Below are 57671 nucleotides of genomic sequence, written 5' to 3' on the forward strand. Positions count from 1 at the left end.
CGCAGCGAAACATGGGGGCAGGTGCCTGATTCGCACATCGAAGCCGGATTCGCGCATTAAAATCGCGCATCGATATCGACGATTGATGAGGTCCAGAAATGAACGTCACGCTGCGCCAGCTTCGCGTCTTCATCGAGGTCGCGCGGCTCAAGAGCTTCAGTCGCGCGGGTGACGAGATCGGGCTCACGCAGTCCGCGGTCAGTCGCTGCGTGCGCGAGCTCGAGGCCGAGCTCGGGCTGAAGCTGATCGATCGTACGACGCGCGACGTGCAGTTGACCGATGTCGGTGGGAACCTGATCGCGAGCGTGTCCCGTCTGCTCGACGATCTCGACGACACGCTGCGCGAGATTCGCGAGATCGGCGAGCAGCGCCGCGGGCGCGTGATCGTCGCGGCCAGTCCGACGATCGCATGCCGGCTGATGCCGCGCGTGGTTGCGTCGTGCGAGCGCCAGTTTCCGTTCGTGACGCTGGGTTTGCGCGACGACGTGCAGAGCGACGTATTGCGCAAGGTGAAGTCGAGCGAGGTCGATTTCGGCGTCGTGATCGGTCCGCTCACGGTGGCCGATCTCGTCTGCGAATCGTTGATGACCGATTCGTTCTGCCTGGTCGCACGCGCCGACCATCCGCTCGCGGCGCGTGCCGAGGTGCCCTGGACGGCGCTGGACGGCGAGCGCCTCGTGCTCCTCGATCATGCATCGGGAAGCCGGCCGCTGATCGACGCCGCGCTGGCCGCTCATCATGTCAACGCGACGGTCATGCAGGAGCTCGGGCATTCGGCGACCGTGTTCGGACTCGTCGAGGCCGGCGTCGGCGTGAGCGTGCAGCCGTGGCTGTCGCTGCCGCTACCAGCCGGCTCGACGCTCGTCGCGCGGCCGCTCACGCCACGCACCGAGCGCACGGTCGAACTCGTGCGCCGCCGCGACCGGTCGTTGTCGCCCGCTGCGCAGGCGATCTGGGAACTCGTGCGGCAGATGCCGGCGAGGGCAGAGGACCTCGACTGACGCGGATCGACGTGCGCCGGCCCTGCTTGCAGGCCGGTACACTACGCGGATCGTGTTCCTCGAAGGTGGTTCTCGATGGTGCATTCCGCAGATTCTCTTCCGGTGGCCGGTTCGCCGGCGGCCCGCGACGCCGTGCACGCGTTGCGTCCGTCGCTGATCCGGGAAGTGGCGAACGCCGGCTTTGGCGTGCCGGACATGCTGCCGTTCTGGTTCGGTGAATCCGATCGCGTGACGCCGGACTTCATCCGGGACGCCGCCGCGGCGGCGCTGCGCGATGGTGCAACTTTCTACACGCACAACCTCGGCACTGCGCCGCTGCGCGACGCGATCGCCTCCTACGTCAGCGCCCGTCACGGTGCGACGGCGGCCGACACCGTGGCCGTGACGAGTTCGGGCGTGAGCGCGCTGATGCTGGCCGCGCAGATGTTGGTCGGTCCGGGCGAGCGCGTCGTCGCGGTCACGCCGCTGTGGCCGAATCTCGTCGAGATTCCGAAGATCCTCGGGGCGCAGGTCGAATGCGTACCGCTCGGCTATGGCGATGCGGGCTGGCAGCTCGATGTCGAGCGGCTGCTGGCGGCGCTGACGTCCGATACGCGGATGCTGCTGATCAACTCGCCGAACAATCCGACCGGCTGGACGATGTCGCGCGACGACCAGCAAGCCGTGCTCGCCCATTGCCGCCGCCACGGCATCTGGCTGGTCGCCGACGAGGTGTACGAGCGGCTCGCTTTCGACGCAGGCGGCGCGGACGGCGCGCCATCGTTCCTCGACATCGCGTCACGCGACGAGCGGGTCGTGGTCGTGAATTCGTTTTCCAAGGCATGGGCGATGACGGGCTGGCGCCTGGGGTGGCTCATCGCGCCGGCAGCGGTGATGGCTGACCTGTCGAAGCTCGTCGAATACAACACGTCGTGCGCGCCGGGCTTCGTGCAGGCCGCGGGTGAGGTCGCGCTGCGTGATGGCGAGCCGTTCGTGCGGTCGTTCGTCGCGGCGCTGCGCGATGCGCGCGATCACCTGGTCGCCGCGCTGCGCACCCTGCCGGGTGTCGAGGTCCCGCCCCCGCCGGGCGCGATGTACCTGTTTCTGCGCCTGCCTGGCGCGTCAGATAGCCTCGCGTTCTGCAAGACGCTGGTGCGCGAGGCGGGGCTCGGCCTCGCGCCTGGGCGTGCATTCGGCCCGGAGGGGGAAGGGTTTGTGCGCTGGTGCTACGCGTGCGATCCGGCACGTCTCGACGCGGGTGTCGAGCGGTTGCGGCGGTTCCTGGCACGGGGCGTGGCCGACCGCTGAAGCGGGGCCGGAGCGGGCAAGGCGTGCTGGCGGCACCCCGTTCGGCTCATCTTTACGCACCGGGCAATTTTGCGTAATATGGCGCTCAGTCACGCGGTTCCGTCGTTGAGCCGTGCTGTTCCGTCCGGTTTGGGCCTGGCCTGAAGTTGGTTCGCCGCCCCCGGTTCGTGCTCCCATCAATATGACCGATCAGAATCGGGCGAGCGCGTCTTCCGTTCCTTTCGTCTGTTTGTTGATCCGGTTCGTTTGACCACAGGGTCTGGCCTAGCTGCATGAATACCCAAGAGGCGAAGATCGTCCTCGAGACTGCTTTGATCTGCGCGCAGGAACCGCTGAAGCTCGGCGATTTGCGCAAGCTCTTTGCCGACGGCGTGTCGGCTGACACGGTCCGCACGTTGCTCGAAGATCTGAAACAGGATTGGTCCGGCCGCGGCGTCGAACTGGTGGCGCTGGCGACCGGATGGCGTTTCCAGAGCAAGCCGGCGATGCGCCACTATCTGGATCGCCTGCATCCCGAGAAGCCGCCGAAATATTCGCGTGCGGTGCTCGAAACGCTCGCGATCATCGCGTATCGGCAACCTGTCACGCGCGGCGACATCGAAGAGATTCGCGGCGTGACGGTCAATACGCAGGTGGTCAAGCAACTCGAGGATCGCGGCTGGATCGAGGTGATCGGTCATCGCGACGTGCCGGGACGCCCGGCGCTGTATGCGACGACCAAGCAATTCCTCGACGACCTCGGCCTGAAGGCGCTCGATGATCTGCCTGCACTCGAGGAGCCGGCCGCGAACATCGAGGCCGCGCTGCTGGCGCAGCAGGCGATGGATTTCGACGAGGGCTTGCCGGTTGCCGGCGACGCAACGGGCGACGCGCCGCAAACAGACGAGGCATCCGCCGGTCAATCGGCAGGCTTGCCGGATGATCCTGCGGCGGACGTCGCGTCGACGCATGAAATCGCGAGCCGCGATACGCTCGATGCTGTTCGCGGGCAAACGGAACGAATGGAACAGGCTGGCGCCGAAGCAGTGCCAGCCGGTGTGCAGCCCGAGCCGCCGCGCGCGGATTGGAACGAGGAAGATCGCAAACCGGCTGCCGAAGCGGTTGCCGGAGACGGAGCGGAAGCGGCCGGCGACATGCCCGGCGAGGCTGGCCAGGCCGACGCCCCCCGTTCCCGTCCTGCGGACGACGAGATGCTGGACGACACGTCCGACAGTCTCGCCGATGCCGTGCGAAGCGCCAGTGCACCCATCGGTGCCGATGCGCTGCCGGACGACGAAGCAGAACCTGAACAGCGTCGCGCCTGATCGCGGCCAACTTCTTGCCGCGCCCGCGCCGGGCGCGAGACCTGACATTTTGAGGTTGTTTTGACAGATATCCACGATATTGAATCGTCCGCGCCTGCCGTACAGGCAGCGCGTGCCGACGATGCACCGGAGCAGGGTGCTTCGACCGAGGGCGGCGACGAGCGTCCCCGCCGCGGTCTGCGGCGAGGCCCGCGCAGCCTGATCGCGCGGCGTCGCGCGGCGGCCAAGTCGAAGGGCGCCGAAGGCGAGCCGCAGGACGGCGAAGGCGCTGACGCGCAGCCGGCCGAGGCCACCGAAGCGCAGCAGCCGACGCGTGCGCCGCGCAAGGAAGGTGCGGCCAAGGGTGCTCGAAAGCCGGCAGCCAAGCGCGAAGGCGCGGCCAAGGCTCAGGGCGGCCAAGGCGGCCAGGGTCGTCGCGGCAGCGCGCCGAAGGCTGAAGGCGGCGCGGCAAAGGCGGAGGGCGATGCGTCCCAGGACGAGCTGTTCGCCTACGTGACGTCGCCGGCATTCGATGCGGACAACTCCGCGGGCGGCAGCGGCGTGCGTGCGCCGATGCTGCGTCGCGGCCGTAGCCAGCCGGCGAACAAGCGCGTGCTGTCGCCGGACGACGACGCGCCGAAGCTTCACAAGGTGTTGGCGGAAGCGGGCATGGGCTCGCGCCGCGAAATGGAAGAACTGATCGTCGCCGGCCGCGTGTCGGTGAACGGCGAGCCCGCGCACATCGGTCAGCGCATCATGCCGACCGACCAGGTGCGGATCAACGGCAAGCCGGTCAAGCGCAAGCTGCCGAACAAGCCGCCGCGCGTGCTGCTGTACCACAAGCCGACGGGCGAGATCGTCAGCCACGCGGATCCGGAAGGCCGTCCGTCGGTGTTCGACCGCTTGCCGCCGATGAAGACGGCGAAATGGCTTGCGGTGGGCCGCCTCGACTTCAATACCGAAGGTCTGCTGATGCTGACGACTTCGGGTGACCTCGCCAACCGCTTCATGCACCCGCGCTACAGCGTCGAGCGCGAGTACGCGGTGCGCGTCGTCGGCGAGCTGGCCGAAGGCATGCGGCAGAAGCTGCTGCACGGCGTCGAGCTCGATGACGGCCCGGCGAACTTCCTGCGCATCCGCGACGGCGGCGGCGAAGGCACGAACCACTGGTATCACGTTGCGCTGGCCGAAGGCCGCAACCGCGAAGTGCGCCGGATGTTCGAGGCGGTCGGCTTGATGGTGAGCCGCCTGATCCGTACGCGTCACGGCCCGATTCCGCTGCCGCGTGGCCTGAAGCGCGGTCGCTGGGAAGAGCTCGACGACGCGCAGGTGCGCAAGCTGATGGCGACCGTCGGCCTGAAGGCGCCGTCCGAGGAGAAGGGCAAGCGCGCCGGTGCCGGCCAGGCAGAGCGTCGCCAGCCCGATCCGATGCAGACGTCGATGGGCTTCATCAGCCGTGAGCCGGTGCTGACGACGCACGGGCAGCTGGATCAGCCCCGTCGTGGTGGTGTTCGTCGCGGCGGGCCGGGCCTGCCGGGTCTGAGCGGCTACGGCAGCCTGCCGGTCGCGCCGTCGGGCTACGGTAATCGCGCCGGCGGCGGCCGGGATGGCAACCGTGCGGGCGGAGGTGGGCGCGATGGCAATCGCGCTGGCGGTGGCCGTGGCGATGTCGACGGCAACCGCGCGTCGTATGGCGCAGGCCCCAAGCGCGACGGCGCGGGCCCCAAGCGTGGCGGCGGCAAGGGCGGTAACCGTAACCCGAACGGCAATCGTGCCGAGGGTGCCGGCAACGGCGGCGGCCCGCGCGGCGGTCAGCGTCCGCAGCGCAGCCGCACCCGCAGCCGCTGAGCATTCAGGCATGCGGCGCAAGGCCGCCGGTGTGCCGGCCGGATCGGCATCTGGCGGGTCCAGTCGGTGCGAGGCATTGCGTTTATTGCTTTCGACTGTATTTATGTCACGCGGTGCTGGATGGCCGCTGGCATGACCGATCTCCGGCTTGCCTTCATGGCGCCGGTTGATCGTGCAGCCCGATTTCGCATTTTTGGGCCCGTAAAGGCAGGTGACGCGCTGCTTTTACCGGCTGGCTTGGCGTTTGCGCCAAAAATCGCTATAATCGCGGAGTCGCTGGGCGTACGGATTCAATGTGCGGCTCAGGTGCGACCACCAGTAAGAAGATGGGCGTTCCGCCCATTTTTTTTTGCTGAAACGGTTAGGCATCTCGGGTAGCGCTTCCTGCGCCGGCTAAGGCGCGCGCCCGCGGGTGTAATCGCGAGCGGCGGGCGCGAACACCTGAGAGGACACAGTGCAACTGACGGAACTGATAGAAACCACGGTCACCGGGCTCGGCTACGAGCTGGTGGATCTCGAGCGCACCGGGCGCGGCATGCTTTGCATCTATATCGATCAGCCTGCCGGCATCTCGCTCGAAGATTGCGAAAAGGTCACGCGTCAGCTCCAGCACGTCTTGACGGTCGAAAACATCGATTACGAACGGCTCGAAGTCTCGTCCCCGGGGCTCGACCGCCCGTTGAAGAAGCTGGCCGACTTCGAGCGCTTCGCTGGCAGCGAAGTTTCCGTGACCTTGAAAAAGCCGCTGGACGGGCGCAAGACGTACCGGGGCATTCTGCACGCGCCGAATGGCGAAACGATCGGTTTGGAATTTGAGAGGAAGAAGGGCGAGGCGGCCATGCTGGATTTCACGCTGGCCGATATCGACAAAGCCCGCCTGATTCCGCAAGTTGACTTTAGGAGCCGCAAATAATGAGTCGCGAAGTGTTGATGCTGGTGGATGCGCTGGCGCGCGAGAAAAACGTCGACAAGGATGTGGTGCTGGGCGCCCTCGAGGCTGCGCTCGCGTCCGCTTCCAAGAAGCTGTTCGACGAAGGCGCCGAAATCCGCGTCCATATCGATCGCGAAAGCGGCGAGCACGAAACCTTCCGTCGCTGGCTCGTCGTGCCCGACGAGGCAGGCTTGCAGGAGCCGGATCGCGAGATCCTGCTGTTCGAGGCACGTGAGCAGAAGCCCGACGTCGAAGTCGGCGAGTATGTCGAGGAACCCGTTCCGTCGATCGAGTTCGGTCGCATCGGCGCGCAGGCCGCCAAGCAGGTGATCCTGCAGAAGGTGCGCGACGCAGAGCGCGAGCAGATCCTGAACGACTACCTCGAGCGTGGTGAAAAGATCATGACGGGTACGGTGAAGCGCCTCGACAAGGGCAATTTCATCGTCGAATCGGGCCGTGTCGAGGCGCTGCTGCGCCGCGATCAGTTGATCCCGAAGGAAAACCTGCGCGTGGGCGACCGCGTGCGCGCTTATATCGCGAAGGTCGACCGCACCGCGCGCGGCCCGCAGATCGAGCTGTCGCGTACGGCGCCTGAGTTCCTGATGAAGCTGTTCGAGATGGAAGTGCCGGAAATCGAGCAGGGCCTGCTCGAGATCAAGGCGGCTGCCCGCGACCCGGGCGTGCGCGCGAAGATCGGCGTCATCGCGTACGACAAGCGGATTGATCCGATCGGCACCTGCGTCGGCATCCGCGGTTCCCGCGTGCAGGCCGTGCGCAATGAGCTCGGTGGCGAAAACATCGACATCGTGCTATGGTCGGAGGATCCCGCCCAGTTCGTGATCGGCGCGCTCGCGCCGGCAGCTGTCCAGTCGATTGTCGTCGATGAAGAAAAGCACTCGATGGACGTCGTCGTCGACGAGAACGAGCTGGCTGTCGCGATCGGCCGCAGCGGTCAGAACGTTCGTCTTGCAGGCGAACTGACCGGCTGGCAGATCAACATCATGACGCCGGACGAATCCGCCCTGAAGCAGGGTGAAGAGCGCGACCGGCTGCGTGCACTGTTCATGGCGCGTCTCGACGTCGACGAAGAAGTTGCCGACATCCTGATCGACGAAGGCTTCACGAGCCTGGAAGAGATTGCGTACGTGCCGCTCAACGAAATGCTCGAAATCGAGGCGTTCGACGAGGACACCGTGCACGAACTGCGCAACCGCGCACGCGACGCGCTGTTGACGATGGCCATCGCGAACGAAGAAAAGGTCGAGAACGCAGCGCTGGATCTCAAGAGCCTCGACGGCATCACGCCGGAGCTGCTCGCGAAGCTGGCCGAACATGGTGTGCAGACGCGTGACGATCTCGCCGAGTTGGCTGTAGATGAACTGGTCGACATGACCGGGATGGAAGAGGATGCCGCTAAGGCGTTGATCATGAAAGCACGTGAACACTGGTTCCAGTGAGAAATGACCATGGCGCACTGATTTGATGGCGGCCGTATGGCCTGACCCGATGCTAACCGCAAGGAATCGGTCCTTGCACTAAGAGGAATGAATGGCGAGTAACAACGTAGCCCAATTTGCCGCGGAACTGAAAATGCCTGCTGGTGTGCTGCTCGAACAGCTGCAGGCAGCGGGCGTCCAGAAAGCGAGTGAAGACGATGCGCTGTCCGAAACGGACAAGGCGCGTCTGCTCGATCATTTGCGCAAGTCGCACGGCGCAACCGACGGCGACAAGCGCAAGATCACGCTGACCCGCAAGCATACGTCGGAGATCAAGCAATCTGACGCGACGGGCAAGGCTCGCACCATTCAGGTCGAGGTCCGCAAGAAGCGTACGTTCGTCAAGCGCGACGACGTGAGCGAGGGTGCGGAACAGGGTCAGGCGCAGGTTGCCGAGGCGGACGACGATGCGGAACTGAAGCGTCGCGAAGAAGAAGCGCGCCGTGAGGCCGAGCTGCTCGAAAAGCAGGCGCAGGAGCTTCGCGAGCGCCAGGAACGCCTCGAGCGCGAGGAAGCAGATCGCCGCGCCCGCGAGGAAGCGGCTGAAGCCGAGCGTCGTCGCGCCGAGGAAGAGGCCGCAGTGAAGCGTGCCGCGGCCGAAGCTGCGGCGGCGCAGCAGCAGGCGGCCGCACAGCAGGCTGCTGCAGCCGAGCAGCAGGAAGCGGTCAGCACGCAGTCCGCACAGGACGAAGCACGCGCAGCCGCCGAACGTGCGGCTCAGCGCGAAGCGGCGAAGAAGGCTGAAGACGCTGCCCGTGAGGCGGCGGACAAGGCGCGCGCCGAGCAGGAAGAGATCAGCAAGCGTCGTGCAGCGGCAGAAGCCGAAGCGCGTGCGATCCGCGAAATGATGAACACGCCGCGCAAGGCAGTGGTCAAGGCAGTCGAGCCGCCGAAGCCGGTCGAGCCGCCGAAGCCGGCCGAAGCGAAGGGCACGCTGCACAAGCCGGCAAAGCCGGAAGGTGCGCAGGCGCGTCCGGCCGTGAAGAAGCCGGCCGGTGCGGCAGCGCCGGCTACGACTGCGCCGGCAGGTGCGGGCGACCGTAACAAGAAGCCGGGTGCAGGCAAGGGCGGCTGGCAGGACGACGCGTCGAAGCGTCGCGGCATCAAGACGCGCGGCGATTCGAGCGGCGGTGTCGACCGCGGCTGGCGCGGTGGCCCGAAGGGTCGCGGCCGTCACCAGGACAGCTCGACGTTCCAGGCGCCGACCGAACCGATCGTTCGTGAAGTGCACGTGCCGGAAACCGTATCGGTTGCCGACCTCGCGCACAAGATGTCCGTCAAGGCCTCCGAAGTCATCAAGGTGATGATGAAGATGGGTCAGATGGTCACGATCAACCAGGTGCTGGACCAGGAAACGGCGATGATCATCGTCGAAGAACTGGGCCACCGCGCGGTTGCCGCGAAGCTGGACGATCCGGAAGCGCTGCTCGTCGAAGGCGAAACCGGTACCGATGCGGAGCAACTGCCGCGTCCGCCGGTCGTCACGGTCATGGGTCACGTCGACCACGGCAAGACCTCGCTGCTCGACCACATCCGCCGCGCGAAGGTTGCAGCGGGCGAAGCGGGCGGCATTACGCAGCACATCGGCGCATACCACGTCGAAACGCCGCGCGGCGTCATCACGTTCCTCGATACGCCGGGTCACGAAGCGTTCACGGCAATGCGTGCACGCGGCGCGAAGGCGACCGACATCGTGGTGCTGGTGGTGGCAGCCGACGACGGTGTGATGCCGCAGACGAAGGAAGCCATCGCCCACGCGAAGGCAGGCGGTGTGCCGATCGTCGTCGCGATCAACAAGATCGACAAGCCGGACGCGAATCTCGATCGCGTCAAGCAGGAGCTGGTCGCGGAAGGCGTCGTGCCGGAAGAGTACGGCGGCGATTCGCCGTTCGTGCCGGTTTCGGCGAAGACGGGCGCGGGTATCGACGATCTGCTCGAGAACGTGCTGCTGCAAGCCGAAGTGCTGGAACTGAAGGCACCGGTCGAGGCGCCGGCCAAGGGCATCGTGATCGAAGCGAAGCTCGACAAGGGCAAGGGCCCGGTCGCGACGATCCTGGTGCAGTCCGGTACGCTGAACCGAGGCGACGTCGTGCTGGCGGGTACGGCTTATGGCCGCGTGCGCGCGATGCTCGACGAAAACGGCAAGCCGACGAAGGAAGCGGGCCCGTCGATCCCGGTCGAAATCCAGGGTCTGTCGGAAGTGCCGGGTGCGGGCGAAGAAGTGATCGTGCTGCCGGACGAGCGCAAGGCGCGTGAAATCGCGCTGTTCCGTCAGGGCAAGTTCCGCGACGTCAAGCTTGCGAAGCAGCAGGCCGCGAAGCTGGAAAGCATGCTCGAGCAGATGGGCGAAGGCGAAGTGCAGAACCTGCCGCTCATCATCAAGGCGGACGTGCAAGGCTCGCAGGAAGCACTCGTGCAATCGCTGCTCAAGCTGTCGACCGACGAAGTGCGCGTGCAGATCGTGCACAGCGCGGTGGGTGGCATCAGCGAAAACGACGTCAACCTCGCAACGGCATCGAAGGCGGTCATCATCGGCTTCAACACGCGTGCAGATGCACAGGCGCGCAAGCTGGCCGAGTCGAACGGCATCGACATCCGTTACTACAACATCATCTACGACGCAGTGGATGAGGTGAAGGCGGCGATGTCGGGCATGCTGGCGCCGGAGAAGCGCGAAGTCATCACCGGCATGGTCGAGGTGCGCCAGGTCTTCAAGGTACCGAAGATCGGTGCAGTCGCCGGCTGTATGGTGACGGACGGTATCGTCAAGCGCTCGTCGTCGGTGCGCGTGCTGCGCAACAACGTCGTGATCTTCACGGGTGAACTCGAATCGCTGAAGCGCTTCAAGGACGACGTGAAGGAAGTGAAGCAAGGCTTCGAGTGCGGTATGTCGGTGAAGAACTTCAACGACATCGTCGAAGGCGACCAGTTCGAAGTCTTCGAAGTGACCGAAGTCGCGCGTACGCTGTAACCCTCGCGCATCGGCTCATGGGCGGGGCAGGCTTGGGCCTGTCCCGCCCATTTTCATGGTGGCGTGCCAACACTGGCCGCCGCTTTATCCTGATAAACGGATCACGGATCGATCATGTCCAGGAAACGTACTTCCCCCAATCGCAACGTGCAGATCGCTGACCAGATTCAGCGCGATCTGTCGGAACTCATCATGCGCGAGGTCAAGGATCCGCGCATCGGCATCGTGACCATCCAGAGCGTGGAACTCACGCCGGATTACGCACACGCGAAGGTCTACTTCACCGCGTTGACCGGCGATCCGGACAAGACGCAAGAAGCGCTGAACCACGCGTCGGGTCACTTGCACAACCTGTTGTTCAAGCGCCTGCACATCCATACGGTGCCGACGCTGCACTTCCACTACGACCAGACGATCGAGAAGGCCGTGGAAATGTCGCGCCTGATCAAGGAAGCGAACTCGACGCGCGCGAAGGACGACGACGAGGCCGATTCGGCCGCCAAGGACGACTGAGCTCGACCGGCCTATGACGACTGCAGCACCCCAACGTCCGCGCGTGCCCCGGCGCGTGCTGGACGGTGTCCTCCTGCTCGACAAGCCGGTCGGCCTGTCGAGCAACGATGCGCTGATTCGCGCGAAGCGTCTGCTGCTCGCGAAGAAAGCCGGCCACACCGGTACGCTCGATCCATTGGCTTCGGGCCTGCTGCCGCTATGCTTCGGCGAGGCGACGAAGTTCTCGCAGGATCTGCTCGAAGCGGACAAGACCTACGAGGCGACGATGCGTCTCGGCCAGCGTACGGCCACCGGCGACGCGGAAGGCGAAGTGATCGAGACGCGGCCCGTCGAATGCGACCGCGCGGCGGTAGAGGCCGCGCTCGTGCGCTTCACCGGCGAGATCGTGCAGGTGCCGCCGATGTATTCGGCGCTCAAGCGCGATGGCAAGCCGCTGTACGAATATGCGCGGGCGGGGCAGACCGTCGAGCGCGAGGGCCGCAACGTGACGATCCTCGCACTCGACCTGCTCGCGTGCGACCTGCCTGACGTGACGTTTCGCGTGTCCTGCAGCAAGGGCACTTACGTGCGTACGCTGGCGGAGGATATCGGCGAGGCGCTCGGCTGCGGCGCGCATCTGACGATGCTGCGTCGCACGGGCGTCGGCGCGCTGACGCTCGAGCATGCGGTGACGCTCGATGCGCTGTCCGATGCAGACGAAGCGTCGCGCGATGCGTGGCTCCAGCCGGTCGACGCGTTGCTGTCGACGTTTCCGCTGGTTCGTCTCGATGAAACCAGCGCGAAACGTTTCCTGCACGGCCAGCGCCTGCCGCTGTCGGCGCTCGATCCGATCGACGCGGCCGAAGGCGGGCGTGTGCGCGTCTATGACGCCACTCGGCTGCTTGGCGTGGCGCGCAAGGCGAACGGCGTACTGGCGCCGGAACGGCTCGTCGTCACGGCGGCCTGACGCCGCGGCGCGAACGCGCGCCCATTGGAATAAAAAAGCCCGGTCGATGTCGACCGGGCTTTTTGTTTGCGTCCAGGCTGCGTGTTCAGTGTGCAGCCGATGCCGCGGCACCTGCATCGCCGCCGCCCGAGCGCTCGGGTTTCGTGATCCAGATCAGCCCGATCAGCAGCACGAAGATTGCCGCCGAGATGTAGAACAGGTCGTTCACGCCGAGCTGCGCGGCCTGCTGCGTGGCCATGTTGTTGATCAGCCCGTGCGCCTGGTCCTGCGTCAGCCCGAGGTTGCCCATCTGCGTGACGGCCTGGTTGAACGTCGGGTTGTAGACGTTCGCCTGCTCGACCAGTTGCGCGTGATGGAAGTTGTTGCGATGGTCCCAGGCCGTCTGGAAGATCGACGTACCAATACCGCCGCACATGATCCGCACGAAGTTCGACAGGCCCGATGCTGCAGGGATGCGGTGGCCGGGCAGGCCGGACAGCGTGATCGACACCAGCGGGATGAAGAAGCCGGCCATCGCGATACCCTGCACGAGTGTCGGCAGCGTCAGCGACCATTCGTCGACGCCCGTCGTGTAGCGCGAGCGCATCCAGAAGCACAGCGCAAACGTCAGGAACGACGCCGTCGAGATGAAGCGCGGATCGGTGCGCGGCAGATACTTCCCGGTGAGCGGCGACAGCAGGATCGCGAACAGCCCGACCGGCGCCATCACGAGACCGGCGTCGGTCGCGGTGTAGCCGATCTGCGTCTGCAGCCACAGCGGCAACAGCACGAGGTTGCCGAAGTACAGGCCGTACCCGATCGACAGCGCAACCGTGCCGCCGGTGAAGTTCCGCATGCGGAACAGCGACAGGTCGACGACCGGGTGCTCGGCAGTCAATTCCCAGATGACGAAGAACGCAAACGCAATGACGGCGGTCAGCGCGAGCACGATGATGGTCGTCGACGCGAACCAGTCGAGATCCTTGCCCTTGTCCAGCATGATCTGCAGCGATCCGACCCAGATGACCAGCAGCGCGAGGCCCACGCCGTCGATCGGCGCGCGGCGCACGGCCGACTCCCGGTTGCGATAGATCGCCCACGTTGCGGCGGCGGCGGCGATGCCGACCGGGATGTTGACGTAGAAGATCCACGGCCACGAGTAGTTGTCCGAGATCCAGCCGCCGAGGATCGGGCCGGCGACGGGCGCGATCAGCGTCGTCATCGCCCATAGCGCGAGCGCCATCGGTGCCTTGGCGCGTGGATAGCTCGACAGCAGGAGCGCTTGCGACAGCGGAATCATCGGGCCTGCCACCGCGCCTTGCAGCACGCGCGACCCCAACAGGAACGGCAGGTTGGGCGAGAGACCGCACATCCACGACGAAATCACGAACAGGATGATCGACGCGAGGAACAGGCGCACTTGCCCGAAGCGGTCGGTCAGCCAGCCGGTCAGCGGCACCGAGATCGCGTTCGCGACCGCGAACGACGTGATGACCCACGTGCCCTGGTCGGACGACACGCCGAGGTCGCCCGAGATGGTCGGGATCGCGACGTTCGCGATGGACGTGTCGAGCACGTTCATGAACACCGCGAGCGATACCGCGATCGTCCCGATCACGAGTTGCCCGCCCTGCAAGGGCGGGTGAGAGACAGGAGCCTGTGCCATGTCGGTTGTTTTTCCGGAGTCGGAACGGTTACATCATCTTCGCGACGGCATTCGACTTCGACGCGGCCGGCGCCGATGCGTTGCCGCCTGCGTTCTCGGCGACGATGCGGGCGATTTCGGCGTCGGCTTCGTCGCCGTATTTCGCGAACACGTTGGTCTCGTAGACGGTGTTCGGCGCGTTCACGAGCTGGTCGCCGCGTTCGTCCTTGATGTCCACGTCGACCTGCATCGACAGGCCGATGCGCAGCGGGTGCTTGTCGAGATCCTTCGGATCGAGTTCGATTCGCACCGGCAGGCGCTGCACGACCTTGATCCAGTTACCCGTCGCGTTCTGCGCCGGCAGCAGCGAGAACGCCGAGCCCGTACCGGCCGAGAAGCCGACCACCTTGCCGTGGTAGACCGCCGACGAGCCGTAGATGTCGGCCGTCAGTTCGACCGGCTGGCCGATGCGCATGTGCTTGAGCTGGACTTCCTTGAAGTTCGCATCGACCCACACGGCGTTCAGCGGTACCACCGACATCAGCGGCGTGCCCGGCGACACGCGCTGGCCGACCTGCACCGAGCGTTTCGCGACATAGCCGGTGACCGGCGCGGGAAGCACGTTACGGGCATTCGCCAGGTAAGCGTCACGAACCTTCGCGGCCGCGGCCATCACGTTCGGGTGCGAGGCGATCGTCGTGTTCGCGGTCAATGCGCGATTCGATGCGAGCTGCTGCTGCGCGGCGTCGACCGACGCCTGTGCGGCCTTCACCGCGTCGCGGGCATGCGAGATCTCTTCCTGCGACACGGCGCCCGTCTGCGCGACGGCGAGGCGGCGACGCAGGTCGTCCTGCGCCTTCGACAGGTCGGACTGGCGCAGCGCGACTTGCGCGCGGTACTGGTCGTCGTTGACGAACAGGCCGCGCACCTGGCGCACCGTTTGCGCGAGATTGGCTTCGGCCTGCTGCAGCGCGACTTGCGAGTCGGCCGGGTCGAGCACGACGAGCGGATCGCCGGCCTTGACGGTCTGCGTATCGTCGGCCTTCACCGCGATCACGGTACCGGTGACTTGCGGCGTGATCTGCACGACGTTGCCGTTCACGTACGCGTCGTCGGTCCCTTCATGGAAGCGGGCGACGAGGAAGTAATACAGGCCGTACGCAATGGCCGCGATCACGATGACCGCGACGAGCAGCGTCATCATTCGCTTGCGCTTGCCGTTGTTCTGCGGCTGCGCGCTGGCGGCGTTTTGTTGGTCGCTCATGGCGATTTTCTCCGTCCGTTATTTCGAGTGTCTGCGTAGTGGTGGCGCCGGATCAGTTGGCGGCCTGTTTTGTCGGCTTGTCGGCATCGGGTGCGGCGAGCGGCGTGCCGGTCGCGTCGAACCCGCCACCCAGCGCCTTGATCAGCGCGAGCTGCATGTCGCGGCGGCGCATCTTCAGGTTGGTCACCGTCTGCTCCGAGGCGAGGCGGTTGCTGTCCGCGGTCAGCACCTGCAGCTGCGGCGACAGGCCGGCCTTGTAGCGGATGACCGCGAGGTCATAGGCGCGCGTCGATGCGTCGAGTGCGCGTTGCGCATCGCCCATCTGGCGATCGACCGCGCGGATCGATGCAACCTGCGTCGCGACGTCGTTCAGCGCACTGATCAGCGTCTGGTTGTAGTTCGCCACCGACAGGTCGAAGTCCGCGTAGCGGCCCTTGAGCTGCGCGCGCAGCGCGCCGGCGTCGAAAATCGGCAGGTGGATCGCCGGGCCGAACTGCGCCTGACGGCTCGCGAAGTTCAGGAATTTGCCCCAGCCGAATGCATCGAAGCCGAAGCCGGCCGCGAGGTTCACGTCGGGATAGAACTCGGCCTTCGCTTCCTTCACGTCGTGCATCGCGGCTTCGACCTGCCAGCGCGCGGCGACGATGTCGGGGCGGCGCGACACGAGATCGGCCGGCAGGTTGCCGGGCAGCGCGACTTCGCCGCTCGGGTTCACCACCGGCGCGGCGATCTGCAGCCCGCGATCCGGGCCCTTGCCGAGTAGCGCGGCGAGCTGGTAGCGCACCGTCGTGATCTGGCCATCGAGATCCGACAGCGAAGCCTGGGTCGTCGCGATATTGCCGCGCGCCGTCTGGCGTTCGACGTTGGTGTCGAGACCGGCCGACACACGGCCGTCGGTGATCTTGCCGACCGTCTCGCGGTTGGTGATCTCGCGTTGCGCGATGTCGCGCAGCGCATAGAGCTGCGCGAGCGAATTGTAGGTGCGTGCGACCGACGACGCGAGCGTGATGCGCGCCTGCTGCATGTCGGCTTCCGCCGCCTTTTCCTGCGACACGGCGGTGTGCAGGCGTTCGCGGTTCTTGCCCCACAGGTCGAGTTCCCACGACGCGCTCGCGAGCGCGTTGTTCTCGCTGTACCACTGGCCGCCGTACGGGGGCGGAAACAGCGCGTTCCCCGAATACAGCTCGCGCGTCCACGAATAGCTGGCTTCCGCCTTCGGCATCAGGTTCGAGCGCGACGATTCGATGTATGACGACGCCTTTGCGATGCGCGCCTGCGCCTGCGCGATCGACGGATTGCCCTGCAGGGCTTCGTCGATCAGCTTCGGCAGTTGCGGATCGCCGAACTGGCTGGCCCAGTCGAGCGCCGGCCACTGGCCGCCCTGGGCCGGGAGGCTCTGGGTGGATTCGAATTGCGACGCGGGGGCGATCTGCTTGTCGCTCTTGATGCCGATGTAATTCGCGCAGCCCGCCAGCGCCAGTGCGGCGACCGCAGCGGCGACGGCGGTGCGGCACGACCCGGCGCGCACGGACAACGGGGAGGATTTCATCGCGCTGATCCCTGACTCGGAATGAATGATGGACACTGCAAGGATTTCCTTACATTAATCTGTCAAAAGTAATTGTTATGGCAACTATTACGTGATGCTGCCGCCGGCGGTTTCGCAGTAGTTACTGAGAATGCGGCGCAGCATGCTCTTCAGGAACCCGACTTCTTCCGGCGTAAACCCGTCCAGCACCTGGTCGAGCACACTGCGGAAAATCGGCGGCAGCCGTTCGGCGAGCGCACGACCTTCGTCGGTCAGCTCGAGGCGCACGACGCGCCGATCCTCGATGCTGCGAACGCGGGACAGCAGGCCACGTTTCTCGACCCGGTCGAGCAGGCGCGTGACCGCGCTCGCGTCGATCCCGTACTCGCGCGCGAGCTCGGCGGCCGTCGAGCATTTGCCGACCGCGATCATGAACAGCATGCTCGCCTGCGTGCCCGTGATACCGAGCTCTTCCTGCGTGCGTTGCGTGACGAGGTTGGTCATCACCGATTTCACGCGCGACATCAGATAGCCGACGCTGTCGTTCATCTGATATGAAGACAGCTGCGAGACGGGCGGTTGGGTGGAAGAATCCGACATAAAACCCTGAAGCTGCAATAGTTGACTAGGCAGCAGTATAGGCACAGTTGCTTGCCGCGGCAAATGTTAATCGAACGGCAAAGGGCGCGCTTTGTGGCCCATAAATCCACTATCACATTAAGGTTTTTGGGCTTGCCAACGGCGCGGGTTTCGGCCGACCGGCGGGTTCCAGGGGAGGGCGTGCCGGCCGCCTGGTGTTGCGTCGCAACGTGTCCGTCAGCTCGCGACATCCGCACGTGCTATAATTTGTGGCTTTCCAAGCTGCAATGCGCGCGCCCGTGAAAAACGAGCGGGCGCTTTTGCGCGTTCAAACGATTTCCAGGTTTCTATGACCCGCGCCCTTCGCAATATCGCCATCATCGCCCACGTCGACCACGGCAAGACTACGCTCGTCGACCAACTGCTTCGCCAGTCCGGCACCTTCCGCGAGAACCAGCAGATTGCGGAGCGGGTGATGGACTCGAACGACATCGAAAAAGAGCGCGGGATCACGATTCTCGCGAAGAACTGCGCGGTCGAGTATGAAGGCACGCACATCAACATCGTCGACACGCCGGGGCACGCGGACTTCGGTGGCGAGGTGGAGCGCGTGCTGTCGATGGTCGACTCGGTGCTGCTGCTCGTCGACGCGGTCGAGGGCCCGATGCCGCAGACCCGCTTCGTCACGAAGAAGGCGCTCGCGCTCGGCCTGAAGCCGATCGTCATCGTCAACAAGATCGACCGTCCGGGTGCGCGGATCGACTGGGTCATCAACCAGACCTTCGACCTGTTCGACAAGCTCGGCGCAACCGAAGAGCAGCTCGATTTCCCGATCGTCTACGCATCGGGCCTGAACGGCTATGCGTCGCTCGACCCGGCCGCGCGCGAAGGCGACATGCGCCCGCTGTTCGAGGCAGTCCTCGAGCACGTGCCGGTCCGCCCGGCGGATCCGGACGCGCCGCTGCAGCTGCAGATCACGTCGCTCGACTATTCGACGTACGTCGGCCGGATCGGCGTCGGCCGCATCACGCGCGGTCGCATCAAGCCGGGTCAGCCGGTCGCGATGCGCTTTGGCCCGGAAGGCGACGTGCTGAATCGCAAGATCAACCAGGTGCTGTCGTTCACGGGTCTCGAGCGCGTGCAGGTCGAATCGGCCGAAGCGGGCGACATCGTGCTGATCAACGGTATTGAAGACGTCGGCATCGGCGCAACGATCTGCGCGGTGGATACGCCGGAAGCGCTGCCGATGATCACCGTCGACGAGCCGACGCTGACGATGAACTTCCTCGTCAACTCGTCGCCGCTCGCCGGCCGCGAAGGCAAGTTCGTCACGAGCCGCCAGATCCGCGACCGCCTGATGAAGGAACTGAACCACAACGTCGCGCTGCGCGTGAAGGACACCGGCGACGAAACGGTGTTCGAAGTGTCGGGCCGTGGTGAGCTGCACCTGACGATTCTCGTCGAGAACATGCGTCGTGAAGGCTACGAGCTGGCCGTGTCGCGTCCGCGCGTCGTGATGCAGGAAATCGACGGTGTGCGTCACGAGCCGTACGAACTGCTGACCGTCGACGTCGAGGACGAACATCAGGGTGGCGTGATGGAAGAGCTCGGTCGCCGCAAGGGCGAGATGCTCGACATGGCGTCGGACGGCCGCGGCCGCACGCGTCTGGAGTACAAGATCTCGGCGCGTGGCCTGATCGGCTTCCAGAGCGAATTCCTGACGCTCACGCGCGGCACGGGCCTGATGAGCCACATCTTCGACTCGTACGCACCGATCAAGGACGGCTCGGTGTTCGAGCGCCGCAACGGCGTGCTGATCTCGCAGGACGACGGCGCTGCCGTGGCCTATGCACTGTGGAAGCTGCAGGATCGCGGCCGCATGTTCGTGAAGCCGGGTGACGCGCTCTATGAGGGCATGATCATCGGTATCCACAGCCGCGACAACGACCTCGTCGTGAACCCGATCAAGGGCAAGCAGCTGACCAACGTGCGTGCGTCGGGTACAGACGAAGCCGTGCGCCTCGTGCCGCCGGTCCAGATGTCGCTGGAATACGCGGTCGAATTCATCGACGACGACGAGCTCGTCGAAGTGACGCCGCAATCGATCCGCCTGCGCAAGCGCTTCCTGAAGGAGCACGAGCGTCGCCGCGCGAGCCGCGAAGGCGCGGTCGACTAAGCGTTCCGGCCGTTCACTGCATCACGGAAAAGGCTGCCTGCGGGCAGCCTTTTTTGCATCTGCGCAGTGTGCAGTCGGATTGTCTGCAAAACACTGTTCCCGCGGGTCGTGGCAATCCGGCAAAACCCCGTCGCGCGGTGCTTTCAGGCACATTTCGCCGTGAACTCCGGTATCGGTTCTGTGATATGCTGCGCGCACGCAAGTTTTAGGTCCTTCCAAGCAAGACTTGATTCGCAATCCGCTAAACGGTCAGGCCGTGTCGCGGAAGGTTGAGTAACCCGCTATTTCTCGAGAAGCTCGAAGAAAGGTGAGCGTAAAATGTCAGATGTAATGAAGCAGTTTCAGCTGAACTCCTATCTGTTCGGCGGCAATGCTTCGTACGTTGAAGAACTGTACGATGCATACCTCAACAATCCGGCATCGGTGCCGGAGAACTGGCGAGAGTATTTCGACGCGCTGCAGAATGTGCCTGCAACGGACGGTTCGAATGCCAATGACGTCGCCCATTTTCCGATCGTCGAATCGTTCGCCGAGCGCGCGAAGGCCAATGCCTTCATCCCGCGCGAAAGCACGACCAATCTGGCTGCGGCACGCAAGCAGGTGCACGTCCAGTCCCTTATCAGCGCGTATCGCTTCCTTGGCTCGCAATGGGCCAATCTGGATCCCCTGAAGCGTCGCGAACGTCCCGCCATTCCCGAGCTCGAACCGGCGTTCTACGATTTCTCCGAAGGCGACCTCGACCAGACCTACAGCGCAAGCAACCTGTACTTCGGTTTCGACCAGGCTTCGCTGCGTGACATCGTCAAGGGTCTGCGCGACACGTACTGCGGCACGATCGGCGCCGAGTACATGTATATCAGCGACCCGGAACAGAAGCGCTGGTGGCAGGAGCGCCTGGAGTCGACCCGCGCGACGCCGAACTTCTCGGCAGACGAGAAGAAGCACATCCTGAATCGCCTGACGGCCGCTGAAGGCCTCGAGCGTTACCTGCATACCAAGTACGTCGGCCAGAAGCGCTTCTCGCTCGAAGGCGGCGAAAGCTTCATCGCGGCGATGGACGAAGTCGTCCAGCACGCGGGCAAGCGCGGCGTGCAGGAAATCATCATCGGCATGGCCCACCGTGGCCGTCTGAACGTGCTGGTCAACACGCTGGGCAAGATGCCGGCCGACCTGTTCGCCGAATTCGAAGGCAAGCACGTCGACGACCTGCCGGCCGGTGACGTGAAGTACCACAAGGGCTTCTCGTCGGACGTGTCGACGGAAGGCGGCCCGGTCCACCTGTCGCTCGCGTTTAACCCGTCGCACCTCGAAATCGTGAATCCGGTGGTCGAAGGTTCCGCGAAGGCGCGGATGGACCGTCGCGGCGACGAGGACGGCCTGCAAGTGCTGCCGGTGCAGATCCACGGTGACGCGGCCTTCGCTGGCCAGGGCGTCGTGATGGAAACGCTGAACCTCGCGCAGACGCGCGGCTACGGCACGCACGGCACGCTGCACATCGTCATCAACAACCAGATCGGCTTCACGACGTCCGACCCGCGCGATGCGCGCTCGACGCTGTACTGTACCGACGTCGTCAAGATGATCGAAGCGCCGGTGCTGCACGTGAACGGCGACGATCCGGAAGCTGTCGTGCTCGCGATCCAGATCGCGATCGACTACCGGATGCAGTTCCACAAGGATGTCGTGATCGACATCGTCTGCTTCCGCAAGCTGGGCCACAACGAGCAGGACACGCCGGCGGTCACGCAGCCGCTGATGTACAAGAAGATCGCGCAGCACCCGGGCACCCGTGCGCTGTATGCCGAGAAGCTCGTGCAGCAGGGCGTGATCACCGCGGAAGACGCCGACAACTTCGTGAAGGCGTACCGCAAGGCGATGGACGACGGTCACCACACGGTCGACCCGGTCCTGTCGAACTACAAGAGCAAGTACGCGGTCGACTGGGTTCCGTTCCTGAACCGCAAGTGGACGGATGCAGCCGACACGGCCGTGCCGCTCGCGGAACTGAAGCGCCTCGGCGAACGCATCACGACGGTCCCGGAAAACTTCAAGGTCCACCCGCTCGTCGAGCGCGTGATCAACGACCGTCGCAACATGGCGCGTGGCGACCAGCCGCTCGACTGGGGCATGGGCGAACACCTCGCGTTCGCGTCGCTCGTCGCATCGGGTTACTCGGTGCGCCTGACCGGCCAGGACTCGGGTCGCGGCACGTTCACGCACCGTCACGCGGTGCTGCACGACCAGAACCGCGAGCGCTGGAACGACGGCACGTACGTGCCGCTGCAGAACATCGCCGAAGGCCAGGCGAAGTTCACGGTGATCGACTCGGTGCTGTCGGAAGAAGCGGTGCTGGGCTTCGAATACGGTTACTCGACCGCCGAGCCGAACACGCTCGTGCTGTGGGAAGCGCAGTTCGGCGACTTCGTCAACGGCGCGCAGGTCGTGATCGACCAGTTCATCTCGTCGGGCGAAGTGAAGTGGGGCCGCGTGTCGGGTCTGACGATGCTGCTGCCGCACGGCTACGAAGGCCAGGGTCCGGAGCACTCGTCGACGCGTATCGAGCGTTTCCTGCAACTGTGCGCGGATCACAACATGCAGGTCGTTCAACCGACGACGCCGGCACAGATTTTCCACCTGCTGCGTCGCCAGATGATCCGCCTGTTCCGCAAGCCGCTGATCGTCGCGACGCCGAAGTCGCTGCTGCGTCACAAGGAAGCGGTGTCGGACCTGTCGGAACTCGCGAAGGGTTCGTTCCAGCCGGTGCTGGGCGAAACCGACGGCGGCATCGACGCGAAGAAGGTCAAGCGCGTGCTGGCATGCTCGGGCCGCGTGTATTACGACCTCGTCGCCCATCGCCGCGAAGCGAAGGCGAACGACGTCGCGATCATCCGTATCGAGCAGCTGTATCCGTTCGCGCACAAGCAGTTCGAAGCCGAAATGAAGAAGTACGAGAACGCGACTGAAGTGGTCTGGGTGCAGGACGAGCCGCAGAACCAGGGCCCCTGGTTCTACGTCGAGCACCATCTGAAGGAAGGCATGAAGGAAGGGCAGAAGCTGGCATACAGCGGCCGTCCGGCTTCGGCCTCGCCGGCGGTTGGCTACTACGCGAAGCACTACGAGCAGCAGAAGGCCCTCATCGAAGGTGCTTTCGGCCGCCTGAAGAGCGCATCGATCGCGAAATAACCGACGGAAGCGGAACGGGAAGGCGCCATGCGCTTTCCCGTCTCTTTTGGCCCGCCGGGCGCGTCGCGCGCCGCACCGGCCGAAGGAGTCGCACGAACCTCGTCACACCCCAGATTAAGCATCCAGGAAAATCACATGGCTATCGTAGAAGTCAAAGTCCCCCAGCTTTCGGAGTCGGTTTCGGAAGCCACCATGCTGCAGTGGAAGAAGAAGCCGGGCGAAGCAGTTGCTCAAGACGAAATCCTGATCGAACTCGAGACCGACAAGGTCGTGCTCGAAGTGCCGGCACCGGCCGCGGGCGTGCTCGCGCAAGTGCTGCAGAACGACGGTGACACCGTCGTTGCCGATCAGCTGATCGCAACGATCGACACCGAAGCGAAGGCAGGTGCAGCCGAAGCCGCGGCAGGCGCCGCCGAAGTCAAGCCGGCAGCAGCGCCTGCTGCAGCCGCACCGGCAGCACAGCCGGTCGCCGCAGCCGCAGCGTCGTCGTCGACCACCGCATCGCCGGCCGCATCGAAGCTGCTGGCCGAGAAGGGTCTGTCGGCGGGCGACGTCGCAGGTTCGGGCCGCGACGGCCGCGTCACGAAGGGCGACGCGCTGGCAGCAGGCAGCGCACCGAAGGCCGCACCGGCCGCCGCACCGGCGAAGACCGCCGCTGCGAAGCCGTCGCTGCCGGAAGTGAAGGTGCCGGCATCGGCCGCGACCTGGCTGAACGACCGTCCGGAACAGCGCGTGCCGATGTCGCGCCTGCGTGCGCGTATCGCCGAGCGTCTGCTCGAGTCGCAGCAGACCAACGCGATCCTGACGACGTTCAACGAAGTGAACATGGCCCCGGTCATGGAGCTGCGCAACAAGTACAAGGACAAGTTCGAGAAGGAACATGGCGTGAAGCTCGGCTTCATGTCGTTCTTCGTGAAGGCGGCCGTCCACGCGCTGAAGAAGTTCCCGCTCGTGAACGCGTCGATCGACGGTAACGACATCGTCTACCACGGCTACTTCGACATCGGTATCGCTGTCGGCTCGCCGCGCGGCCTCGTCGTGCCGATCCTGCGCAACGCGGATCAACTGAGCCTCGCCGAGATCGAAAAGAAGATCGCCGAGTTCGGCCAGAAGGCGAAGGACGGCAAGCTGTCGATCGAGGAAATGACGGGCGGTACGTTCTCGATCTCGAACGGCGGCGTGTTCGGCTCGATGCTGTCGACCCCGATCATCAACCCGCCGCAGTCGGCAATCCTCGGCGTGCACGCGACGAAGGAGCGTCCGGTCGTCGAAAACGGCCAGATCGTGATCCGTCCGATCAACTACCTCGCGCTGTCGTACGACCACCGCATCATCGACGGCCGCGAAGCCGTGCTGTCGCTCGTCGCGATGAAGGATGCGCTGGAAGATCCGGCACGCCTGCTGCTCGACCTGTAAGCCGAGTTTCACCGCATTGACCCGCACCGCACGGGCGCGCGACACGCGCGGCCCGTGCGGTTGCACAAGAAGAAAGGATTGTCATGTCCAAGGAATTTGACGTCGTCGTGATCGGCGCCGGCCCCGGCGGCTACATCGCCGCGATCCGCGCCGCGCAGCTCGGCAAGACCGTTGCCTGTATCGAGAAGTGGAAGAACCCGGCCGGCGCGCTGAAGCTCGGCGGTACGTGCCTGAACGTCGGCTGCATCCCGTCAAAGGCGCTGCTCGCATCGTCGGAAGAGTTCGAGAACACGTCGCACCACCTGGCCGACCACGGCATCACGGTCGACGGCGTGAAGATCGACGTCGCGAAGATGCTCGGCCGCAAGGACGCGATCGTCGAGAAGATGACGAGCGGGATCGAGTTCCTGTTCAAGAAGAACAAGATCACCTGGCTGAAGGGCCATGGCAAGTTCACCGGCAAGACCGATGCCGGCGTGCAGATCGAAGTGAGCGGCGAAGGTGAAACCGAAGTCGTCACCGCAAAGAACGTGATCATCGCGACGGGCTCGAAGGCGCGTCACCTGCCGGGCATTCCGGTCGACAACAAGATCGTGTCGGACAACGAAGGTGCGCTGACGTTCGACTCGGTGCCGAAGAAGCTCGCCGTGATCGGCGCAGGCGTGATCGGCCTCGAGCTCGGCTCGGTGTGGCGCCGCCTCGGTGCCGAAGTGACGGTGCTCGAAGCGCTGCCGGCCTTCCTCGGCGCAGCTGACGAAGCGCTCGCGAAGGAAGCGGCCAAGCTGTTCAAGAAGCAGGGCCTCGACATCAACCTCGGCGTGAAGATCGGCGAAGTGAAGACGACCGCGAATGGCGTGTCGATCGCCTACACGGACAAGGACGGCAACGCGCAGACGCTCGACGCCGACCGCCTGATCGTGTCGGTCGGCCGCGTGCCGAACACCGACAACCTCGGCCTCGAGGCAATCGGCCTGAAGGCGAACGAGCGCGGCTTCATCGACGTGGACGACCACTGCCGCACGGCGGTGCCGAACGTGTACGCGATCGGCGACGTGGTGCGTGGCCCGATGCTCGCGCACAAGGCGGAAGACGAAGGCGTGCTGGTCGCGGAAGTGATCGACGGCCAGAAGCCGCACATCGACTACAACTGCATTCCGTGGGTGATCTACACGTACCCGGAAATCGCTTGGGTCGGCAAGACGGAGCAGCAGCTGAAGGCGGAAGGCCGCGAGATCAAGTCGGGCAAGTTCCCGTTCTCGATCAACGGCCGCGCGCTCGGCATGAACGCGCCGGACGGCTTCGTGAAGATGATCGCGGACGCGAAGACCGACGAACTGCTCGGCGTGCACGTGATCGCGGCGAACGCGTCGGACCTGATCGCGGAAGCCGTGGTGGCGATGGAATTCAAGGCGGCGTCGGAAGACATCGCCCGCATCTGCCATCCGCACCCGTCGATGTCGGAAGTGATGCGCGAAGCGGCGCTCGCCGTCGACAAGCGCTCGCTGAACAGCTGAGCGCGGTATAAGCGCCGGCCGGCCATCGGTCGGCGCAGCCGTCTCATGACGAAGGCGGGCGGGGATTCCCGCCCGCCTTCGTTTTTTCCGGTTTGCCCGATGAACGTCACCGAATACTACACGCGCGAACTGACCACGCGCGGCTATCAGTCCGATCCCGCACAGCGCGCGGCCGTCGATCGCCTGCAGCAATGTTTCGACGAGTGGGTCGAGTACAAGGCGCGCCGCTCGAACGCATTCAAGAAGCTCATCAATCATCCCGACCTTCCGCGCGGCGTCTACATGTGGGGCGGCGTCGGTCGCGGCAAGAGCTTCCTGATGGACAGCTTCTTCGCGGTCGTGCCCGTGCAGCGCAAGACGCGCCTGCATTTCCACGAATTCATGCGCGAAGTGCACCGCGAGCTCGAGGAGCTGAAAGGGCAGGCCGATCCGCTCGACGAACTCGCACGGCGCATCGCGAAGCGCTACCGGTTGATCTGCTTCGACGAGTTCCACGTGTCGGACATTGCCGATGCGATGATTCTGTACCGTCTGCTCGACCGCCTGTTCAACAACGGCGTGCAGTTCGTGATGACGTCCAACTATGATCCCGACGACCTGTATCCGGACGGCCTGCATCGCGACCGCATGCTGCCGGCGATCGCGCTGATCAAGTCCAAGCTCGACGTACTCAACGTCGATGCGGGCGTCGATTATCGCCAGCGCACGCTCGCGCAGGTGAAGATGTATCACACGCCGCTCGGCGCGGATGCCGATCGCGAATTGCGGCATGCGTTTCAGAAGCTCGCTGCCGTTCCCGACGAAAGCCCGCTCCTGCATATCGAGAAGCGCGAACTGAAGGCGCTGCGCAAGGCGGACGGCGTCGTATGGTTCGACTTCGCGACGCTGTGCGGCGGCCCGCGCTCGCAGAACGACTATCTCGAGCTGGCGAGCCGCTTCCACGCGATCGTGCTGTCCGAAGTGCCGCAGATGTCGCCGCGGATGGCGTCCGAGGCGCGGCGCTTCACGTGGCTCATCGACGTGCTGTACGACCACAAGGTCAAGCTGCTGATGTCCGCGGCGGTGCCGGCGGAGCAGTTGTACATCGAAGGCCCGATGGCCAACGAGTTTGCCCGTACGGTCTCGCGAATCGTCGAGATGCAGTCGAAGGAATACATCGAAACGCCGCGCCGCATCGTCGATACGTCGCTGACTTGAGTGCGATTTCCGGCAATTGACGGAATTCAAACGTCAATTCCGGTCAAATTAAAGCAATCTCAGGGTAATTTCGGATTTGTCTTATATTCATTGTTGAGGTGAGCCGATATCGTTGTGTCATGGTTACTAAGGCTGGAGATATCCATGACACCGTATCGCGATCTGACCGATCAAGAGTGGCGCTGCGTTGCGTCGCTTCTGCCCGAAATGCAGCCGCGCACCGAGTTGCGCGGCCGCCCGTTGGCCAATACGCGTGCCGTCCTGAACGGCGTGCTCTGGGTGATCTACAGTGGTGCAACGTGGTCGGCCATGCCGCGTCGTTACCCTTCGTACCAAACTTGCCATCGTCGCTTCAAGGTCTGGCACGAGACGGGCACGTTGATGAGTGTCATGCGTGAACTCTATGGCGACGCAGGCGTGAATCTGTGCAACGAGTTGTCCACGCGGATGCGCAAGCACACGCAATCGAAGGCGGCGGAAGCACGCAGCAATGCGGCGCCCGCGTATCGCGCACCGGGCAGCTATGCGTCGGACACGCTGAAGCATGCAGCGTGATGTTGATCAGTTCCCGCCACGCATGCACCAAAACAAAATCGGCCTGACGACTTCGTCGCAGGCCGATTTTTTCATTGAGCCGCGCATTTAAGCGCGAGCCGCATTATTGCTGGCGAACCCAGGTCTGCGAACGGCCGAGCAGCGACACGCCGATGTAACCGCGCACGACGAGTTTCTGGCCACCGTCTTCGAGCGTCATCTTGCACTTGTAGACCTTGCCGTTCTCCGGGTCGAGAATGTTGCCGCCGTCCCAGTGGTCGCCATCCTTCTTCATGGCCTTGATGATCGTCATGCCCTTGATGAGCTGATCCTTGCGCTCGTCCGTGCAGGCGGTGCAGCGGCGATCAGGCGTATCGTTCGCGCCGAGGCCCTTCACGACCTTGCCGGTCAGCGCACCGTCGCCGTCCTCGGCGATCTGTACGAGTGCCTTCGGCTGATGCGTGTTGTCGTCGATCGTTTGCCACATGCCGATGGGGCTATCTGCTTGTGCGAACGTGGGCGCCGCGCAAGCGAGCAGTACGCCGGCGACGGCGATGGCACGAAACGGGTGGGTCAGTTGAATCATTGTCGTCCTCCTTGTTTTGCATGTCGTGTTCGATTTGCCCGCACGACCGTCTGCATGGGGCGGGCATGTTGCGAGCTTCGCCAGAATACGTGAAACCGCGTGTCACGTTTGATAGAGGGGACTCTAATCGAAACAGCCCGCTGGCGCGGGCTGTTGGGTGCCCGATCAGTTGAGCTGATACGAGAATGCGGCGTTGATGCGCGGGCTGCGTGACGCACTTTCGACGGGAGCGTCACCCACCGGCTTCGCGACGTTCAGGTCGAGGCTGTAGAAGCGGCTGTCGGTGAAACGCACGCCGATACCGACCGACGACATGCGGTTCGGCGACGGTGTGCCCGCGTGCAGGTACACACGCGCCATGTCGTAGGCGATATACGGCGTTACGGATTTCATGTACGTCCAGCCCGGCGTGAAGCCGCGGTTGACCTCCAGCGACATCCCCCATCCCGAGTCACCCGACGCTTCGCCCGGCTGATAGCCGAGCGCGTAACGCGTCGAGCCGAACGAGATCTGCTCGGATGTCGGCAGCGAGTCGGGGCTGTATTGTCCGGTCAGCGAAACCGACGTGCCGATCCGGAACGGCCACTCGTTGGTTTGCGTGAAGGTCGCGCCGGTACGGACGAAGGTCAGTGATGTCGGGTCGGCGTATGTGATCGTCGAGCCGTTGGCCTGGGCGACCTGCGATTTCGACGCGCCGAGGATGTCGAACGCCTTGGCTACGTTGACGCTCAACTTTCGCACTTGCTTCGGTTGGACGTTGGTGTAGTCAAGTTGCAGTTGCAGCACGCGGACCTGCGACCGATTGTTGAGCGTCGCGCCATTGATCTGGTTCTGGTAGTTGTCCTCGTTGTGCGCCGCGTAGCCCGATACCGTGCCGAGCAGGCTGCGCTGGTTGTTCAAAAGGATCGGATAGGATGCCGAAAGACCCAGCTTCTCGTTCTTGACCGTGCGCTGCACGTACGACGGCAGCCCCGGGTTGTCGGTCGGCTTGCCGCGATAGGTGCTTGCGTCGAGGCGCGTGATCAAGCCGCTGCTGCCCACGGGTACCGCACCGCTGAATGCGAAATAGGTTTGCTTGTCGCGCCCCGGCGGCGCCAGCGCGGAAATGCTCAGTTGCTCGCCGAACGACGTGAGGCCGTTTTCGGTCGCGGTGATGAGACCCTGGACGCCCGGGTGGTTGAAGTCGATACCGGTGCTGACGTTGAACGGCTTGCGGTCGACCGCGAGTTCGAGCGTCGTGGCACCGTCGGTGGTTTGCGGCGGCGGTACGTTCGCCTTGACCGTGAGGCCGGGCAACAGGCCGAAGGTGTTCACGTAGCGTTCGAACGTCGCGCGGCGCAGCGGGCGATCGGCAGTGATATGCGCGGCGATCGCACGAATCTTCGATTCCATCGCACCGGGCTTGCCGGTGACCTTGACGTCCGACACATAGCCTTCGACAACCGTGATGCGCACGACGCCGTTCTCGAACGTCTGCGCCGGGACGAACGCGAACGACAGCGCGAAGCCGCGATCCTGGTACAGCTTCGTCACGCCGTTGGCGGTTTCGATCAGCTCGCCGATCGTGATGTCCTTGCCGACGAGCGGGGTGAAGCGACGCGAGATCTCGTCGAACGGAACGGATTTCACGCCTTCGACCTGGAATGTGGTCGGTGTCAGGTGACGCGACAGCAACTCCTGCAATTGCGGTGCTTGCGGTGCGACCTGCACGGTCACGTTCGGGCCGGTTTTCGGCGCGTTGATCTGGGGCAGGGAGTCGAGCGGGTTACCGCCGACGCGCGTTTGTGCATGTGCCGTGCCTGCTGCCGCGATGGCGAGCAGCATCATCCATCTGTCGAGTCTGGATTTCATTGTTCTTCCTCGTTGGCCTTGCTCTTCGTCTTCTTTGTAATGCCGGCGCGCGACACCAGGGTGCCGCGCGCCGCGTGCCGCAATGCCGGTTGTGTTTGTACGGCCGCGCCATTCGCTCCGGCTGCGAAGGTGCGACCGTCCTCCTTACTTGCCAACGCTACCCAGCGTACCCAGCAACCCCGTTACCGGTGCCAGCAGCCCCGTCGAGCTGCCGCCCGACGTTGCCGTACCCGTGACGCCGCCAACCAGCGACGTGACCGGTGCGAGCGGGCTCGATCCCCCGGATCCTGCTGCGCCGCCGACTGCTCCGGTGACAGTATTCAGCAAACCGGTGACAGGCGCGAGAGGGTTTGCACTGCCTGCGCCACCCGTCGCGCCACCGAGCGTGCCCGTGACCGTCGACACGAGATTCGTGACGGGGGCGAGCGGGCCGCCGCTGCCGCCCGCCGCACCGCTCAGTGCACCGGTGACGGTGGAGACGAGGCCGGTGACGGGCGCGAGCGGGCTGCTGCCCGAACCGCCGGTCGCGCCGCCGAGTGCGCCCGTGAGCGAACCGAGCGGCGTCGAGCCGAGACCCGACAGCAGGCCGCCGAGCGGATTCGTCGAGCCGGAGCCTGACGACGTGCCGTTCTGTACGGTCGCCGTCGAGCCGCCGACGAGGCTCGTGATCAGGCCGGGGATCGGTGCCGCGCCGTTCGGGCCGTTCGGGTTGACGAGGCCACCCGCGTTGGTCACGGTGTTGCCGACTGCCGTGACGAGCTGACCGACGTCGCCGACGAGCGGCTGGCTCGACGTGCCGCCCACCTGCTTGCCGGCCGAGCTGATCGCGCCGCCGACCTGGCCGAGCAGGCCCGAGACGGGTTGGCCGAGGCCGGTCGTCGTGCCGACCTGTTGCGTGACCTGGCCGGCGGTGATCACGAGCGGCGTGATTGCCGAGCTGAGCGGTTGCGTGACCTGCTGCACGGCGCCAGACGACAGTGTCGAGCCGATCGTCGTGCCGGCAGCCGTCAAGCCGTTGGCCACCGTGTCGAGCACGGTGCCGACCGGCGTCGTGACGGGCGCGAGCGGCGCGAGCTGGCCGGTGCCGAGCGCCTTGACCGTCGAACTCAGGCCGGACACCGTGTTGCTCGTCGCGCCGACCACGTTGCCGAGGCCCGCGACGGTCGTGCCGACCGGATCCTTGGTCGTGCCGATCTGTCCCAGCCCGTTGCTCACCGCGTCGGCGGCTGCGCCGACGATCGTGCCGGTGCTGGAGAGCGTGCTGCCGACACCCTTCGTCACGCCGTCGCCCAGGCCCGGCACGCTGATGTTGCCGACCGTGCTGCCGAGGTCGGTGGCCGTCTGGCCGACCGTGCTGACCACGCCCTTGGTGCCGGTGGACGTACCGCTGGTGCCGCTCGTGCTTGGCGTACCGCTCGTGCTCGGGTTGTTATTGTTGTTGCTGCTGGTGGGCGGCGAGCTGACGCCACCGCCGCCGCAGGCGGCCAGCAGGCAGGCGGCGGCGAAGGCCGTGAGGGGCGCGCGCCACTGGCGCAGGGCGACTGTCGTGAGAGAACGTTGCTGGGACATGATGGACTCCTCGCTGTCTTGTCGATTGATGGATGTCGGTTTACTTGCCGTGCGTGCCGCCGAGCAGGCCGCCGATCAGCGACGTGACGGGCGCGAGCGGATTCGACGACGAACCCGAGTTCGTGACGGCGCCCGTGCCGCCGGTCAATGCCGGTGCGCCGACCGTGCTGGTCACCGTGGACACGACGTTCGTCACCGGAGCGAGCGGGCTGCTGCCGCCTGCACCGCCCGTCGCGCCGCCGAGTGCGCCCGTGACCGCGCCGAGGAGACCCGTGACCGGGGCGAGCGGGCCACCGCTCGTGCCGCCCGTGGCGCCGCCGAGTGCGCCCGTGACCGTCGAGACGAGGCCGGTGACCGGAGCGAGCGGGCCGCCGCTGCCGCCTGCTGCGCCGCCGAGTGCGCCCGTGACCGTGGAGACGAGGCCGGTGACCGGAGCGAGCGGGCCGCCGCTGCCGCCTGCTGCGCCGCCGAGCGCACCCGTGACCGTCGAGACGAGGCCGGTAACCGGGGCGAGCGGGCCGCCGCTGCCGCCTGCTGCGCCGCCGAGTGCGCCCGTGACCGTCGAGACGAGGCCGGTAACCGGGGCGAGCGGGCCGCTGCCGCCGCCTGCTGCGCCGCCGAGCGCACCCGTGACCGTGGAGACGAGGCCGGTGACCGGGGCGAGCGGGCTGCTGGCGCCACCCGTTGCGCCGCCGAGCGTACCCGTGACCGTCGTGAGGAGACCCGTGAGCGGTGCGAGCGGGTTGGTCACCCCGCCGGTGCCGCCCGTGAGCAGGCCGCCGACGGCCTTCACGGTGTTGCCCGTCGACGAGACCGTGTTGCCAAGGCCGGTCGTGACAGGGTTGCCGCCCGCCGACGCGAGCAGGGCGCCGGCCTGGTTCAGGCCGTTGCCGACCGTGCCGAGCAGCGTGTTGACGGGCGCGCCGAGGCCGGTCGCGGTGCCGATCGTCTGGGTCGTCTGGCCGACCATCGTCGTGATCGGCGTGATGGCCGAGCTGACCGTCTGCGTGACTTGCTGGATCGGGCCGGTCGACAGCGCGTTGGTGAGGGTGGTGCCGCCGTTCGATACGGCGCCGCCGAGCGTCGACACGAGGCCGCCGACGGCGCCCGTGACCGGTGCCAGCGGCGTCAGCGGGCCGCTGCCGAGGCTCGAGACCAGATTGCCCGTCTGCGTGACCGCGCCGCCGAGCTGGTTGACCACGCCGCCCGTGCTGGCGAGCGTGGTGCCGAGCGGATCCTTCGTCGCGCCAAGCTGGCCGAGACCGTTGCCAAGGCCGTTGCCCAGTGCGGTCACGGCGCCGCCAACGCTCTGCACGATGCCGCCTGCGGCTTGCGTGGTGGCCGGGTTGACACCCGGCAGCGACTGGTTGGCAATGACGGAGCCGAGGCCCGAGACGGTTCCACCGGCGCTCGTGAGGATGTTGCTGCTGCTTGCGAGGACAGTTCCCACTGGGTTCGACGACACACCCGAGGTGCCGCTCGTGCCCGACGTACCGCTGGTGCCGGAGGTGCCGCTCGTGCCCGAGGTGCCGCTGGTGCCGGAGGTGCCGCTCGTGCCCGAGGTGCCGCTGGTGCCGGACGTACCGCTGGTGCCCGAGGTACCGCTGGTGCCGCTCGTGCCCGAAGTACCGCTCGTGCCGGAGGTGGAGATCGTATCGCCGCCGCCCGAGCTCGAGCCGCCGCCGAGCCCCTGGCTGATGGAGCCGGAACCGCCGCACGCGGAGAGGGAAAGCATGGCTGCAACGGTGGCCGCGATCAGAGTCGTCCGGAACACGCCATGGGGGATAACCTTAATGTCCATTTCGTCCTCGCATTAAAAATGTGTTGTGAACTTCGTTGTGTTGAGTGGTGCGAGGACTACTCTGCAACTGTCGTGCCATTTCGATGCTCGACGGTTCGACAACAGGTTTTAAACGGGGCAATTCCTTGTCGGAAAAGGAGGTTATGGAAATTGAAAGATTGTTGAATCTGTTTAAGGACAGACGAATGAGAACGGTTTCGCGCGTTTCGTAACGTAACGTCACAACATTGGCGTTACGCGTGCGGCGTAACGTGGGGGGCGTGCAGGCTTGGTGGACGAGGCAATTGTTTTACTGGTGGATTAGGTGTGCACATCTAACCTATCGTAAATCCTATGTGTAAGTCGTACCGAAACGCCGTACAAATACGTTGTGCTCCTGGTCATTTTTTTCGATCCGTGTCGTTAAAAGAGGTTGGAATTTAAATGGGATCGGATATAGAATCGGCAGCAGATGTAAGCAAATGTACGGTTCGGTACACAACGTTCGAGGAGGGTCACTATCGCGAATGTTAACTTGCATCAAATGTTGAGCCATGCCCCTCGGGGCAATCTATAAAGAAAGTGCACCCGATTGTCGCTACAGCAGATGTGGCGAACAGAGCGGGGCAACCGGCCAGATATGCGAGGACGTATACGTATAAAAGGCCAAAGAACGTAAATACAGGCACGAGGAATAAAATGAAAGCAATGATGATTCGCTTCCTTCGGGAAGAAGACGGGGTTACCGCGATCGAGTATGGTCTGATTGCGGGTCTGATTGCGGCCTTGATCATCGGTAGCGTCACCACTATCGGTACCAAGATCTCGGCGCTGTTCACCACGATTGCCAATACGTTGCCGACCGGCTGATCCTCGTTAGTTCGATGGGTGGCGAGCGGTCCGTTTTCGCGGCCCGCTCGCCCTTACGTCGACATGGTCGGTCGATCGCGATATGGCACATCTTCTCAGTACCAGCATTTTTTTTGCCTGGGCGACGCTCGTTGCCGCCGGTGATATTCGATTTCGGCTTGTTCGAAATACGCTTGTCGTCGTCGGACTCCTGGCGGCGCTTGCCAGTGCATTGGCCAATGCAAATCCGTTTGGTATTTCAGTCGGGCAGGCATTGATCGGCATGCTCGTCGGATTCTTGAGCTTTTTCCCGCTTTTTGCATTTCGCGTGATGGGCGCGGCGGACGTGAAGGTGTTCGCGGTTCTCGGCGCGTGGTGCGGTTTGTCGATACTGCCGTGGCTGTGGGTTGTCGCCAGCCTGGTGGCCGGTATACATGTCCTCGCGCTGATGACGCTGTCCCATACGCCGCTGGGCGCGCTGTGGTCGCGCGGTTCGCCGACGTTCGCGCTCGGTGCGCGGCGGGCGACGCCGTATGCGGCCTGTCTCGTCGCGCCTGCAGCGATATGGCTGGCCTATCTCGTCGTTACCGGGGGGGTGCAATGAAGCGACAGTGCCGGCCGCGGTCGTGGCGGCGTCAGCAGGGGGCGACGGCGGTCGAGTTCGCGCTGGTGTTTCCGCTGTTCTTCCTGATCATGTACGCGATCGTGACGTACGGGCTGATCTTCGCCGTTCAGCAGGGCTTGACGCTCGCGGCGACCGAAGGCGCGCGTACGGCGCTGAATTATGTCTACGAGTCCAACGGGTCGGGGGCGCAGGCGCTGACGGACCGTGCGAAGGCGGCACAGTCGACGGCGGTCGGGCTCACGACGTGGCTGGCCAACGTTCAGATTCCGACGCCGGTGTCGGGGGCATGCAGTTACGACGCAACCATGTATTGTGTGACGGTCACGGTGACGTACCCGTACAAGACCAACCCGCTGGTTCCATCGCTGCCCCTGCTCGGACTCGTTACGCCGACGCAGTTGACCGGCACGGCAACCGTGCAGATCAACCCGGCCACCATTTTATGAAACGGACGCCGGGCGGCGCGCGGTAACAGGTGCAAGCGGCGTTCGCATATCGACATAACAACATTTACGGCACTCGACATTCACCATGGGCAACAACTTGACGAAGATCATCGCCGGGCTGCTGATTGCGCTCGCCGTGCTGCTCGGGATCTATGCGTGGATGCTTGGCCGCGCGCCGGCCCATCCGCCGGCCGCGGCGCCCGCTGTGGCGACGGTGCAGACGGTCCCGGTGGTCGTGGCGACGCGTCTGTTGCCGGCTGGTCAACCGATTCCGGCCGATGCCCTGAAGCTGGCTTCGGCACCCATGATGCCGACCGGCGGCTTCAGCGATCCGTCGCTGCCTGTCGGTCGTATTCCGGCGAACGACATTCTTGCCGCCGCGCCGGTCGTCGAGGGCGGCTTGACGTCGGGGCTGGCGAACCAGGTGGCGCCCGGCGAACGGGCGGTGGCCATCAAGGTCGACGAGACGAATGCGGTCGGAAACCGGTTGCGCCCCGGCAACTTTGTCGACGTGTTCCTGAATTTGCGGCGCGACAACTCGGGGATGGCGCAAACCGGCTCGGAAATTCCCAATTCACAGGCGCGATTGCTGATGTCGAAGCTGCGGATCCTGTCGTTCGGCGACGCGACGCCCGATCGTGACGGCAGCGGCGGCCCGGGCGGCGCGGTACGGACCGCCGTGCTCGCCGTGCCGACGGCACAGGTCGATGCGCTGACGCTCGCGGAAGCAAGCGGCCGGCTGACGCTGGCACTGCGCAATCCGCGCGATGACGAAGTCGCGACGCAGACGGTCGCGATCCGCACGGCCGGTGACCTGACGCCTTCCGGGCAGGCGGCCGCCGGCGTGTGGCTCGATGAACTTTCAGGCGGGCGGGCACGCAATACGCCCCGCGTGCAGGCGCCGGCGCGTGCGCCGCGCGCACCGATCGTCGCGCGCGAAGGCGGGAGCAGTATTGAAGTGATTCGGGGTGGGCGAACCGAAACGGTCGCTTATTGACAACCTAAACACGGTCATCGACAGCAGTAACGGAAGGGAGAAGGCCGTATGACGGTCTCCGACACAATGACAAAAAAACTGATTGCATACGCGATTGCCATCTGGGCCATGACCTTCGCCGTGTTGTCCGGGGCCGCCGGCACAAACGGGTCGATCGATCTGGCGGTCGGCTCGCAGCGACAGGTCGCTACCGGCCGCACGCTGCAGCGGATCGCGGTGGGCGATCCGTCGGTCGTCGACGTGCTGGTCATGAAGGGCAGTCGCGCCGGCAATGTGCTGCTGGTTGCGAAGGCGCCGGGTTCGACGAATGTGATGCTGTGGGAGCGCGGTCGCGACGAGCCGACCGTGTGGAACGTCAATGTCGTCGATGCAGCCGCACAGGCCGTGCTGGACGGCGCGGGACCGTCCGTGAGGGCGTATGGCGGCGCGGCAGTCGTGTCGGGCGCGGCAGCGTCGCTTGACGCGCACGAGCGGGCAGTTGCCGTCGGCAAGCGGATGGGCGGCAAGGATGCGGCGGTGATCGATGCGTCGACGGTCGGCAATCGGAACGTCGTGCAAGTCGACGTCCGGGTCGTGGAATTCAGCCGTTCGGTGCTGAAGGAAGCGGGGCTGAATTTCTTCAAGCAGAGCAACGGATTCGCTTTCGGCGCATTTTCGCCGGGCGGTCTCCAGTCGGTGACCGGCGGGGGGACGGGGGCATTCCAGGCGACGGGCGGCATTCCGATCGCGTCCGCGTTCAACCTGGTGGTGAATTCGGCGGGGCGCGGCATTTTCGGCAATATTTCGATTCTCGAGGCGAACAATCTGGCCCGTGTGCTCGCGCAGCCGACCCTCGTGGCGTTGTCCGGGCAAAGCGCCAGCTTTCTCGCCGGTGGCGAAATTCCCGTGCCGGTGCCGCAGGCGCTCGGCTCGACGGCGATCGACTGGAAGCAGTACGGCGTCGGCCTGACCCTGACGCCGACCGTGCTGAGCCAGCGCCGCATCGCACTCAAGGTGGCGCCCGAATCGAGCCAGCTCGACTTCCAGCATGGCGTCACGATCAACAGCGTCTCGGTGCCGGCGATCACGACTCGCCGCGCCGACACCACGGTCGAGCTCGGCGACGGGGAAAGCTTCGTGATCGGCGGCCTGATCGACCGCGAAACGATGTCGAACATCAACAAGGTGCCGGTCCTGGGCGACCTGCCGATCATCGGCGCCTTCTTCAAGTCGCTGAACTATCAGCAGAACGATAAGGAACTGGTGATCATCGTGACGCCGCATCTCGTTGCGCCGATCGCGAAGGGCGCGCCGTTGCCGACCACGCCGGGCGAATTGTCCGAACAGCGCGATGGTCCGGTGTGGCGGTCGTATCTTGGCGGTATCGCATCACCCGATGCGGCGCCCGGATTTTCGAAATGAATGCGGGACGAGATGTCGCGCGATATGTAACCGGGGGTGTTCAACATGAACGCGAGAACCCTATCGTTGGCTGAGCCTGCCGTGACCGATTATTTCGTGTGCGCATCGCAGCAGGACGAGCATGCCCGCTGGCTGGGCGAGACACTCGTGTCGGCCGGCACGGTGGAAGCCTTGTCACTCGAACCGGGCGCGCTGAGCCAGCGCATCACGGGGCTCAATCCCGCGATCGTCTTCATCGATTTTTCCCGTGCGCACAGCGCGGCGAGCGCTGCCGCGGCTGCCGTACGGCTGGCCCATCCAGGCCTGCCGGTCGTCGCGCTCGGCACGCTCTCGGAGCCGGAAAGCGCGCTGGCCGCACTGCGGGCCGGCGTACGCGATTTCATCGACGTGTCCGGTAGTGCCGAGGATGCGTTGCGGATCACCCGCGGGTTGCTGGAACATACCGGCACCGAGCCGGCCAACCGGCACGGCAAAGTCGTCGCGTTGCTCGGCGCACGCGCCGGGATGGGCGTCAGCACGCTCGCCTCGAATCTGTCCGTGTGGCTGCACAAGCGCATGGGTTCGGCCGACCCGGAAGGCGGCACGCCTGCATTCGGCGTCGCCGCGCCTCACGCGCGGCAGACGGCGCTGGTCGATCTCGGGCTTCCCGCGGGCGACAGTGCGCTGTTCCTCAACACGCGCTGCGAATTCCATTTCGTCGAAGCCGTGCGCAACCTGCGGCGCATCGACCGGACGTTCGTCAATACCGCGCTGACGCGCCACGCGAGCGGCGTCGCGCTGACCACGTTGCCGCCCAATCTCGCCGACCTGCGCGACGTGTCGTACGCCGCATGCGTCGGGCTGTTGAACCGGCTGCGCGCGTTCTTCGATCAGCAGATCATCGATCTCGGCGGATTCACGAACCATGAATTCGTTGCGCAGATCACGGCGGTGGCCGACGAGGCGTGGCTCGTGTGCGACCAGGGCGTCGCCTCGATCGTCTCGGCGGTCGACCTGCTGGAAGGGCTGCGCGATGCGGGCGTCGACATCGGCAAGATTCGTCTCGTCGTCAACCAGTACGACGCGACGCTGAGCCTGACGCCGGCCCAGATCGCGGAACGGCTCGGCATTTCGCACCTGGCGACGCTGCCGGCGCGTCGCGTGGCAATCGGCCAGGCGGCCAACCAGGGGCGGCTGATCGTCGATACGGCCGAACGCGATCCTTATGTGCGTGCCCTCGAGCCGCTCGCAGATCGACTGGCCGGCCCGGTTTCCGCCGGCCAGCGCACCGCATTGGGCTTGTCCGCCCTGAAGCGTTTCATTCAACCTTCGTCCAGGCGATCGTAAGCGATGGCACACGACATCCAATTTGCCGACGGCGCAGCGCCGTTCTCCCAGTCGCAGCAGTTTCACGACATCAAGAATGCCGCGCACGAGCATCTGCTGACGCGCATCGAGGAACTCGGCGCCGAATTCGGCCGTTGGTCGCGCCAGGCGATCAACCAGTTCGTCGATCTGGAAATCGACAGCTTCGTGCGTCTGCGGCGCATTCCCCTGAACGAGACCGAGGTCAGGGCGATTGCGGAGGCGCTGACGAAAGAGCTCGCCGGGTTCGGTCCGATCGAGGACCTGCTCGCCGATCCGCACGTCGAGGACATCCTGATCAACGGCTACAACGACATCTACGTGTCGCGCCACGGCATCCTGGCGAAGCTGCCGATCCGTTTCACCGACAACGCGCACCTGCTGCGGATCGTGCGCCGCATCCTCGCGCCGATCGGCCGACGTCTCGATGAGTCGAACCCGATGGTCGACGCGCGGCTGCCGGACGGCGGGCGCGTCAACGTCGTGATCGAGCCGCTGTCGATCGACGGGCCGGTCGTCTCGATCCGGAAATTCCGCAAGGATCCGCTGAAGCCGGCCGACCTGCTCGCCAACGGCACGTTCAATACGGAAATCGGTACGTTGCTGGAAGCGGCGGTCGAGGCGCGCTGCAACGTCCTCGTGTCGGGCGGCACGAGCTCCGGCAAGACGTCGCTGCTCAATGCGCTCGCGTTTCACATTCCCGAGCACGAGCGGGTCGTGACGATCGAGGACACGGCCGAGCTTTCGCTGAATCACCCCCATGTCGTGCGTCTCGAGAGCCGCCCGGGCGGCTTCGACGGCAACGGCGTCGTGACGATCCGCGACCTGCTGCGCAATACGCTGCGGATGCGGCCGGATCGCATCATCGTCGGCGAAGTGCGCGGCGGCGAGGTGCTCGAGATGTTGCAGGCGATGAATACGGGGCACGACGGATCGATGGGTACCGTCCACGCGAGTTCGCCGCGCGAGTGTCTGTATCGCCTCGAGATGCTGGCCGGTTTCGCGGGTTTCCAGGGAACGGAATCGAGCCTGCGCCGGCAGATCGCGAATGCCATCGACTTCATCGTGCAGATCGGCCGGCTATCGAACGGCCGGCGCCGGATTCTTTCGGTTACCGAAGTGACCGGACTGTCCGACAACATCATCGCGACCCAGGAACTGTATCGCTACGAGGCGCGTGTGACGCCGGAGGGCGAAGAGGTCGACAACTGGGAGTCGCTCGGCATTCATCCGCATTCGCCGAAGCTCGCACGCTTCCGCCAGTCGCTGCAGGCCGCCGGTTTCGGCGGTAGCGGCGGCAGTGGTTTCGGTGGCGGCTTCGGGCGCGGGGGCGGGGGCTTCAATGTATAGCCTGATGGCCGGCGTGCTTGCAATGGCACTGCTTTGCGTGGCCGCCGCGTTGATGCTGTGGCGGCATGGCGAGGCGAAACGCGGCCGAGCCGACGTGCAGCGCTTCATCGACAGCCGCATCGAGCCGGCCGCGCGGGCGGCGGGTGCGATTCAGCGCGACGCGCGGCCGGCGCCGAACGTCGCGGCCGCGTCCGGCGCGGCGCGCGCGCAATCCGCCGCGCCGGCGTCGCGCTGGGCACACTGGCGCGAGATCGCGATGGAATACCTCGCCAACCTGGCGAGTCGTGCAGGGATCGAGGATGCACGCGGCAAGGCGCTTCTCGCGCTATTGGGATTGGCCGCGGTCGGGCTCGTGGCCGGTAACCGGGGCGGCTGGCTCGCTTGCATCGCCGCGCTCGTGTGCGGCGCGTCGCTGCTCGTGTTCTGGCTCGTGTCCCGCATTCAGCGGCGGCGCCTGGCGATCGTGCGCCAGTTGCCGTCGTTCCTCGACGGCATCGTGCGTCTCGTCACGCTCGGCAACAGCGTGCCGGCGGCGTTCCAGGCTGCGCTGCTGACGACGGAGGCGCCGTTGCGCGGGTGTCTGGACCACGTATCGCGGATGTTGCGCACCGGGGTCGAGATCGACCGTGCGATGGGGCATATCGCGAGCGTCTATCAGACCAAGGAGTTCGAACTGGTCGGTTCGGTGCTGCGGCTCTCGGTTCGGTACGGCGGCCGCGCCGACGTCATGCTCGACCGGATGTCGACGTTCATGCGCGACCTCGAGCAGGCCGAGCGGGAGCTGGCGGCGATGTCGTCGGAGACGCGGTTGTCCGCGTGGGTGCTGGTCATGTTGCCGATTGCGATCGGCAGTTTCGTGATCGCGACGAATCCGCTCTATCTCCAGTCGATGTGGAACGACTACACGGGACGTCAGCTGTTGTTCGTCGCCTTCATGCTGCAGTTCGCGGGCGGGATCTGGTTGTACCACATGGCCAAACTCAGGTGACGGCATGACAGCCAATCAACTCGGTTCGCTCGCACTGGCACTCGGCGCGCTCGGCGTCGTGCTGCTGGCATGGCTCGCGGTGCGCCGCGCGGGGGCGCAGACGCGCAGCGATCGCACGCTGGCCAGCGCGCTCGAGCGGCGCACCGCGACGCTCGAGGCAGCGGGCGCACGGGCCGCACAGCAGTCCGATGAATCCCGGCCGAATCCGGTCGGGCGCGCTGCCGGCGCCAGGCCGTCGTTCGTCGTGCAATGCCTGGACCGCCTGTCGATGGTCGGGACGCGCCTGCTCGATACCCGTTTGGGCCGGTATCTCGTCGCCGACGAAGATCGGCTGTTGCTGGAGCAGTGCGGTTACGCCGACACGCGTACCCGCGGGCTGTTCCTGAGCGCGCGGCTCGCCTGCGCGATCGTCGTGCCGTTGCTTTTCCTCGTGCTGATGGGCTCGCACCTGACCGGCGCGCAATGGCGGGCCGGCGGGGGCATCGCGCTCGTCACCGGCTTCATGTTGCCGAAGCTCTACCTGCGACGTCGTGCTGCACAGCGCCGGCAATCGGTGATCGACGAACTGCCGCTGCTGGTCGACATGCTTCGCTTGCTGCAGGGTGTCGGATTGTCGCTCGACCAGAGCATCCAGGTCGTGACGAACGACTTCAAGGGAATGATGCCCGTGCTGTCGCTAGAAATGGAAATCGCCCAGCGGCAATTCGCTGCCGGCCGGACGCGCGAGCAATCGCTGCAGCGGCTGTCGTCCGGTTTCGAGAACGAGGATCTGCGTGCGATCGTGCGGCTGCTGATCCAGGTCGACAAACACGGCGGCGCGGTACAGGAGCCGCTCAAGCAGTTCGGTGACCGGTTGCGCGAGGCGCGCCGCGCGATGCTGCGTGAACGGATCGGCAAGCTGACGGTGAAGATGACGGGCGTGATGATCCTGACGTTGCTGCCGGCGCTGCTGATCGTGACGGCCGGGCCGGGAATGATCTCGGTGTTGCGCGCGCTGAGCCAGGCGCAGCCCTGATGCCGGGAAGCCAAGGAAGCAAGATGAGACGCATCGATGAAATCGTGAAAGTGGCCGGCGTGCTGGCAATGGTGGGCCTGCTCGGCGCGTGCTCGGCGTTCAAGGAAAGCGGGTACGGCGTCGGTCCGCAGGCCGAGCGTGCCGCGCTGATGGACGCGGCGGCGCAGAAGCAGGCGGCGCCGGATACGCCTGGCATGTATCTCGGCCTGATCGAGCGGATGCAGTCGCAAGGGCTGTATTACGCGTCGCTGGCGCATATCGACGCATACGAAAAACAGTACGGCGCATCGCCGCAGACGATCCTGCTGCGCGCCGATGCGTTGCGCATGACGGACCAACCCGCCGCGAGCGCCGCGGTGTATACGCAGTTGCTCAACACGGCGCTCGCCGCGCGCGGCTATCGCGGTCTCGGGCTGATTGCCGGCGGCGCGGGCGATTTTCCGCGCGCCGCGCAGGCGCTGTCGCAGGCCACCGTGCTGGCGCCGACCGATGCGTCGACGCTTTCGGATCTCGCCTACGCGAAGCTGCGCAGCGGCGATGTCGACGGGGCGCGCATTCCATTGATGAAGGCCGCGGAGCTCGATCAGAGCAATCCGAAGATCATCAGCAACCTGGTGCTGTACCTGCTCGCATCCGGCCGGACCCATGATGCGCAGAAGCTGATGGCGCAGCAGAAGCTGTCGACGGACGTTCGCAACGACATCCGCAACGACGCGGCGCGGATCACCGCGGCGGCGCGCACGTGGCGTCGCGCATCCCAGGCGCCGGCTTCGGCGTCGGTTGCCACGCCGATCGGTTCGGGGAGCGTGGTCGACGTGTCGGGCTCGGATGTCGCGAAGCGTCCGTCCCCGGTGGCGAACATCCAGGGATTCGATCCGACTGCGCCGCTGCTGCAGCGGTTTGCACAATGAAAAAAGGCATTGGGGGGAACTGACATGACGAACAACAAGAATTCCGGTCGCGTGGCACGCGTGTGCCAGGGTGTCGCGCTTCTCGTGCTCATGGGGGCCGCTACCGCGGCGTATAGCGACCAGCCGGCGCCCGACGCGTCGGAAATCGGTCACGCAACGAACGCACTGCTGGCATTCCAGCGTGACGGACGTGCGGCCGGGCCGGCGTTGCCGGCACTGGGCGATACCGCGTCGCTGTCCTATCAACGCTATCTCGAATCGTTCAAGCACAAGATTCCGGAATCGATGGGGTCGCCGGTCAGCTCGAGCGGCAACGGATCGTCCGGCGGGCAGGGTTCATCGCAATCGTATTGAGCGGAGCCGCGATGAGCATTGCTCGACATGCATCGAACCGGATGGCCGGACCCGGTCGCGCGTCGCCGCGGCGGCAGCGGGGTTCGGTCGTCGTCACGGCGGCCGTGTGGATCCTGCTGTCGATGGTGATTCTCGGTTCGGTCGATATCGGCAACGTCTTTTTCACGCGCCGCGACATGCAGCGCGTGGCCGATCTTGCTGCGCTCGCCGCGGTTCAGAAGCTGGACGACACGTGTGCGAACGTGACCTCCGTGGCCACCAGCAACGCCACGACGAACGGCTTCACGCTGGACGGCAGCGGCACCACGTCGCTGTCGGCCGAATGCGGTTACTGGGCGCCGTCGGCGACCGGGACGGCGAGCTCCTTCTATTCGTCGAAATCGACGGTGCCGCTCGCGACGCAGTTGAATGCCGTGCGGGTGACGGTCTCCAAGACGCTGCCGTATTTCTTCTTCGGGCCGACCCGCACCGTGACCGCCACGTCGACCGCGAAGGCAACCAACATCGATACCTTCTCGATCGGCGCGACGCTGGCCGCGGTGGGCGGCGTCGGCTGCTCGGGCGCGCCGAGCGGGAACCCCGGCCTGGTGAACGCGCTGCTGGGCTCGTTGTTGCAGGGGCAGGGCGGCACGCCGCTGAACCTCAATCTCGTGTCCTACCAGGGGCTCGCCTGTGCGAACGTCAAGCTCGGCGACATCGCCGTCGCGCTGCAGTCGCTGTCGGTCGGCAACGGTACGATCGGCGGGCTGGTCAATGCCAACGCGTCGGTCGGCACGTTGCTCAACGCGATGGTGGCGGCCGTCAACAAGACGACCACGCTGGGTACGACGCTGCAGACCAGCGCAACCGGCGCACTGACCACCCTCGCCAACCTGAACCTGCTCAGCAACACGGCGCTCAAGGTCGCCAGCCTGACCGGACAGGGCGCGACGTCGCTGCTGACGCTGGGCCTCGCGAACACGCAGGCGGCGGCCGACGCGACCGTGAACGTGCTTGATCTCGTGATGGCGATGGCGCAGATCTCGCAGGCCGGCAAGCCGGGCGTGGTGATCGGCGCCAACGTGCCGCTGACGCTGCCGAACGGCAACTCGGTATCGATCGTCCAGTTGCAGGCGCAGGTCATCAGCCCGCCGACCATTGCGGTCGGCGAAGGCGGGAAGGACAAGAACGGTGCGTGGCGGACGGTTGCGACGAACGCGCAGGTCGGCCTGTATCTCGTCGTCAACCTGGGCGTGAATCCGCTGCCGGTCGTGGTGTCCGCGAACGTGTATCTGCCGCTTTACGTGCAGCTGGGTGCCGGCAGTGCGACGCTGCTGTCGACCAACTGCCTGACATCGCCGAATTCCGCGACGATCACCGCGCAGCCGAGCATCGCCAATCTCTGCATCGGCCAGCCGCCGCTCACGGCCGGCAATCTGCTGAACCTGCCGGCGAACTACAGTTGCTCGACGCCGGCCAAGGTGCTCGACGTGCTGGTTCTGGCCGGCGCCGTGGAGGTGTCCGCGACCGTTTCCAACGTGTCGGTGAATCTGGCCGGCAGCCCCGCAACCAACACGTTCTACGGGCGCGGCGGCAGCGATCCGTCGTACTACTGGACAACCAATACGAACGCGCTGGGTTCGGCCGTGAACAACGCGCTGACGGGATTGCAAAACGCCCAGATCACACCGACCGTGAGTCTGCTGTTCGGGATCGTCACGGTCACGATTCCGCCGAATTTCATTTCATCGCTGTTGTCGGTCCTGACCACCGTGCTGAGCCCGCTTTTGACCGCGCTCGACGGTATCATCGATCCGTTGCTGGACCTGCTCGGTGTCCAGCTCGGTGCCGCCACGGTGCATCAGATGTCGCTGACCTGCGGCGTCGCGCAAACAGTCAGCAATTAGAGAAGCAAGACCACCCGATGAGAACCACGCCCGCAATCGAAGAGCTCGACCTGTACGTCTGGGAAGGCAAGGCGGACATTGTCGACCGCGTCGCCCGGTGCATGGCGAGCTTCGACGTCGAAGTGATCCGCGCCGACAACGCGGAGATCTCGCCCGAGCGCGCCGCCTTGCGGCCGTCGCTGGCGATCATCAGCGTGACGATGATCGAAATCGGCGCCGCGTTCCTGCGCGACTGGCAGGCCAACATCGGCATGCCGGTCGTCTGGGTCGGCGCGGCGCGCGATCACGACGCGTCGCAGTATCCGCCCGAGTATTCGCACATCCTGCCGCTCGACTTCACGTGTGCCGAACTGCGCGGGATGATCGGCAAGCTCGTCACGCAGCTACGGGCGCATACGGCCGAAACGTCGCATCCGACCGAACTCGTCGCGCACTCGGAATCGATGCAGGCCCTGCTGCACGAAGTCGATACGTTCGCCGATTGCGACACCAACGTGTTGCTGCACGGCGAAACCGGCGTCGGCAAGGAGCGCATCGCGCAACTGCTGCACGAAAAACATTCGCGCTACCGGCATGGCGAATTCGTGCCCGTGAACTGCGGCGCGATTCCCGACGGCCTGTTCGAATCGCTGTTCTTCGGTCATGCGAAGGGATCGTTCACGGGCGCGGTTGTTGCGCATAAAGGCTATTTCGAGCAGGCGGGCGGCGGCACGCTGTTCCTCGACGAAGTCGGCGATCTGCCGCTGTACCAGCAGGTCAAGCTGCTGCGCGTGCTCGAGGATGGCGCGGTGCTGCGCGTCGGCGCGACGTCGCCGGTCAAGGTCGATTTCCGCCTGGTCGCGGCGAGCAACAAGAAGCTGCCGCAGCTCGTGAAGGATGGCCTGTTCCGCGCCGATCTCTACTACCGGCTCGCGGTGATCGAGCTGAGCATTCCGTCGCTGGAGGAGCGCGGCGCCGTCGACAAGATCGCGCTGTTCAAGTCATTCGTCGCGCAGGTCGTCGGCGAGGAGCGGCTCGCTCAGTTGTCCGATCTGCCGTACTGGCTGACGGATTCCGTCGCGGACAGCTATTTCCCCGGCAACGTGCGTGAACTGCGCAACCTCGCCGAGCGTGTCGGCGTGACGGTGCGGCAGACGGGCGGGTGGGATGCCGCGCGGCTGCAGCGGTTGATCGCGCACGCACGCAGTTCGGCCCAGCCGGTCCCGGCGGAGAGTGCGGCCGAGGTGTTCGTCGATCGCAGCAAGTGGGACATGAACGAGCGCAACCGCGTCATTGCGGCGCTCGACGCAAACGGCTGGCGGCGTCAGGATACGGCGCAGCAACTCGGCATCAGCCGCAAGGTCCTGTGGGAAAAAATGCGCAAATACCAGATCTTCGACGAGGAGCCCGAGACCCGCGAAAGTGAGTAATTAATGAGATAAAATCGCGCTGAATTACAACGACTCGGGCGGGAATAGAACTTCATGAGCCATATGACGGGGTTGGGAAGGGCGTGCGTATTGTTCGCCCTGGCGGGAGGCATGCAGGGCGCATACGCGCAAAGTCTGGCGGACAGCGGTTCGCCCGTCGTACAGCAGGCATCGGCGCCCGTGGCGGCGATTCCGGCGATCGATTCGCAGACGTCGCTGCAGCCGCAGGCGGGCGAGTCGACGGGGCCGAGCACGGTCGACGACTTGCAGCGCCAGATCCAGGCGCACTCGCTGACGGAAATGCGCACGAGCTACAACGGCAGCTACGGCGCGAGCCTGCTGTTCAACGTGAAGGACGGTGCGTACTTCGTCGCGCTGTTCCAGCAGAAGGCGTTCTGGCGCGTCATCAAGACTTACGACGAAACGCGTGCGGAAGCGATCTATCGCGATTTCTCGCGCCAGGCGGAGCGGCTGGCCGTGAACGAACTGCGGGCGGCGAAGCTGGAATCGCAGAAGGCGCAAATGGACAAGCAGATCGAGGTCACGCAGGATCGCGCACGGCGTCTGCAGGCCGATATCTCGATCGCCCGCCAGCAGCAGGCGGCGGTCGCGGATCGCCAGAAGAGCGTACGCAACGAGACGGCCGCCTTGCAGGCGCAGCAGGCCGAGCTTCAGTCGCAACTGCGTGCGTTGCAGCAGCAGGTGCGTTCGTTGCAGCGTGAGGCCGATGCAGGCCTGCCGACGACGGCACGCTGAACCCGGCGGCGGTGCGGCGACATGCCGCGCCGGCCGCACCAGTAAAAAGGGCAAGCCGGTTGGCTTGCCCTTTTGCTTTACTGGCCGTCCGGCACGATTCGCCGGCGGCGCGTCACGATGACCGGCCCGCTGCCGCCGCGGGCATCCGACGACGAGGCGTTGCCGGATGCGTCGCCGGTGTCGCGCGGTGCGCCGTAGCTTTCGCGCGGTTCACGGGGTTCGCGCGGGGCACCGTAGCCTTCGCGCGGCTCACGCGAGCCGTAACCCTCGCGCGGTTCGCGCGAGCCATAGCCTTCACGCGGTTCGCGGGAGCCGTAGCCGCCGTCGCCGCGCGATTCACGCGAGCCGCCGTGCGAGCCGTACGGGCTGTGACCGCCGCCTTCACGGCCGCCGGGGCGCCCGCCGGTGCGCGGCCCGCGGGGGCCGCTGCCGCCCGGGCGCGAGCCGCCCGTGTCGAGCTGGATCGTGGAAATCGCGCGCTTGTAGATGCCTTGCAGACCCACGGGGGTGCGCAGCATCACCAGGTACTGGTCGAACGACTCGATGCACCCCGTCAGACGAATGCCGTTGACGAGATAGATTTCAACGCGCTTACGTTCCTTGCGCGCCGAATTGATGAAGTCGTTTTGCGGATGGGATTCTGCGGGATTGGCCATTGAGGTGCGGCAGGAGCCTGCGTCAGAGAATATGTTGTGCGTGTGTGTGGCGTGTTCGTCCACAAGGTGTTTGGCGGGATTCTACCCTGTTCAATCGGGGAGCGCGTAGTCGTGATTGTGTCGAACCGTAACCCACTATAGACGTTCCAGCGCATTTTCGCGATTCGGCCAAACGGCTAACGCCATTTCGTTACGTCGCGTTACGACTCTCGCAAGGCCGTATCACCTGGGTTCGCGCGCGACGTTTACTTTAGTCGCGCGAGCCGGGCGGGCCGGCATATCAGGGATTCAGAACATGGACAAGAGACGATGGGCAGGGTGGGTCGGGAGCGTGGCGTTGCTGGCTTCCGGCAGTGCGATGGCGGGGCATGTCGACCTGTCGGTCGGTATCGGCGTGCCGGTCGCGCCGGTCTATGTCGAGCCGGCCCCGGTCTATGTGGCGCCGCAACCTGCCGTGGTCGCCTATCCAGGCTACGGATACGGCTACTACGGCGATGACGACGACGACCGCTATCGCAAGTGGCGCAAGCACTATTACAAGCATTGGCACCGGCACCACGGCGACGACGATGACGATTGAGCCCGAGGCCAGCCCCGCGCGCATCAGAACGCGTAGTCGGGGTTTTTCGGGTCGAATGCGGTGTCGTCGAGCGTCGTCGGGGCGATTTTCTCGATGACGATCCGCTCGAAGATCTTGCCGTCGTTGTCATACGACTCGACGGTCCGGAAATAGGGCGCGTGCAGGTCGAGCCCCAAGATTTCCTTCTTCGCGTAGAACTGCGGTCGCCCGGTCGGTGTTTCGTAGGTGAGCGTAACGACGCGCACGCCGTTGATCGTTCTGGCTTCCACATCGGTCGGCCGCTGCACGCCGGCTTCCAGATATTTCTTCCCTTCGGTCAGGTACAGGTTCGTGATGAATTCGGTGCCCAGATCCTTCACCTGGTGATTCGACTGGGCGCGCGCGAGTGCGCCGTCGATGGCCGTCCATAGCGGAATCTTGCCGAGCAGGCCGCCGAGGTGGCCGTACATCTCGTCCTTGCGCTGCGTCGTGTCGTAGATGGTCTCCTGTCCGGCGTGCGCGCCGCCCGGCAGCCATTTCGCATAGACGCGCAGCGGCTCGCGGGTGGTCTTCACGAGCATGCGGTCGGGCGTATCGGACCATTTGCCGCTGATGCGTTCCTGGCGCACCATCGTGAACTGGTAGGACGGATAGCCGTTGGGACCGTTGCGGATATAGAGCGGCACGGCGAGCGGATCGAGCGCCTTGAAGAGCGCGGTGAGCGTCGCGTCATCGAGTTGCGCGAGCGTGCCGCGCTGCGCGGCCGTGCGCAGCCAGCGCGCCTGTTGCGCGACCGGTTCGCGGGTGACTTTCGCGAGATCGGCCGGCAGCGCGACCTCCTGCGCCGCGCCCGCGGCGCTGGCCGCTTCCTGCGCATGCAGGCCAGTCTGGGCGAGCCACAGCATGCACGCGACTGCCACGGCGGCGGCATGCCGCGCGTGGCGCTTCTTTCCTTCGTTCATCGACGGCGTCTCCCGGGGCGATGGATCGTTCAGCCTTGCTTCGCGGCCTTGATTTTGGCGAGTTCCTCGTCGCGCAATGCGCGGCGCAGGATCTTGCCGACGTTCGTCTGCGGCAGCGCGTCTCGGAACTCGACGAATTTCGGCATCTTGTAGCCGGTCAGGTTCTTGCGGCAGTGCGCGAGCACGTCGTCGACCGTCAGCGCCGGGTCGCGGCGCACGACGAACACCTTGATCCGTTCGCCCTGCACCTCGTCGGGAATGCCGATCGCCGCGGCTTCGCTGATGCCCGGATGCATCACCAGCACTTCCTCGATCTCGTTCGGATACACGTTGAAGCCCGACACGAGGATCATGTCCTTCTTGCGGTCGATCAGGCGGATGAAGCCGCGTTCGTCCATCACGCCGATGTCGCCGGTGCCGAGCCAGCCGTCGGCGTCGATCACCTTGGCCGTCTCGTCGGGGCGCTGCCAGTAGCCGCGCATCACCTGCGGACCATGCACGCACAGCTCGCCCGGTTCGCCGACGGGCGCCCAGGTGCCGTCCTCGCGGCGAAAGCGCACGACGGTGGACGGCGCGGGCAGGCCGATCGAACCGCTGAACGCGGCCATGTCGTTCAGGTCCACGGGGTTCATCGTGACAATCGGGGAGCACTCGGTCAGGCCGTAGCCTTCGACGACCGGCCGGCCCGTCACCTGCTGGAAGCGCTCCGCGACCGCGCGCTGCATCGCCATCCCGCCGGCCATCGCGAGCTTCAGCTTCGAGAAATCGCGCTTGCGGAATTCCTCGTTGTCGAGGAACGCGTTGTACAGCGTGTTGATGCCGGTGATCCCGGTGAACGTCTCGTTGCGGATGATCTTCATCACCATCTTCATGTCGCGCGGGTTCGCGATCAGGATGTTGCGCCCGCCGAGCCCCATGAAGATGAAGGCGTTCACCGTCAACGAATAGATGTGATACAGCGGCAGCGGCGTGAGCACGGTTTCGACGTCGCCCGAGACCTGGTCGGCGATCCAGGCCTTCGCCTGCAGCAGGTTCGCGATCAGGTTGCCGTGCGTGAGCATCGCGCCTTTCGCGACGCCGGTCGTGCCGCCCGTGTATTGCAGGAACGCGAGGTCGTCACGCGTGATCTGCACCGGCTGCGGCGTGCCGCGCGCCCCGAGCGCAAGCGCCGAGCGCAACCGGATGGCCTGCGGCAGGTGGTAGGCCGGCACGAGCTTCTTCACGTGCTTCAGCACGAAATTGATCAGGCGTCCTTTCGCATTGAAGCCGTCGGCGAGCAGGTCGCCGAGGGCGGTGACGACGATGTTCTTCACCTGCGTTTCCGGCAGCGCGTCCTGCAGCGTGCGCGCGAAGTTCTCGAATACGACGATCGTCTGCGCGCCGCTGTCCTTCAGCTGGTGCGCGAGTTCGCGCACGGTATAGAGCGGATTGACGTTGACGACGATCGCACCGGCCTTCAGCGTGCCGAACAGCGCGACGGGGTACTGGAACGTGTTCGGCAGCATGATCGCGACGCGGTCGCCGGGCTTGATGCCGATGCCTTGCAGGTACGACGCGAACGCGTCGACTTTCCGCGCGAGCGTGCGATAGGTCATCGATGCGCCGGCGCTCACGTAGGCGACGCGCTCGGCGAAGCGGCTCGTGCATTCGTCGAAGAACTGCACGAGCGATGCGTACTGCGTGACGTCGATCTCATGCGGGACGCCGGGCGGGTATGACGCGTACCAGATGCCGTCGGTGTTCGGCGGAAGCTGGGCCGCTGCGGTTGCTGCGGAAGATGACATGACGAGTCTCCGGTCTTTGCTCTCGGCGAGGGCGGGCGCTTCGGCGCCGGCCCGTGCCTCGTGCCGCACGGTCGATCGACGGGGCGCCTCGACGCCCCGCACGACCGCGCGTTTCGATCAAATCGTGAACAGGAAGCCGCGCGTGGCCTCGCGCGCTCAGTTCGTGGAATGCAGCGTCGCCGTATCGACGGCGGTCGCAGCCGACTGCGGCAGCCCGAACGCTTCGCTGGCCCCCGCATCGTCGAGCACGGCCGCGAAGATCGACAGTTGCGCGCTGTCGGGCATCGGCGCTTTCAGCGCGGCGACGATCAGCGACGACAGTCGCGCGATCATCTGCACGTCGTTCATCGTGCGGCCTTGCGAGAACTCGTCGATCAGGCTTTCCGTTTCGGCGCCCGCGAGCGCGCCGGACAGCGCGCCGATCGCGAAATGCAGCCGCCAGCCGAGCTCCGTGCGCGGCAGGTGCGGCAACGCGCGCTGGAACGCGTCGAAGAAGCGGCCAGCGACGCTCGCGTAGTGCGCGGTCAGGAAGTTGCGCACGAACGGCGACGGATCGGTGTACGCACGGCCGATCAGGCGCAGGAAGCCGGGCCCCCCGCGTTCGGGATTGCGCGAGGCCTTCAGCGCCGGAATGAACATTGCGCCGAGCACGTGCTCGCAGGTGATGTGCGTGCCGAGTTGCGCATCGAAGCGGTCGAGGATACCGAGGCGCTCCTGGTTGAGCTGGTCGAGCCGGCGCGACAGCATCGCGTGGATCAACGCCTCCTTGCTGCCGAAGTGGTAGTTGACCGCGGCGAGGTTGACCGCCGCGCGCGAGGTGATCTGGCGCATCGACATCGCCTCGAAGCCATGCTCGATGAACAGGTCCTCGGCCGCATCGAGGATGCGCGCCTTCGTCCCGCCGGTCTGCCGCGTGCCGGATGACCGTGCCCCGGACGGCCGTCCCGCGGATGGCCGCCCCTCCTGACTTACTGCCATGTCCCGCCTCCCATGCCGGTCGCCCGGCCGCGAACTGGTGATTTGTTTGTCTGATTCAAACAGCCGTTTTTATTAAGATAAAAAATCGCGGACGGAGCGGGCAAGCGGGGAATCTGGACAAATTCCTCTAGTTCGATGTGCGAATGCGGAAAGTATCGCGCGTGCCCTCGGCAGGACGGGGTACGCGCGATGATGCGGTGCGGCAATGCGCGGGTTCAGCCGACCGTGCTACGCGTATTGACCGATTGCGTCATGTCGATGCCGCGCCGCTCGCGGCTGAACAGGATCAACACGGCGATCACGACGGCGACGACGCCGGCCACGAGCGCGAGCGCGAAGCCGTAATTGTTGTTGTTCGACACGGCGAGCGAGGCCTGCATCGTCGCGTTGCCCGACGCGAGCAGGTTGCCGAGCTGGTAGACGACGCCGGGGAAGGTCGCGCGGAGCTCGTCGGGCGAGATCTCGTTCAGGTGAACCGGGATCACGCCCCACGCACCCTGCACGGAGATCTGCATCAGGAACGCCCCTGCGGCGAGGGCAATCGGGCCGCTCGAGAACGCCCACAGCGGCAGCACGGGCAGGGCGATCAACGCGGCGATGAAGATGGCGCGACGCCGGCCGATCCGCTCCGAGATCGCGCCGAACGACAGGCCGCCGACGATGGCGCCGATATTCAGCACGATCGTGATCCACGACACGGTATGCGGATCGAAGTGATGCTGTTCGCGCAGGAACGTCGGATAGAGATCCTGCGTGCCGTGCGAGAAGAAGTTGAACGCGGTCATCAGCACGATCGCGTAGATCGTGAGCTTCCAGTTCTGCTTCAGCGTGGAGCCCAGGCTCGGGCGCGGGCGCTTTTCCATCTGCTTCCATGCCGGCGATTCGGGCACGTGCGAGCGCACGTACAGCACGAGCAGCGCGGGCAGCACGCCGACCATGAACATGCCGCGCCAGCCGATGTACTGGTAGAACAGGCCGAACACGACGGACGCGAGCAGGTAGCCGCTCGGATAGCCGGCCTGCAGCAGCCCCGACACGAAGCCGCGCGCATGGGTCGGCACGGTTTCCATCGTGAGTGCCGAGCCGACTCCCCATTCGCCGCCCATCGCGACGCCGAACAACGCGCGCAGCACGAGCAGCGCGGTCAGGCTCGGTGCGAAACCCGATGCGAGTTCGAGCAGCGAGTAGCATGCGATGTTGACCATCAGCGTCGGGCGGCGGCCGAAGCGATCGGCGAGCCGGCCGAAGATCAGTGCGCCGAGCGGGCGCATCGCGAGCGTCAGCGTGAGCGCGAACGCGACGGCGGGAATCGTCGACCCGAATTCGGCGGCGATGTCCTTCAGCACGAACACCATCAGGAAGAAATCGAACGCATCGAGTGTCCAGCCGAGGTAGGCGGCGATCGTGACGTTGCGTTGTTCGCGGGTCCAGCTCATGTCCGAGGTCTCCTCGTTGGCTTGCGCGCTCACGTTGTGGATGCGGATGCCGGCCCGGCTTGCGCGCGGTGCGGGGGCATGGATCGAGTGTAGGCGGCGGCGCCGGACGATGTGGGGCGCGATAACGTCGAATCGGGAATAATCCCTAGGAAATGAACTGTTTCGGAAATGGCAATGCCGTCGCACCAAACCGGCGACAGGCATCTGTATCATTCCGGAAGGCTGTTTGTAGCCGTTTTGTAATGCGCCCCGATGCGCATCGTCACCGAATCAGGAGTCCCGATGACCGAACGTTCCGCCGCCACGCTGCCCGTGCTCGAGACTGCGCGGCTGTGGCTGCGTCCGCGTGTGCTGGCCGATCTCGACGCGTGCGTCGCGATGGATCGCGATCCCGAGGTCACGCGGCACATCGCGGGCCCGTGGCACGACCCCGTCGAGCATCGGCGCTTCGTCACGCACCGGATCACGTACGAGTATCCGCCGGGCCTCGGCTACTGGTCGATCTTCGAGAAGGCCGCCCCCGATGCGTTCGTCGGCTGGATCCTGCTGATTCCCGACTATGTGGACGGCGCGCGCGACGTCGAGATCGGCTGGCGGCTGGTGCGTGCGACATGGGGGCGCGGCATCGCGAGCGAAGCGGCGGCGGCCGTCGTGCGTCACGCGTTCGACACCGTGCGCCTGCCGCGCGTGATCGCCGATATCGCCGAGGCCAACAGCGGCTCGCTGAATGTCGCGCGCAAGCTCGGGATGCGTCGCGTGAGTGTCGTGCACGATGGCATTCCTTACATTCGACATCGTCTCGAACGCAACGATCTGCGCGCGTAGCGCGGCGTCGTGCGTGGGCGGGCCGTCGGGCGGTTGTCAGAGATCGTCAACCGCAGGCGTATCGAGGTCATGACGTATTAACGGCTCGCGCGATCAGGAGTATCGTTGCCGGAATTTCGCAACATGGGGTACGACCATGGCTCTCGGCAACGATGTTCACCTGATTCCCGTCAAGCTGGAAGAACTGCGTCCCACGCAGATGACGGTCGGCTATCGCGAAGTGAAGGCGAAGCGCAAGCACTGGAAGGCGCTCAACAAGCGGGCACGCAAGGCCGCGATCGAATCGCACTGGTTCCCGGCCGTGCTCGGCCCGGGCGGGCTGCACTACATCACCGATCACCACCACCTCGGCCTCGCGCTGATCGAGGAAGGCGAGGCACGCGTGAACGCGATGCTGCTGAAGGATCTGTCGTGGCTCGACGACACGATCTTCTGGCGGATGATGGAACACAACCAGTGGGTGCATCCGTTCGGCGCGGACGGCACGCGTCGCGACTACGCGAATCTGCCGAAGGCGCTGACCGGGCTCGTGGACGATCCGTACCGCAGCCTCGCCGGTGAGCTGCGCACGGCGGGCGGCTATGCGAAGGATGCGACGCCGTTCAGCGAATTCCTGTGGGCCGACTACCTGCGCCAGCACGTGTCGCTCGACCAGATCCGCAAGAACTTCGCGAAGGCGCTCGACATCGCGCTGCATCGCGCGCACGAGCAGGATGCACGCTATCTGCCCGGCTGGTCGGGCGTCATTGCCGTCAAGCCCTGACCGCCTCATGACGACCGCCCCGATCCGCCCCGATGCCGGCCCGCAGCATGCCGACCATTTTGCCGCGCTCGACGCGGCCGCGCCGCCGCCCACGCGACGCATCAGCCTCGATGCGCTGGCCGGCCTGTCGATCGCGGGGCTGCTGATCCCCGAGGCGGTCGCGTACGCGGGGCTGGCGAACCTGCCGCCGCAGGCCGGTCTGATCGCGTTGCTGTCGGGGCTCGTCGTCTATGCGCTCACCGGCAGCAGCCGCTTCGCGATCGTGTCGTCGACGTCGTCGTCGGCCGCCGTGCTCGCGGCGACCGTGCTCGCGGAGTCGGGGATGGCGCTCGCCGCGCAGCTCGCGCTCGCGGCGGCGCTCGTCGCGATGACGGGCGTGCTGTTCATCCTGGCCGGTGCCGCGCGGCTCGGCGGCATGTCGGATTTCGTCGCGCGGCCGGTGCTGCGCGGCTTCACGTTCGGCCTCGCGCTGACGATCGTCATCAAGCAGTTGCCGAAGATCCTCGCGATTTCGGTGCAGCACAGCGATGCGCCGCATGTCGCGCTCGACCTGATTACCGGCGCGCCGCACGCGAATCTCGCGAGCGTCGTGCTCGGCGCCATTGCGCTGGCGTTGCTGTTCACGCTCGGGCGCAGCTCGCGCGTGCCCGCGACGCTCGTCGTGATCGTGCTGTCGATCGCGGCCGGCTACGCGATCGACTGGCAGCGATACGGGATCGCGATCGTCGGCCATATCGATTTCAAGCATATCGAGTTCGGCCTGCCGACCCTCGACCGCAACGCGTGGATGCAGACCATCGAGCTTGCGTTCGCGCTGATGCTGATCCTGTACGCGGAATCGTACGGGTCGATCCGCAACTTCGCGCTGAAGCATGGCGACAGCGTGTCGCCGAACCGCGACCTCGTCGCGCTCGGCTGCGCGAACCTCGTGTCGGGCCTGCTGCACGGGATGCCGGTCGGCGCCGGCTATTCGGCGACCTCGGCGAACGAAGCGGCCGGCGCGCAGTCGCGCTTTGCCGGCCTGTGGGCGGCGGGCGTGGTCGCGCTGATCGTCTGGCTGCTGCTGCCGCAGCTCGCGCGCACGCCGGAGCCCGTGCTCGCGGCGATCGTGATCTTCGCGGTCAGCCACTCGCTGCATCCGTCGGTATTCCGGCCGTACTGGGCCTGGCATCGCGATCGGCTCGTCGTGATCGCCGCGCTGCTCGCGGTGCTCGTGCTCGGCGTGCTGCACGGGCTGCTCGCGGCCATCGGCGTGAGCCTGCTGCTGACGCTGCGCAAGCTGTCCGAACCGAACGTCAGCGTGCTCGGCAGGCTGCGCGACAGTCACGATTTCGTCGACGTGGCGAGCCATGCCGAGGCGAAGCCGGTGCCGGGCGTGCTGATCGTGCGGCCCGAGGCGCAACTGTTCTTCGCGAATGCGGACCGGATGCTGAACCGCGTGCGTGCGTTGATGAAGGCTGCGCCGGACGCGCATACCGTGATGCTGAGCCTCGAGGAAACGCCGGATGTCGACAGCACGACGATCGAATCGTTGCGCACGTTCGCGGCGGAATGCACGGCGCGCGGGTTGCGGCTCGCGATCGTGCGGCTCAAGGTGCACGCGCTGCATGCGTTGCGCCGCGCGGCCGACGATACGCTGCACGACGATGCGATGTCCGAACTGAGCGTCGACGAGAGCCTGCAACTGCTGCAGGCCCGGATGCCGCCGGACGGCAGCGACGGCACGACCGCCGCGTGACGGGGCGGCGCGGGGGCGCCGCGCCGGTGAGTGCTATGGCGACACTGCGGCGTCGGCGGAACGATCGATCATGTCGGTCACTTCCGCCGCCGTCGGCGCATAGGCGCCTGCCTGTGCACAGGCGACCGCCGCACAGGCGGCTGCGTAGCGCAGATGCTCGGCGGCGGATGCATCGGGACGCGCGAGCTGGCTCGCGAGCCAGCCGCCGATGCTCGCATCGCCGCAACCGACGGTGTCGGCCACGTCGGTCGGGAACGCGGGCTGGAACAGCACGAGGTCGCGATGCAGGAGCTGCATGCCGGATGCGCCGCGCGTGACGAGCATCGCGGCGTCCGGCGCCCACGCGCGCAGTTGCGCGAGCGCGGCGGCTTCATCGAGTTCGGGAAACAGCCCGCGCAGATCCTCGTCGGATACCTTGATCCAGTCGGCGAGCCCGGCCAGCCGGCGCAGCGTGTCGCGATACGACGGCGCGGCCATCGGTGCGCGGAAGTTCGGGTCGAACGAGATCCGCTTGCCGGCCGCCCGCGCAGCTTGCGCCACGTCGATCAGGCGCGACGCGAGC

General features: G+C 65.5%; 47 protein-coding genes (1 of these 47 cut by a window edge). 33 read left to right on the top strand and 14 right to left on the bottom strand.

The features are described 5' to 3' along the window. The first annotated feature begins 98 nt into the window (after positions 1-98). From CFB43_RS08190 to truB, 9 genes are all read left to right on the top strand, one after another. On the top strand, positions 99-1001 hold the full coding sequence (locus CFB43_RS08190) for a LysR family transcriptional regulator (protein WP_089494708.1): 903 nt from the start codon (positions 99-101) through the stop codon (positions 999-1001). Between the two features lie 75 nt (positions 1002-1076). Further along, positions 1077-2288, top strand: coding sequence for a pyridoxal phosphate-dependent aminotransferase (locus CFB43_RS08195; protein WP_089494709.1), 1212 nt, complete (start codon positions 1077-1079; stop codon positions 2286-2288). A 272-nt stretch (positions 2289-2560) separates the two neighbouring features. Continuing rightward, positions 2561-3592 carry an SMC-Scp complex subunit ScpB gene (gene scpB / locus CFB43_RS08200; RefSeq protein ID WP_089494710.1) on the top strand — a complete coding sequence of 344 codons (1032 nt, stop codon included), beginning with the start codon at positions 2561-2563 and terminating at the stop codon, positions 3590-3592. 60 nt (positions 3593-3652) lie between these two features. Next, positions 3653-5419 carry a 23S rRNA pseudouridine(2605) synthase RluB gene (gene rluB / locus CFB43_RS08205; RefSeq protein ID WP_089494711.1) on the top strand — a complete coding sequence of 589 codons (1767 nt, stop codon included), beginning with the start codon at positions 3653-3655 and terminating at the stop codon, positions 5417-5419. A 454-nt stretch (positions 5420-5873) separates the two neighbouring features. Further along, a complete protein-coding gene (rimP, locus tag CFB43_RS08210; protein ID WP_014897219.1) occupies positions 5874-6332 on the top strand; it encodes a ribosome maturation factor RimP in 459 nt (152 codons plus the stop codon). Further along, positions 6332-7807 (top strand): transcription termination factor NusA, encoded by a 1476-nt coding sequence (nusA, locus tag CFB43_RS08215; RefSeq protein ID WP_006476166.1) that lies wholly within the window; start codon positions 6332-6334, stop codon positions 7805-7807. The genes rimP and nusA overlap by 1 nt, the downstream gene beginning before the upstream one ends. A 91-nt stretch (positions 7808-7898) precedes the next feature. After that, positions 7899-10817, top strand: a complete 2919-nt coding sequence (gene infB / locus CFB43_RS08220; protein ID WP_089494712.1) for a translation initiation factor IF-2 — start codon at positions 7899-7901, stop codon at positions 10815-10817. Positions 10818-10931: 114 nt separating this feature from the next. Continuing rightward, the gene (gene rbfA / locus CFB43_RS08225; protein WP_089425212.1) at positions 10932-11330 is read left to right on the top strand and encodes a 30S ribosome-binding factor RbfA; all 399 of its coding nucleotides are present in this window, start codon (positions 10932-10934) and stop codon (positions 11328-11330) included. A gap of 13 nt (positions 11331-11343) precedes the next feature. Beyond that, positions 11344-12276 (top strand): tRNA pseudouridine(55) synthase TruB, encoded by a 933-nt coding sequence (truB, locus tag CFB43_RS08230; protein WP_089494713.1) that lies wholly within the window; start codon positions 11344-11346, stop codon positions 12274-12276. 85 nt (positions 12277-12361) lie between these two features. On the opposite strand, the gene CFB43_RS08235 is transcribed toward truB, so the two are convergent. The 4 genes from CFB43_RS08235 to CFB43_RS08250 all read right to left on the bottom strand — a co-directional run bounded on the left by CFB43_RS08235 (position 12362) and on the right by CFB43_RS08250 (position 17292). Next, entirely contained in the window at positions 12362-13921 is a 1560-nt protein-coding gene (locus CFB43_RS08235; protein ID WP_089494714.1) for a DHA2 family efflux MFS transporter permease subunit, read from the bottom strand. A 28-nt stretch (positions 13922-13949) separates the two neighbouring features. Then, complete coding sequence (locus CFB43_RS08240) at positions 13950-15164, bottom strand: HlyD family secretion protein (RefSeq protein WP_089494715.1); 1215 nt, start codon at positions 15162-15164, stop codon at positions 13950-13952. A gap of 52 nt (positions 15165-15216) precedes the next feature. Then, entirely contained in the window at positions 15217-16713 is a 1497-nt protein-coding gene (locus CFB43_RS08245; RefSeq protein WP_089494716.1) for an efflux transporter outer membrane subunit, read from the bottom strand. A gap of 87 nt (positions 16714-16800) precedes the next feature. Next, on the bottom strand, positions 16801-17292 hold the full coding sequence (locus CFB43_RS08250) for a MarR family winged helix-turn-helix transcriptional regulator (protein WP_089494717.1): 492 nt from the start codon (positions 17290-17292) through the stop codon (positions 16801-16803). 328 nt (positions 17293-17620) lie between these two features. Here CFB43_RS08250 and typA point away from each other — a divergent pair, with 328 nt between their 5' ends. From typA to CFB43_RS08285, 6 genes are all read left to right on the top strand, one after another. Beyond that, entirely contained in the window at positions 17621-19447 is a 1827-nt protein-coding gene (gene typA / locus CFB43_RS08255) for a translational GTPase TypA (RefSeq protein WP_089494718.1), read from the top strand. A gap of 318 nt (positions 19448-19765) precedes the next feature. Continuing rightward, positions 19766-22630, top strand: a complete 2865-nt coding sequence (locus tag CFB43_RS08265; protein ID WP_046545499.1) for a 2-oxoglutarate dehydrogenase E1 component — start codon at positions 19766-19768, stop codon at positions 22628-22630. A 135-nt stretch (positions 22631-22765) separates the two neighbouring features. Beyond that, positions 22766-24046 (top strand): 2-oxoglutarate dehydrogenase complex dihydrolipoyllysine-residue succinyltransferase, encoded by a 1281-nt coding sequence (odhB, locus tag CFB43_RS08270; RefSeq protein ID WP_089494719.1) that lies wholly within the window; start codon positions 22766-22768, stop codon positions 24044-24046. 83 nt (positions 24047-24129) lie between these two features. After that, positions 24130-25560, top strand: coding sequence for a dihydrolipoyl dehydrogenase (gene lpdA / locus CFB43_RS08275; RefSeq protein ID WP_089425219.1), 1431 nt, complete (start codon positions 24130-24132; stop codon positions 25558-25560). Between the two features lie 99 nt (positions 25561-25659). Then, positions 25660-26757: a cell division protein ZapE gene (gene zapE, locus CFB43_RS08280; RefSeq protein ID WP_039358978.1), complete on the top strand. Its 1098-nt coding sequence runs from the start codon at positions 25660-25662 to the stop codon at positions 26755-26757. 144 nt (positions 26758-26901) lie between these two features. Then, a complete protein-coding gene (locus tag CFB43_RS08285) occupies positions 26902-27312 on the top strand; it encodes a transposase (RefSeq protein ID WP_089494720.1) in 411 nt (136 codons plus the stop codon). Between the two features lie 103 nt (positions 27313-27415). Here CFB43_RS08285 and CFB43_RS08290 read toward each other — a convergent pair whose 3' ends face one another. The 4 genes from CFB43_RS08290 to CFB43_RS08305 form a co-directional block, all read right to left on the bottom strand. Further along, positions 27416-27877 carry a DUF2147 domain-containing protein gene (locus CFB43_RS08290; RefSeq protein ID WP_089439957.1) on the bottom strand — a complete coding sequence of 154 codons (462 nt, stop codon included), beginning with the start codon at positions 27875-27877 and terminating at the stop codon, positions 27416-27418. Between the two features lie 165 nt (positions 27878-28042). Beyond that, on the bottom strand, positions 28043-29728 hold the full coding sequence (locus CFB43_RS08295; RefSeq protein WP_089494721.1) for a ShlB/FhaC/HecB family hemolysin secretion/activation protein: 1686 nt from the start codon (positions 29726-29728) through the stop codon (positions 28043-28045). A 144-nt stretch (positions 29729-29872) separates the two neighbouring features. Then, a complete protein-coding gene (locus CFB43_RS08300) occupies positions 29873-31297 on the bottom strand; it encodes a collagen-like triple helix repeat-containing protein (RefSeq protein WP_089494722.1) in 1425 nt (474 codons plus the stop codon). Positions 31298-31337: 40 nt separating this feature from the next. Beyond that, a complete protein-coding gene (locus CFB43_RS08305; RefSeq protein WP_089494723.1) occupies positions 31338-33098 on the bottom strand; it encodes a collagen-like triple helix repeat-containing protein in 1761 nt (586 codons plus the stop codon). Positions 33099-33776: 678 nt separating this feature from the next. Here CFB43_RS08305 and CFB43_RS08315 point away from each other — a divergent pair. The 14 genes from CFB43_RS08315 (at position 33777) to CFB43_RS08380 (ending at position 47408) form a co-directional block, all read left to right on the top strand. Next, positions 33777-33947 (top strand): Flp family type IVb pilin, encoded by a 171-nt coding sequence (locus CFB43_RS08315; protein ID WP_089472660.1) that lies wholly within the window; start codon positions 33777-33779, stop codon positions 33945-33947. A gap of 82 nt (positions 33948-34029) precedes the next feature. After that, positions 34030-34530, top strand: a complete 501-nt coding sequence (locus CFB43_RS08320; protein WP_089494724.1) for an A24 family peptidase — start codon at positions 34030-34032, stop codon at positions 34528-34530. Then, the gene (locus CFB43_RS08325) at positions 34527-34997 is read left to right on the top strand and encodes a TadE/TadG family type IV pilus assembly protein (protein WP_089494725.1); all 471 of its coding nucleotides are present in this window, start codon (positions 34527-34529) and stop codon (positions 34995-34997) included. Before CFB43_RS08320 ends, CFB43_RS08325 begins: the two co-directional genes overlap by 4 nt. Positions 34998-35082: 85 nt before the next feature. Beyond that, complete coding sequence (gene cpaB, locus CFB43_RS08330) at positions 35083-35994, top strand: Flp pilus assembly protein CpaB (RefSeq protein WP_089494726.1); 912 nt, start codon at positions 35083-35085, stop codon at positions 35992-35994. A gap of 66 nt (positions 35995-36060) precedes the next feature. Beyond that, the gene (locus CFB43_RS08335) at positions 36061-37395 is read left to right on the top strand and encodes a type II and III secretion system protein family protein (protein WP_089472664.1); all 1335 of its coding nucleotides are present in this window, start codon (positions 36061-36063) and stop codon (positions 37393-37395) included. A 45-nt stretch (positions 37396-37440) separates the two neighbouring features. Next, positions 37441-38721 (top strand): fimbrial protein, encoded by a 1281-nt coding sequence (locus CFB43_RS08340; RefSeq protein ID WP_089473244.1) that lies wholly within the window; start codon positions 37441-37443, stop codon positions 38719-38721. Positions 38722-38724: 3 nt separating this feature from the next. Next, positions 38725-40089, top strand: coding sequence for a CpaF family protein (locus CFB43_RS08345; RefSeq protein WP_089494727.1), 1365 nt, complete (start codon positions 38725-38727; stop codon positions 40087-40089). Further along, positions 40082-41077, top strand: a complete 996-nt coding sequence (locus tag CFB43_RS08350; RefSeq protein ID WP_179254808.1) for a type II secretion system F family protein — start codon at positions 40082-40084, stop codon at positions 41075-41077. Before CFB43_RS08345 ends, CFB43_RS08350 begins: the two co-directional genes overlap by 8 nt. Positions 41078-41081: 4 nt before the next feature. Then, on the top strand, positions 41082-42092 hold the full coding sequence (locus CFB43_RS08355; RefSeq protein WP_089494729.1) for a type II secretion system F family protein: 1011 nt from the start codon (positions 41082-41084) through the stop codon (positions 42090-42092). A gap of 23 nt (positions 42093-42115) precedes the next feature. Further along, positions 42116-43003 (top strand): tetratricopeptide repeat protein, encoded by an 888-nt coding sequence (locus tag CFB43_RS08360; protein WP_089494730.1) that lies wholly within the window; start codon positions 42116-42118, stop codon positions 43001-43003. A 24-nt stretch (positions 43004-43027) separates the two neighbouring features. After that, positions 43028-43357, top strand: coding sequence for a DUF3613 domain-containing protein (locus CFB43_RS08365; RefSeq protein WP_089494731.1), 330 nt, complete (start codon positions 43028-43030; stop codon positions 43355-43357). A gap of 11 nt (positions 43358-43368) precedes the next feature. Further along, on the top strand, positions 43369-45243 hold the full coding sequence (locus tag CFB43_RS08370) for a TadG family pilus assembly protein (RefSeq protein ID WP_089494732.1): 1875 nt from the start codon (positions 43369-43371) through the stop codon (positions 45241-45243). 17 nt (positions 45244-45260) lie between these two features. Continuing rightward, positions 45261-46652: a sigma 54-interacting transcriptional regulator gene (locus CFB43_RS08375; protein WP_089425235.1), complete on the top strand. Its 1392-nt coding sequence runs from the start codon at positions 45261-45263 to the stop codon at positions 46650-46652. A 54-nt stretch (positions 46653-46706) separates the two neighbouring features. Further along, a complete protein-coding gene (locus CFB43_RS08380; protein WP_089494733.1) occupies positions 46707-47408 on the top strand; it encodes a DUF2968 domain-containing protein in 702 nt (233 codons plus the stop codon). A 77-nt stretch (positions 47409-47485) separates the two neighbouring features. Here the strand turns inward: CFB43_RS08380 and hfq are convergent, their stop codons facing one another. Further along, on the bottom strand, positions 47486-48064 hold the full coding sequence (gene hfq / locus CFB43_RS08385) for an RNA chaperone Hfq (protein ID WP_089494734.1): 579 nt from the start codon (positions 48062-48064) through the stop codon (positions 47486-47488). Between the two features lie 295 nt (positions 48065-48359). On the opposite strand from hfq, the gene CFB43_RS08390 reads away from it, so the two are divergent. Beyond that, positions 48360-48644 carry a hypothetical protein gene (locus CFB43_RS08390; protein WP_089494735.1) on the top strand — a complete coding sequence of 95 codons (285 nt, stop codon included), beginning with the start codon at positions 48360-48362 and terminating at the stop codon, positions 48642-48644. Positions 48645-48667: 23 nt separating this feature from the next. Here CFB43_RS08390 and CFB43_RS08395 read toward each other — a convergent pair whose 3' ends face one another. The 4 genes from CFB43_RS08395 to CFB43_RS08410 all read right to left on the bottom strand — a co-directional run bounded on the left by CFB43_RS08395 (position 48668) and on the right by CFB43_RS08410 (position 53783). Continuing rightward, positions 48668-49585, bottom strand: coding sequence for a DUF1571 domain-containing protein (locus CFB43_RS08395; RefSeq protein WP_089494736.1), 918 nt, complete (start codon positions 49583-49585; stop codon positions 48668-48670). 29 nt (positions 49586-49614) lie between these two features. Further along, positions 49615-51369, bottom strand: a complete 1755-nt coding sequence (locus tag CFB43_RS08400; RefSeq protein ID WP_089494737.1) for an AMP-binding protein — start codon at positions 51367-51369, stop codon at positions 49615-49617. A gap of 156 nt (positions 51370-51525) precedes the next feature. Next, complete coding sequence (locus CFB43_RS08405; protein ID WP_089494738.1) at positions 51526-52347, bottom strand: TetR/AcrR family transcriptional regulator; 822 nt, start codon at positions 52345-52347, stop codon at positions 51526-51528. Between the two features lie 215 nt (positions 52348-52562). Further along, complete coding sequence (locus CFB43_RS08410; RefSeq protein ID WP_089494739.1) at positions 52563-53783, bottom strand: MFS transporter; 1221 nt, start codon at positions 53781-53783, stop codon at positions 52563-52565. Between the two features lie 282 nt (positions 53784-54065). On the opposite strand from CFB43_RS08410, the gene CFB43_RS08415 reads away from it, so the two are divergent. From CFB43_RS08415 to CFB43_RS08425, 3 genes are all read left to right on the top strand, one after another. Continuing rightward, positions 54066-54608 carry a GNAT family N-acetyltransferase gene (locus CFB43_RS08415; protein WP_089494740.1) on the top strand — a complete coding sequence of 181 codons (543 nt, stop codon included), beginning with the start codon at positions 54066-54068 and terminating at the stop codon, positions 54606-54608. Between the two features lie 136 nt (positions 54609-54744). Beyond that, positions 54745-55371: a ParB-like protein gene (locus CFB43_RS08420; RefSeq protein WP_047850977.1), complete on the top strand. Its 627-nt coding sequence runs from the start codon at positions 54745-54747 to the stop codon at positions 55369-55371. A gap of 7 nt (positions 55372-55378) precedes the next feature. Continuing rightward, positions 55379-57109, top strand: coding sequence for a SulP family inorganic anion transporter (locus CFB43_RS08425; RefSeq protein ID WP_089494741.1), 1731 nt, complete (start codon positions 55379-55381; stop codon positions 57107-57109). A gap of 33 nt (positions 57110-57142) precedes the next feature. Here CFB43_RS08425 and CFB43_RS08430 read toward each other — a convergent pair whose 3' ends face one another. Next, on the bottom strand, positions 57143-57671 hold the 3' portion of the coding sequence (locus CFB43_RS08430) for a carbohydrate kinase family protein (protein ID WP_089495282.1). 407 nt of this gene lie beyond the right edge of the window; the window shows 529 of its 936 coding nt (coding positions 408-936); the start codon falls outside the window, past its right edge — the gene reads right to left on this strand; its stop codon occupies positions 57143-57145.

This window comes from Burkholderia sp. AU15512 (genome assembly GCF_002223325.1).
Classification (GTDB): Bacteria; Pseudomonadota; Gammaproteobacteria; order Burkholderiales; family Burkholderiaceae; genus Burkholderia.

Excerpts from the sequence above, each read along its gene's own strand:
- CFB43_RS08190 (WP_089494708.1), top strand. The coding sequence starts at position 99 with ATGAACGTCACGCTGCGCCAGCTTCGCGTCTTCATCGAGGTCGCGCGG.
- CFB43_RS08195 (WP_089494709.1), top strand. The coding sequence starts at position 1,077 with ATGGTGCATTCCGCAGATTCTCTTCCGGTGGCCGGTTCGCCGGCGGCC.
- scpB (WP_089494710.1), top strand. The coding sequence starts at position 2,561 with ATGAATACCCAAGAGGCGAAGATCGTCCTCGAGACTGCTTTGATCTGC.
- nusA (WP_006476166.1), top strand. The coding sequence starts at position 6,332 with ATGAGTCGCGAAGTGTTGATGCTGGTGGATGCGCTGGCGCGCGAGAAA.
- infB (WP_089494712.1), top strand. The coding sequence starts at position 7,899 with ATGGCGAGTAACAACGTAGCCCAATTTGCCGCGGAACTGAAAATGCCT.
- rbfA (WP_089425212.1), top strand. The coding sequence starts at position 10,932 with ATGTCCAGGAAACGTACTTCCCCCAATCGCAACGTGCAGATCGCTGAC.
- truB (WP_089494713.1), top strand. The coding sequence starts at position 11,344 with ATGACGACTGCAGCACCCCAACGTCCGCGCGTGCCCCGGCGCGTGCTG.
- CFB43_RS08235 (WP_089494714.1), bottom strand. The coding sequence starts at position 13,921 with ATGGCACAGGCTCCTGTCTCTCACCCGCCCTTGCAGGGCGGGCAACTC.
- CFB43_RS08240 (WP_089494715.1), bottom strand. The coding sequence starts at position 15,164 with ATGAGCGACCAACAAAACGCCGCCAGCGCGCAGCCGCAGAACAACGGC.
- CFB43_RS08245 (WP_089494716.1), bottom strand. The coding sequence starts at position 16,713 with ATGAAATCCTCCCCGTTGTCCGTGCGCGCCGGGTCGTGCCGCACCGCC.
- CFB43_RS08250 (WP_089494717.1), bottom strand. The coding sequence starts at position 17,292 with ATGTCGGATTCTTCCACCCAACCGCCCGTCTCGCAGCTGTCTTCATAT.
- typA (WP_089494718.1), top strand. The coding sequence starts at position 17,621 with ATGACCCGCGCCCTTCGCAATATCGCCATCATCGCCCACGTCGACCAC.
- CFB43_RS08265 (WP_046545499.1), top strand. The coding sequence starts at position 19,766 with ATGTCAGATGTAATGAAGCAGTTTCAGCTGAACTCCTATCTGTTCGGC.
- odhB (WP_089494719.1), top strand. The coding sequence starts at position 22,766 with ATGGCTATCGTAGAAGTCAAAGTCCCCCAGCTTTCGGAGTCGGTTTCG.
- lpdA (WP_089425219.1), top strand. The coding sequence starts at position 24,130 with ATGTCCAAGGAATTTGACGTCGTCGTGATCGGCGCCGGCCCCGGCGGC.
- zapE (WP_039358978.1), top strand. The coding sequence starts at position 25,660 with ATGAACGTCACCGAATACTACACGCGCGAACTGACCACGCGCGGCTAT.
- CFB43_RS08285 (WP_089494720.1), top strand. The coding sequence starts at position 26,902 with ATGACACCGTATCGCGATCTGACCGATCAAGAGTGGCGCTGCGTTGCG.
- CFB43_RS08290 (WP_089439957.1), bottom strand. The coding sequence starts at position 27,877 with ATGATTCAACTGACCCACCCGTTTCGTGCCATCGCCGTCGCCGGCGTA.
- CFB43_RS08295 (WP_089494721.1), bottom strand. The coding sequence starts at position 29,728 with ATGAAATCCAGACTCGACAGATGGATGATGCTGCTCGCCATCGCGGCA.
- CFB43_RS08300 (WP_089494722.1), bottom strand. The coding sequence starts at position 31,297 with ATGTCCCAGCAACGTTCTCTCACGACAGTCGCCCTGCGCCAGTGGCGC.
- CFB43_RS08305 (WP_089494723.1), bottom strand. The coding sequence starts at position 33,098 with ATGGACATTAAGGTTATCCCCCATGGCGTGTTCCGGACGACTCTGATC.
- CFB43_RS08315 (WP_089472660.1), top strand. The coding sequence starts at position 33,777 with ATGAAAGCAATGATGATTCGCTTCCTTCGGGAAGAAGACGGGGTTACC.
- CFB43_RS08320 (WP_089494724.1), top strand. The coding sequence starts at position 34,030 with ATGGCACATCTTCTCAGTACCAGCATTTTTTTTGCCTGGGCGACGCTC.
- CFB43_RS08325 (WP_089494725.1), top strand. The coding sequence starts at position 34,527 with ATGAAGCGACAGTGCCGGCCGCGGTCGTGGCGGCGTCAGCAGGGGGCG.
- cpaB (WP_089494726.1), top strand. The coding sequence starts at position 35,083 with ATGGGCAACAACTTGACGAAGATCATCGCCGGGCTGCTGATTGCGCTC.
- CFB43_RS08335 (WP_089472664.1), top strand. The coding sequence starts at position 36,061 with ATGACAAAAAAACTGATTGCATACGCGATTGCCATCTGGGCCATGACC.
- CFB43_RS08340 (WP_089473244.1), top strand. The coding sequence starts at position 37,441 with ATGAACGCGAGAACCCTATCGTTGGCTGAGCCTGCCGTGACCGATTAT.
- CFB43_RS08345 (WP_089494727.1), top strand. The coding sequence starts at position 38,725 with ATGGCACACGACATCCAATTTGCCGACGGCGCAGCGCCGTTCTCCCAG.
- CFB43_RS08350 (WP_179254808.1), top strand. The coding sequence starts at position 40,082 with ATGTATAGCCTGATGGCCGGCGTGCTTGCAATGGCACTGCTTTGCGTG.
- CFB43_RS08355 (WP_089494729.1), top strand. The coding sequence starts at position 41,082 with ATGACAGCCAATCAACTCGGTTCGCTCGCACTGGCACTCGGCGCGCTC.
- CFB43_RS08360 (WP_089494730.1), top strand. The coding sequence starts at position 42,116 with ATGAGACGCATCGATGAAATCGTGAAAGTGGCCGGCGTGCTGGCAATG.
- CFB43_RS08365 (WP_089494731.1), top strand. The coding sequence starts at position 43,028 with ATGACGAACAACAAGAATTCCGGTCGCGTGGCACGCGTGTGCCAGGGT.
- CFB43_RS08370 (WP_089494732.1), top strand. The coding sequence starts at position 43,369 with ATGAGCATTGCTCGACATGCATCGAACCGGATGGCCGGACCCGGTCGC.
- CFB43_RS08375 (WP_089425235.1), top strand. The coding sequence starts at position 45,261 with ATGAGAACCACGCCCGCAATCGAAGAGCTCGACCTGTACGTCTGGGAA.
- CFB43_RS08380 (WP_089494733.1), top strand. The coding sequence starts at position 46,707 with ATGAGCCATATGACGGGGTTGGGAAGGGCGTGCGTATTGTTCGCCCTG.
- hfq (WP_089494734.1), bottom strand. The coding sequence starts at position 48,064 with ATGGCCAATCCCGCAGAATCCCATCCGCAAAACGACTTCATCAATTCG.
- CFB43_RS08390 (WP_089494735.1), top strand. The coding sequence starts at position 48,360 with ATGGACAAGAGACGATGGGCAGGGTGGGTCGGGAGCGTGGCGTTGCTG.
- CFB43_RS08395 (WP_089494736.1), bottom strand. The coding sequence starts at position 49,585 with ATGAACGAAGGAAAGAAGCGCCACGCGCGGCATGCCGCCGCCGTGGCA.
- CFB43_RS08400 (WP_089494737.1), bottom strand. The coding sequence starts at position 51,369 with ATGTCATCTTCCGCAGCAACCGCAGCGGCCCAGCTTCCGCCGAACACC.
- CFB43_RS08405 (WP_089494738.1), bottom strand. The coding sequence starts at position 52,347 with ATGGCAGTAAGTCAGGAGGGGCGGCCATCCGCGGGACGGCCGTCCGGG.
- CFB43_RS08410 (WP_089494739.1), bottom strand. The coding sequence starts at position 53,783 with ATGAGCTGGACCCGCGAACAACGCAACGTCACGATCGCCGCCTACCTC.
- CFB43_RS08415 (WP_089494740.1), top strand. The coding sequence starts at position 54,066 with ATGACCGAACGTTCCGCCGCCACGCTGCCCGTGCTCGAGACTGCGCGG.
- CFB43_RS08420 (WP_047850977.1), top strand. The coding sequence starts at position 54,745 with ATGGCTCTCGGCAACGATGTTCACCTGATTCCCGTCAAGCTGGAAGAA.
- CFB43_RS08425 (WP_089494741.1), top strand. The coding sequence starts at position 55,379 with ATGACGACCGCCCCGATCCGCCCCGATGCCGGCCCGCAGCATGCCGAC.